At 64.6% G+C, this 56,697-nt stretch carries 48 protein-coding genes, 1 tRNA gene, 1 other RNA gene, 1 pseudogene and 1 riboswitch (1 of these 52 only partly in view); of the genes and pseudogenes, 28 read left to right on the forward strand and 23 right to left on the reverse strand.

Annotation, left to right across the window (positions count from 1 at the left end; all coding sequences use genetic code 11):
• Positions 1-939 precede the first annotated feature (939 nt).
• Genes QWL29_RS19845 through QWL29_RS19860 form a run of 4 tightly spaced genes read right to left on the reverse strand, consistent with a single transcriptional unit; the run spans position 940 to position 7,079 of the window.
• The gene (locus tag QWL29_RS19845) at positions 940-1,218 is read right to left on the reverse strand and encodes a PAAR domain-containing protein (protein ID WP_305824607.1); all 279 of its coding nucleotides are present in this window, start codon (positions 1,216-1,218) and stop codon (positions 940-942) included.
• A 25-nt stretch (positions 1,219-1,243) separates the two neighbouring features.
• Positions 1,244-2,248 carry an SEL1-like repeat protein gene (locus QWL29_RS19850; protein WP_305824608.1) on the reverse strand — a complete coding sequence of 335 codons (1,005 nt, stop codon included), beginning with the start codon at positions 2,246-2,248 and terminating at the stop codon, positions 1,244-1,246.
• Between the two features lie 25 nt (positions 2,249-2,273).
• Positions 2,274-4,229 (reverse strand): phospholipase D-like domain-containing protein, encoded by a 1,956-nt coding sequence (locus QWL29_RS19855; protein WP_305824609.1) that lies wholly within the window; start codon positions 4,227-4,229, stop codon positions 2,274-2,276.
• 45 nt (positions 4,230-4,274) lie between these two features.
• Complete coding sequence (locus QWL29_RS19860; protein WP_305824610.1) at positions 4,275-7,079, reverse strand: type VI secretion system Vgr family protein; 2,805 nt, start codon at positions 7,077-7,079, stop codon at positions 4,275-4,277.
• 163 nt (positions 7,080-7,242) lie between these two features.
• On the opposite strand from QWL29_RS19860, the gene QWL29_RS19865 reads away from it, so the two are divergent.
• From QWL29_RS19865 to QWL29_RS19875, 3 genes are all read left to right on the forward strand, one after another.
• On the forward strand, positions 7,243-7,452 hold the full coding sequence (locus QWL29_RS19865; RefSeq protein WP_305824611.1) for a hypothetical protein: 210 nt from the start codon (positions 7,243-7,245) through the stop codon (positions 7,450-7,452).
• 69 nt (positions 7,453-7,521) lie between these two features.
• The gene (locus tag QWL29_RS19870) at positions 7,522-7,884 is read left to right on the forward strand and encodes a hypothetical protein (protein ID WP_305824612.1); all 363 of its coding nucleotides are present in this window, start codon (positions 7,522-7,524) and stop codon (positions 7,882-7,884) included.
• Positions 7,862-8,419 carry an AcrVA2 family anti-CRISPR protein gene (locus QWL29_RS19875; protein ID WP_502572778.1) on the forward strand — a complete coding sequence of 186 codons (558 nt, stop codon included), beginning with the start codon at positions 7,862-7,864 and terminating at the stop codon, positions 8,417-8,419. Before QWL29_RS19870 ends, QWL29_RS19875 begins: the two co-directional genes overlap by 23 nt.
• 33 nt (positions 8,420-8,452) lie before the next feature.
• Here QWL29_RS19875 and tssG read toward each other — a convergent pair whose 3' ends face one another.
• The 3 genes from tssG to tssE are packed head-to-tail and all read right to left on the reverse strand — an operon-like array spanning position 8,453 to position 11,839.
• Complete coding sequence (gene tssG / locus QWL29_RS19880; protein WP_305824614.1) at positions 8,453-9,502, reverse strand: type VI secretion system baseplate subunit TssG; 1,050 nt, start codon at positions 9,500-9,502, stop codon at positions 8,453-8,455.
• Positions 9,466-11,301 (reverse strand): type VI secretion system baseplate subunit TssF, encoded by a 1,836-nt coding sequence (gene tssF, locus QWL29_RS19885; protein ID WP_305824615.1) that lies wholly within the window; start codon positions 11,299-11,301, stop codon positions 9,466-9,468. Before tssF ends, tssG begins: the two co-directional genes overlap by 37 nt.
• A gap of 22 nt (positions 11,302-11,323) precedes the next feature.
• Positions 11,324-11,839, reverse strand: coding sequence for a type VI secretion system baseplate subunit TssE (gene tssE, locus QWL29_RS19890; protein ID WP_305824616.1), 516 nt, complete (start codon positions 11,837-11,839; stop codon positions 11,324-11,326).
• Positions 11,840-11,885: 46 nt separating this feature from the next.
• On the opposite strand from tssE, the gene tssK reads away from it, so the two are divergent.
• On the forward strand, positions 11,886-13,328 hold the full coding sequence (gene tssK, locus QWL29_RS19895) for a type VI secretion system baseplate subunit TssK (RefSeq protein ID WP_305824617.1): 1,443 nt from the start codon (positions 11,886-11,888) through the stop codon (positions 13,326-13,328).
• Between the two features lie 535 nt (positions 13,329-13,863).
• Here the strand turns inward: tssK and QWL29_RS19900 are convergent.
• The 10 genes from QWL29_RS19900 to QWL29_RS19945 all read right to left on the reverse strand — a co-directional run bounded on the left by QWL29_RS19900 (position 13,864) and on the right by QWL29_RS19945 (position 22,833).
• Positions 13,864-15,927 carry an ankyrin repeat domain-containing protein gene (locus tag QWL29_RS19900; protein WP_305824618.1) on the reverse strand — a complete coding sequence of 688 codons (2,064 nt, stop codon included), beginning with the start codon at positions 15,925-15,927 and terminating at the stop codon, positions 13,864-13,866.
• A gap of 252 nt (positions 15,928-16,179) precedes the next feature.
• Positions 16,180-16,255: transfer RNA gene (locus QWL29_RS19905), tRNA-Lys, on the reverse strand.
• 72 nt (positions 16,256-16,327) lie between these two features.
• Positions 16,328-17,083, reverse strand: coding sequence for a tol-pal system protein YbgF (gene ybgF, locus QWL29_RS19910; protein WP_305824619.1), 756 nt, complete (start codon positions 17,081-17,083; stop codon positions 16,328-16,330).
• A 115-nt stretch (positions 17,084-17,198) separates the two neighbouring features.
• Positions 17,199-17,723 carry a peptidoglycan-associated lipoprotein Pal gene (gene pal, locus QWL29_RS19915; protein WP_305824620.1) on the reverse strand — a complete coding sequence of 175 codons (525 nt, stop codon included), beginning with the start codon at positions 17,721-17,723 and terminating at the stop codon, positions 17,199-17,201.
• A 37-nt stretch (positions 17,724-17,760) separates the two neighbouring features.
• Positions 17,761-19,026 carry a Tol-Pal system beta propeller repeat protein TolB gene (gene tolB, locus QWL29_RS19920; RefSeq protein ID WP_305824621.1) on the reverse strand — a complete coding sequence of 422 codons (1,266 nt, stop codon included), beginning with the start codon at positions 19,024-19,026 and terminating at the stop codon, positions 17,761-17,763.
• A 31-nt stretch (positions 19,027-19,057) separates the two neighbouring features.
• Positions 19,058-20,092 carry a cell envelope integrity protein TolA gene (gene tolA, locus QWL29_RS19925; protein WP_305824622.1) on the reverse strand — a complete coding sequence of 345 codons (1,035 nt, stop codon included), beginning with the start codon at positions 20,090-20,092 and terminating at the stop codon, positions 19,058-19,060.
• A 15-nt stretch (positions 20,093-20,107) separates the two neighbouring features.
• Positions 20,108-20,539, reverse strand: coding sequence for a biopolymer transporter ExbD (locus QWL29_RS19930; RefSeq protein ID WP_305824623.1), 432 nt, complete (start codon positions 20,537-20,539; stop codon positions 20,108-20,110).
• A 17-nt stretch (positions 20,540-20,556) separates the two neighbouring features.
• Positions 20,557-21,240 (reverse strand): protein TolQ, encoded by a 684-nt coding sequence (gene tolQ / locus QWL29_RS19935; RefSeq protein WP_229439366.1) that lies wholly within the window; start codon positions 21,238-21,240, stop codon positions 20,557-20,559.
• A 25-nt stretch (positions 21,241-21,265) separates the two neighbouring features.
• On the reverse strand, positions 21,266-21,670 hold the full coding sequence (gene ybgC, locus QWL29_RS19940) for a tol-pal system-associated acyl-CoA thioesterase (protein WP_305824625.1): 405 nt from the start codon (positions 21,668-21,670) through the stop codon (positions 21,266-21,268).
• Between the two features lie 416 nt (positions 21,671-22,086).
• On the reverse strand, positions 22,087-22,833 hold the full coding sequence (locus QWL29_RS19945; protein ID WP_305824626.1) for an SDR family oxidoreductase: 747 nt from the start codon (positions 22,831-22,833) through the stop codon (positions 22,087-22,089).
• Positions 22,834-22,969: 136 nt separating this feature from the next.
• A riboswitch (ZMP/ZTP riboswitch) is annotated at positions 22,970-23,074 on the forward strand.
• Positions 23,075-23,179: 105 nt separating this feature from the next.
• Between QWL29_RS19945 and glyA the strand changes: the two genes are divergently transcribed.
• The 11 genes and pseudogenes from glyA (at position 23,180) to QWL29_RS20000 (ending at position 31,279) form a co-directional block, all read left to right on the forward strand.
• Positions 23,180-24,427 carry a serine hydroxymethyltransferase gene (gene glyA, locus QWL29_RS19950; protein ID WP_305824627.1) on the forward strand — a complete coding sequence of 416 codons (1,248 nt, stop codon included), beginning with the start codon at positions 23,180-23,182 and terminating at the stop codon, positions 24,425-24,427.
• Positions 24,428-24,535: 108 nt separating this feature from the next.
• Positions 24,536-24,994 (forward strand): transcriptional regulator NrdR, encoded by a 459-nt coding sequence (gene nrdR / locus QWL29_RS19955; protein ID WP_305824628.1) that lies wholly within the window; start codon positions 24,536-24,538, stop codon positions 24,992-24,994.
• 173 nt (positions 24,995-25,167) lie between these two features.
• Positions 25,168-25,494: a hypothetical protein gene (locus QWL29_RS19960; RefSeq protein WP_305824629.1), complete on the forward strand. Its 327-nt coding sequence runs from the start codon at positions 25,168-25,170 to the stop codon at positions 25,492-25,494.
• Positions 25,495-25,894: 400 nt separating this feature from the next.
• Positions 25,895-26,143, forward strand: a pseudogene (locus QWL29_RS19965) (ATP cone domain-containing protein); the annotation flags it as partial.
• A 138-nt stretch (positions 26,144-26,281) separates the two neighbouring features.
• The gene (pilV, locus tag QWL29_RS19970) at positions 26,282-26,833 is read left to right on the forward strand and encodes a type IV pilus modification protein PilV (protein ID WP_305824630.1); all 552 of its coding nucleotides are present in this window, start codon (positions 26,282-26,284) and stop codon (positions 26,831-26,833) included.
• On the forward strand, positions 26,830-27,777 hold the full coding sequence (locus QWL29_RS19975; protein ID WP_305824631.1) for a PilW family protein: 948 nt from the start codon (positions 26,830-26,832) through the stop codon (positions 27,775-27,777). Before pilV ends, QWL29_RS19975 begins: the two co-directional genes overlap by 4 nt.
• A gap of 7 nt (positions 27,778-27,784) precedes the next feature.
• Positions 27,785-28,420 (forward strand): pilus assembly PilX family protein, encoded by a 636-nt coding sequence (locus QWL29_RS19980; RefSeq protein ID WP_305824632.1) that lies wholly within the window; start codon positions 27,785-27,787, stop codon positions 28,418-28,420.
• 26 nt (positions 28,421-28,446) lie between these two features.
• On the forward strand, positions 28,447-28,887 hold the full coding sequence (locus tag QWL29_RS19985) for a type IV pilin protein (protein WP_305824633.1): 441 nt from the start codon (positions 28,447-28,449) through the stop codon (positions 28,885-28,887).
• A 20-nt stretch (positions 28,888-28,907) separates the two neighbouring features.
• Complete coding sequence (locus QWL29_RS19990; RefSeq protein ID WP_305824634.1) at positions 28,908-29,441, forward strand: GspH/FimT family pseudopilin; 534 nt, start codon at positions 28,908-28,910, stop codon at positions 29,439-29,441.
• Positions 29,442-29,460: 19 nt separating this feature from the next.
• Positions 29,461-30,624 carry a bifunctional diaminohydroxyphosphoribosylaminopyrimidine deaminase/5-amino-6-(5-phosphoribosylamino)uracil reductase RibD gene (ribD, locus tag QWL29_RS19995; protein WP_305824655.1) on the forward strand — a complete coding sequence of 388 codons (1,164 nt, stop codon included), beginning with the start codon at positions 29,461-29,463 and terminating at the stop codon, positions 30,622-30,624.
• Between the two features lie 25 nt (positions 30,625-30,649).
• Entirely contained in the window at positions 30,650-31,279 is a 630-nt protein-coding gene (locus QWL29_RS20000) for a riboflavin synthase (RefSeq protein WP_305824635.1), read from the forward strand.
• Positions 31,280-31,304: 25 nt separating this feature from the next.
• Here QWL29_RS20000 and QWL29_RS20005 read toward each other — a convergent pair whose 3' ends face one another.
• On the reverse strand, positions 31,305-32,471 hold the full coding sequence (locus tag QWL29_RS20005) for a nuclease-related domain-containing protein (protein ID WP_305824636.1): 1,167 nt from the start codon (positions 32,469-32,471) through the stop codon (positions 31,305-31,307).
• Positions 32,472-32,682: 211 nt separating this feature from the next.
• Between QWL29_RS20005 and QWL29_RS20010 the strand changes: the two genes are divergently transcribed.
• Positions 32,683-34,665: a S9 family peptidase gene (locus QWL29_RS20010; RefSeq protein WP_305824637.1), complete on the forward strand. Its 1,983-nt coding sequence runs from the start codon at positions 32,683-32,685 to the stop codon at positions 34,663-34,665.
• 255 nt (positions 34,666-34,920) lie between these two features.
• On the opposite strand, the gene QWL29_RS20015 is transcribed toward QWL29_RS20010, so the two are convergent.
• Both QWL29_RS20015 and QWL29_RS20020 read right to left on the reverse strand, forming a co-directional pair.
• Positions 34,921-37,848: a M16 family metallopeptidase gene (locus QWL29_RS20015; RefSeq protein WP_305824638.1), complete on the reverse strand. Its 2,928-nt coding sequence runs from the start codon at positions 37,846-37,848 to the stop codon at positions 34,921-34,923.
• Between the two features lie 63 nt (positions 37,849-37,911).
• On the reverse strand, positions 37,912-40,644 hold the full coding sequence (locus QWL29_RS20020; protein ID WP_305824639.1) for a two-component system response regulator: 2,733 nt from the start codon (positions 40,642-40,644) through the stop codon (positions 37,912-37,914).
• Between the two features lie 402 nt (positions 40,645-41,046).
• On the opposite strand from QWL29_RS20020, the gene ribBA reads away from it, so the two are divergent.
• Genes ribBA through nusB form a run of 3 tightly spaced genes read left to right on the forward strand, consistent with a single transcriptional unit; the run spans position 41,047 to position 43,178 of the window.
• Positions 41,047-42,159 (forward strand): bifunctional 3,4-dihydroxy-2-butanone-4-phosphate synthase/GTP cyclohydrolase II, encoded by a 1,113-nt coding sequence (gene ribBA, locus QWL29_RS20025; RefSeq protein WP_305824640.1) that lies wholly within the window; start codon positions 41,047-41,049, stop codon positions 42,157-42,159.
• A gap of 51 nt (positions 42,160-42,210) precedes the next feature.
• Positions 42,211-42,693 (forward strand): 6,7-dimethyl-8-ribityllumazine synthase, encoded by a 483-nt coding sequence (gene ribH / locus QWL29_RS20030; protein WP_229439350.1) that lies wholly within the window; start codon positions 42,211-42,213, stop codon positions 42,691-42,693.
• A 14-nt stretch (positions 42,694-42,707) separates the two neighbouring features.
• On the forward strand, positions 42,708-43,178 hold the full coding sequence (gene nusB, locus QWL29_RS20035; RefSeq protein ID WP_305824641.1) for a transcription antitermination factor NusB: 471 nt from the start codon (positions 42,708-42,710) through the stop codon (positions 43,176-43,178).
• Positions 43,179-43,262: 84 nt separating this feature from the next.
• Here the strand turns inward: nusB and QWL29_RS20040 are convergent, their stop codons facing one another.
• Entirely contained in the window at positions 43,263-44,237 is a 975-nt protein-coding gene (locus QWL29_RS20040; protein ID WP_305824642.1) for an IS1595 family transposase, read from the reverse strand.
• A 329-nt stretch (positions 44,238-44,566) separates the two neighbouring features.
• Here QWL29_RS20040 and QWL29_RS20045 point away from each other — a divergent pair, with 329 nt between their 5' ends.
• Positions 44,567-46,600: a C1 family peptidase gene (locus QWL29_RS20045; RefSeq protein WP_305824643.1), complete on the forward strand. Its 2,034-nt coding sequence runs from the start codon at positions 44,567-44,569 to the stop codon at positions 46,598-46,600.
• Between the two features lie 60 nt (positions 46,601-46,660).
• Here the strand turns inward: QWL29_RS20045 and QWL29_RS20050 are convergent, their stop codons facing one another.
• Entirely contained in the window at positions 46,661-47,509 is an 849-nt protein-coding gene (locus QWL29_RS20050; RefSeq protein ID WP_305824644.1) for a transglycosylase SLT domain-containing protein, read from the reverse strand.
• Positions 47,510-48,099: 590 nt separating this feature from the next.
• Between QWL29_RS20050 and ubiD the strand changes: the two genes are divergently transcribed.
• The 7 genes from ubiD (at position 48,100) to QWL29_RS20085 (ending at position 55,728) form a co-directional block, all read left to right on the forward strand.
• Complete coding sequence (gene ubiD / locus QWL29_RS20055) at positions 48,100-49,584, forward strand: 4-hydroxy-3-polyprenylbenzoate decarboxylase (RefSeq protein ID WP_305824645.1); 1,485 nt, start codon at positions 48,100-48,102, stop codon at positions 49,582-49,584.
• A gap of 308 nt (positions 49,585-49,892) precedes the next feature.
• Positions 49,893-49,991: signal recognition particle sRNA small type (gene ffs, locus QWL29_RS20060), an RNA gene on the forward strand.
• Positions 49,992-50,183: 192 nt separating this feature from the next.
• Positions 50,184-52,418, forward strand: a complete 2,235-nt coding sequence (locus QWL29_RS20065; RefSeq protein WP_305824646.1) for a DNA polymerase III subunit gamma/tau — start codon at positions 50,184-50,186, stop codon at positions 52,416-52,418.
• 45 nt (positions 52,419-52,463) lie between these two features.
• Positions 52,464-52,793, forward strand: a complete 330-nt coding sequence (locus QWL29_RS20070) for a YbaB/EbfC family nucleoid-associated protein (protein WP_182987950.1) — start codon at positions 52,464-52,466, stop codon at positions 52,791-52,793.
• 22 nt (positions 52,794-52,815) lie between these two features.
• Positions 52,816-53,406 carry a recombination mediator RecR gene (gene recR / locus QWL29_RS20075; protein WP_305824647.1) on the forward strand — a complete coding sequence of 197 codons (591 nt, stop codon included), beginning with the start codon at positions 52,816-52,818 and terminating at the stop codon, positions 53,404-53,406.
• A gap of 194 nt (positions 53,407-53,600) precedes the next feature.
• On the forward strand, positions 53,601-54,737 hold the full coding sequence (locus QWL29_RS20080) for a glycosyltransferase family 4 protein (RefSeq protein ID WP_305824648.1): 1,137 nt from the start codon (positions 53,601-53,603) through the stop codon (positions 54,735-54,737).
• A gap of 4 nt (positions 54,738-54,741) precedes the next feature.
• Positions 54,742-55,728: a DUF2334 domain-containing protein gene (locus QWL29_RS20085; protein ID WP_305824649.1), complete on the forward strand. Its 987-nt coding sequence runs from the start codon at positions 54,742-54,744 to the stop codon at positions 55,726-55,728.
• Here the strand turns inward: QWL29_RS20085 and QWL29_RS20090 are convergent.
• Complete coding sequence (locus tag QWL29_RS20090; protein ID WP_305824650.1) at positions 55,665-55,940, reverse strand: hypothetical protein; 276 nt, start codon at positions 55,938-55,940, stop codon at positions 55,665-55,667. The genes QWL29_RS20085 and QWL29_RS20090 overlap by 64 nt on opposite strands.
• Before the next feature lie 199 nt (positions 55,941-56,139).
• On the opposite strand from QWL29_RS20090, the gene QWL29_RS20095 reads away from it, so the two are divergent.
• A protein-coding gene (locus tag QWL29_RS20095; protein WP_305824651.1) for a penicillin acylase family protein crosses the window boundary here: on the forward strand, positions 56,140-56,697 show its 5' end (the start). The gene runs 1,887 nt beyond the window's last position; 558 of the gene's 2,445 nt are visible here — the first part of the coding sequence; its start codon is at positions 56,140-56,142; its stop codon lies off the right edge, out of view.

Below are 56,697 nucleotides of genomic sequence, written 5' to 3' on the forward strand. Positions count from 1 at the left end.
GTAGGCCGTGCGGGATTCGAACCTGCGACCAACGGATTAAAAGTCGCCGGGTCGGAATACGAGGGCCTTAATATTCAAAGACTTGCAACGCTTGCCAAGCTCGACAGTCAACGTCACTCAAGGGGAAGAATTGGTACTTGTCGAATTGTACGTCACAAGTTCGTCACATAGCGTCAGTCTCGGGGCGATGCTCGCTCTGTACGCTCTGCATTGTTGCCTTTAAACACGATGAACTGTTGAGCCGCAAATTGCATACTGCACGATGCTTCGATAATATGATATTGACGTGACCGTTACCGTAATTCCAAGCTCGCGCCCAGGCGCCAACCTTTGCAAACGCAATTGGGTACAACCATGCCGATTGTTTTCCTCAGCGAGCTTATCGTGCCTGCATGCATTCTGGCGTTACCGGGTGCCATCTATCTGGTTCGGCATACGGAGCGCATGCTCCGCGCCCGCTATCAGGCGACGATCGGATCGTCCGCGTTCGGAATGGTGGCAACTGCGTGCCTGATTCTGCCAACTCTCTGGTATGTGTTGTTCTACGAACGTTGCAATGGACCCGACCGCGAGGTGATCCATATGCTCTGTGGAGGGTTTGTCATCATCTCAGCGGTCCTTCTCGCACTCATCAACTCTTCGACGATGCGCCTTGCCGACGCTGCCCTCTGCACAATCGCACAGGTTTTCCTAGTTGCGGCCGTGCTTGCGGTAGGATCGGTGCCGCCTCTGCTATGGGATCTGTACTTGGACGCTCGCTATTGGCGGTGGGAGCCCTGCCCGTCAAGACGCCCTTGACTTGCGCGCCCTCCGCCGAGTCATCGAGAAAATAGAGACGCCTGCTACCAGCGTGCGAGCTTTGTGTCGGGCTAAATCGATGCGCGCATCAGCCTGCGCAATGATGAGATTAGCCGAGGGCGGTGGGCCTGCTCGAAGCCCTTAGCCAATTGTCGCCGGCAAACTACCGATCAGCTTGCACCCGCATTCTGTTATGCAACCTTCAACTGCTACAGGTACGCCATTGACAGTGAAGGAGCTGCACGCGGTAGTGATTTTATTGACCCCGTGCGGCTTGCCTCCAGGGTAGAACTGCGGGCAGTCGACCTTATCTCCGAGCCTGGCGATCGCGCGTGCACGGACATCGTGGTCAGGTGAGCCACTGATGACCGTCCCACCGTGATCGGTTTTGTCGCCGACTGTAATTATTTTGAGAGGCATGTCTTTCTCCACAGGGCTGTTGAGGTCAGTATGTCGGTTGGCCGTCCGGCTCAAGCTCGATCGCATCCTGGATGCCCTTCCATGCGGGTAGTTCCGCTGGAGGCAGCGGCAATACCTGGTCGAGGCGAGTCAGCTTCAGATCGGGATTGAGGTCAAGCGCTTGATTGATTTGCTTGTATCGGCTCTTGCGCTCTGGATCGGGCAGGATCTCAAGTTCTCTGAGCACAACCTGCTCCTGTTTGTCGCGCTGACTCCAGTCTTTGGTGTCGAACATAAGCATCATCACCGCAGCGGAGAGCTTGCTTCCGAATTTCGTCCCTGCTTGGTAATACTCCACTGCTTCGGCGAAATCTTTACGAAGTTCGGCTCTGATCCCAAGCTTATAGGCAGCGGGGCCGTGGCCTTGTCTGTACGCGCACATCACCATCGCCTTCTCGGCATCGCGGCGCTGGGCCTTCAGATAGGCTTCCGCCAGGGTCATCTGCGCTTCCGGACTGCCGAGCTCCGCCGCCTTCAGGTAGTAGGTCCACGCGATTTGTTTATCTTGCGCGGCACCGCCGTAGCCGTGCTCGTGCGCGACACCGAGATCGTAGTAACCCCACGCCTGGCCGGCCGCTACGGCCGAGCGGACGATCTCGACCGATTTGTCCGCGTCGGGATCGAGCACATGGTTCTTGTCGAGGGGGCCAAGGCCGGTTCGGTAGAAGTAGGCCATCAATGCACGCGCGCCCCAGTCGCCGAGGTTCGCGGCCGCCTGCACATCGTGCAGAATGCTGAGCGCTTCCTGCCGTGTCAATTGCCACTCGATCTTGCTGCGCCACAGCTTGCGGGCATTAATGTAGAGCCGGTAGGCAGCCGGATCGCGGGTGCGCGGCATCGTGTCCTTCCACCGGCCGCATTCCGGGATCGGGCCGTTCACGTCGAAAGCCAGCAGGCCGGGGGGCATCGTGTGCATCTTCACGTACTCCAGATGTTGTTGTAGAAAATAGGCGCCGGTTACGACGGAGGCCGAAGCGGCGGCGATGTACATCCAGCGTCGAATTGTTGGTCGCATATCAGATCACCGGCGAACCTGGTTCCCTGTCGACGTGGAAGGTGGCGATCTGGCCCACTAGCGGCGATCCATTCGCCATGGCTTCACTGTTTTTTTGCATCAGCGTCAGCCATTTATTGAATGTCTCTTCCATATCGCCAAACTGCGCCGGCCCCACGTCCTTGGTGCATTGGTCGAACAGCTTCTTGCGCAAGTCAAACGCGACATCCTTGGCCTGGCTGAGCAAATTGAGCTCGCTGTCGAGAGCCATGCTGCGCACGTTCAGGTTGGCCGAGCCGACCGTGAAGGCCACGTCGTCGACGATTGCCACCTTGGCGTGGATGTAGGTTTCCTCGTAATCCTTGGTCGATTTCGGTTGCTCGGCGCCGCTCCACATCGACGCCATAAGCGCCTTGATCCCGCGCTTTTCCAACTCAACCGCCGTAATCGGCATCTTCGTCTTGCTGCGCTTGGCCTTCGCCACCGTTTCCTCGTGCTCCACCTTCATGGTCGCGCTGTTGCCGAGTTGCAGGGCAATGTCATAGGTCGCGATGTCCATGCCGTCCGTCTCGGGTGTCGAGGTCAGTATGAACACGTAGATGGGCTTGGTGTAGCCAGCGTCGCGCAGTGTCTCCACGCACTTCGTCAGGTGGTCGGCCCAGTCTTGGTACTGGATGTATTGGTTCTGGATGAAAATATAGTGCTGGGTGAGCCGGGTCAGGTTGGCATAACATTCCTTGATCGATTTTTCCTTGTACGCCGGGTAGGTGCGCATGAGCTGCGCGCTGTGCTGGCCGCCGCGCAGGATGAAATCGGCGGCCGTCAGGTGCTTCCTGCTTTGCACGAGCGGTGGAACTTTCTCCGGCTTCTTGTCGATCGCTTTGGCCACAGCGAGTGCCGCGCCGGCCACCAAGCCTGGTGGCGTCATCCAGATCGCGTTCATCAAGGACGATGTGGCTTGCTGTGCTTCGGCCCATCCATAGCAGAAATTGTGGTTCATGTCGTACAGGATGGGACCGCGCACGCGCAGCGACACGTCCTGGTACGGTTTTGCGGTAAAGGCGTATTTGCTTACGAATTCGGCGAGGCGCTCGGCCTTGTAGCGCGACGGTTGTGCAGGCTGGCCCGATAGCGCCTGCATCTGACGATCGTAGCGGTCCCACGCTTCGTCCATCATGGCCGTCAATTTGCCGACCGGTTCGGCCGGATTCTTCTTGTACAGTGTTTCGCGGCGCCCGTCCTGGAAGCGATGGTGGACTGTGTCCCAGAAGTCGGTCGTCGAGTTATGTCCCATCACATAGCCCACCGCGCGCGCCGGCGTTTCGTAATCGATCAGGATCATCTTTTGATGATGGGTGGGGTAGACGGCCCCCAGTACGCCTTTGGGGCCGATCTTGTACTGCTCACCCGCGAGCGCAAGCGGCAGGAACTTGATCGACACTTCACGCGTTTGCAACGCGATCCCCGGTACATTTCCTGCGATGATTTCGTCGAACCATTCGCGGTTGTACCGGTCGTGCGTTTCGCCGTAATAGCCGGCGTAGGCGCCGATCGTGGGAATGCGGCCCCCATACAAACCGGGATTGTTTTTTTGGATTGCATAGGAAGCGGCATTGTCATGCCAGAGCAGCAGGCGCACCGTGACCGGATTCTCTTTCCGGGTTGCGATCTGCTTGAGCAGGTCGCCGTAGCGCATGCCGTCCTCGGCCCCTTGACCGCGGATGAGCACCATGCCCGGGTCGAATCCCCAGGTGATGATGTCCACGCTATGTTGTGCCTCGAGGAGGTCTTTGTGGATGCGCCTGAACACCTCCTCACCGCAGATGAGGGGTTCGAGCTCGCAGGCGTGTCGCGGCGGGTAAGTTCCATGCTTGCTCGTCCTGACCCACCAGGGCAAGGACAGGCATTGGTAAGGTCCCACCTCCTGGTTGTAGCAGAGCTTCTGCTTGTAAAGCTTCGCATTCTCGTCCATTCCCATGATGTTTCCTTTGCGGGTCAAGGCCAGCGGCCAGCGGGCCGTGCGTCATGTGCGGTCGTTTGCCAACGTGTTGGCATCGATCCGGTCCTGGTGCAGCGTTACCTCATCCTCGGACAACAGCCCACCCGGATTCTCGTAGCCGTGGTAGCCCACGCCCGCGTTCTGCTCGTGCTGCTCGGCGTAAGCGCTGGCAGCGATATCGAAAGACTGGCCGGTCGGAAGCTCGACCTTGTACTCCGCGGTGGCCTCGAGTTCGTGCGCGAACTGAATGTTGCCCTTGTCGTTGACTTGCCCCTGCTCGATCAACGCCCCATCCTTGAACAGTTTGAAGGGCAAGCCGGCACTGACCATGCCAGCTGCCTCGGCATGGCTACCAATGTGCAGCGCGCCGCGGCCCTTGCGCAGTACATCGGCTACGGGCGGCATAGTGACCGCCATTTCCATGTTCTTTGCGTTGACAAAGCTATGGTGCGCGGCATGCGCGACGAAGTTGCCGTTGGTGCCGTGTTCGATGCCGCCGGCGGTGAACTTCGCATAGCTGCCGCCGCCGTTGATGACGACTTCTTCCTTGGCGCTGATCGTGATCCGGTTGGCGGTGTGGGTGATTTCCAGCTTTGCCAGCAGCTTGATGTTGTCCGACAAAGCCTGCAGGTCGATGTCGCCGGCCGCGGCCACCATCTTCATGCCGGCTTTCTGGACGAACAGCCGCAGCGACTGGCGGACGCTGGCAAAAAAATGCGTGCCGACAGAAAGAGACAGGCTTCTGCCGCTTGTCAGGGCCGTGTGGCGCTCGCTGGCAATGTGGGTGTCGGTGGCGGTCGTCGTCGCGATGCCGGCGGGACTTGCCAGCACCAGGTGCGGCTTGGCCAGTTCGGAGAAGCTGCCCGCTTTTGACTCCGGCCCTTTGACCGCGTCGTTCTGCGCTTGCAGTAGCGATGCAACGCCGTCCTGGTTGTCGGCAGGCTCCTGCGCGCCATTCTTTTGTGCGATCTCGGCAAGTAGTTGATGCTGCTCGGCGGCCAGCGTGAGGCGGCGCGTCGTCTCGTCCATGTCCTTGACCGGGCCGCGCGCGGCCTGGCGTGCTTCGGTCGTGATCAGCAGTCCCTTAGCTGCGCGCGCCACGCCATGCCCGTCGGTGCGCAGTTCCCAGCCTTCGCCGCGCGAGTCCTTGCGCCCGCTGGTGTCCTCGATGCGCGTGATGTGGCCGAGCGAGAGCTGGCTGCACTGATGGTCGCTTTTGAGCTGCGCCTGGATCTTGTCTTTGGTGTCATCGAGGACGAGGTGGTTGCCGCGCGCGCCGCCGCCCAGTTCCCGGCTGCGCAGGCCGGCGAGCGCCTGCTGCCCCGGCAGTTTCCAGGGCGGCATGTGTCTTGCGTTGTAGAGCGCTCCGATGATCAGCGGATGGTCGAGATTCCCGTTGGGGTAGACGACAGGCACCTCTTCGCCCACGCGCGGCAGGCGGATCTGTCCGAATTCGTTGCCGGCGGCCGGGGTCATGACCCGGACCCAGGGCGAGCTGTTTTCGTCGTACTTGTCCAGCCGGTTCCAGTGGAACTGCAGTTTTACGCGTGCAAGGCCGTCGGTGTGGATGTCGGCTCCGGCCGGGCCGACGACGATGGCCGTATGCAGTCCCGTGTAGATGTTCGGTTCGCTGTTGAAGTGCAGGCCGGGGCGCCAGCGTATGTCCTGGCGAATGCAGGTGAAGCGGTTTTCGTACACCGAGGGGGCACTTGGCCCGGCCTGGTAGTTGTTAGTGATCTCATGCTCGGCGGCCAGGATCAGGTAATAGCGGTCGCCGACGGGGACGCCGTGGCGCGGCTCGGTATCGTAGTCGGGCGGAAGCGGCTCGGCGCTGACGTGGCCGCCGAGCTTGAAGATGCGGCCGGGCACTACGCAGCGCTCGTTGCCCGCCGCCTCGAAATACTGCGTTTCCTTATCCGCTTCCTCCATACGCCGCCGCGCCAGCTGTTCGCCGTCGCTGTGCGTCGAAAAGCCGTACGCCCCGGTGTCCTCGTAGCGCTCGTAAGCGAAGATATCGCCCTGCCGGTTGACGGAGTGAGCGTCGGTGCGGTGCGCGCCGGGCTGCTTGTAGTTGAAGCTGGCCAGCGTGGTCTTGCCCGAGCCGACGCGCCGGATGGGCGTCCAGGTATAAATGCCGTCTTCCTCGCGCGAACCGCGCCCCTGGTCCTGGAAGGAGATGACGTACGCTTCCTCGTCGATTTTCTCGGCCAGGAGGCTGCTGTCCGAGATCACGAGCTTGTGGCCGTCGAATTCGTGATCGTACCGGTAGTGCAGGCCAAGCGCTTCCCAGCGCCGGTGCAGGTGGTTGTAGTCGCTCTCGTTGTACTGGTTGGCGAGGCTCAGGCGCGGGTCGTCGCCGGCCAGGAGCATGCGCCAGTTGGCCTGAGGGTAGTCCTTCAGAATGGCCTCGGTAATCTCGCGCACGCTCTTGTGGTGGAACGACATGCAGTTCGTGCGCAGCCGGGCGAACGCAAGCCAGGGTTCGAGCACCATCTGGTAGAAAGCGAAGCCGCCGTCGCTGCGCACGAAGCGGAACTCGGTGATGTAGCCGTTGAAGTAGCGCAGCGAGCCGTCTTCACGCACCAGCGAGATCGTCACCATCCGGCCCATCATGATTGTCAGCGGAATGCGCGGGTCGGGCGACAGCACTTCGAGCACGAAGCGGAAGCAGCGCGAGACCGCCTCGCTGGCGGCGAGCCTGTTCGGTAGCAGCAGCGCCGGGGGGCCGTCCTTGAACGGAAAATCGAGCCGCATGAGCCGATTGTGCTGGGATTCGCCGCTGAATGCGGATTGCGCGGCACCGGCCGCGATTGCCTGGCTTTCGCCCATTGACTGTCTCCATTGACCCGCCCGGCATGGCCGCAGCGGACGTGAAAAAAAATGTGCAACAGACACGTTACCTTGATGCTGCCAAGCGGCATTTGATTCGGATCAATGCGTTTCCCTGCGGCATATCTACAGTTTTCACGACAATTTATTTTGGAGCCTAGCGATGCCGCACAACTTGAAACGACCAGGACAAGCGCGTGCTGCAAGCACGTTGGGCCAGCCGCTGGCGCAGATGGACGGCTGGGTCAACACCGGGCCGGCGCTGCTGCGCAGCGAGGTGACGAGGCTTCACGGCCGTCTTTATTCGGTACAGTTCCGGGAGCAGGGCGCGGTCGAGGCCTGGAAGCGCGCGCTCGAAAACACCCTGCTCTGACCTTGTTGGCAGGATTCCGCCACGCTGTGCTGGCAGATCAGGCAGGAAGTCCTGCACCAGCTGGAAGCCATGTTTTCCTCCCCCACGGTTTTTGGGCAACTGAGCGCCCGCGATCACCAGCGGCTCGCGTTCGCGGCGAGCATGAACCTCAAGTACCACTTGAGCCAGGGGACGGTGATCGAGTCCACACCGGCGCTGGAAACGCTGCTGGCGAATTCGGACGTGGATCTCAGTCTGCCGATGAGCATGGTGGTGCCGCCCTATCGCGCCCAGTACCTGCGCTTCGGCGACACGGCCACGCGGTATCTGAAGGTGCCGAACCCGCAGTCGCCAGACCACGTCTTCGAGGGAGCGTTCTGTTTCCTGACCCGGCACGCTCTGTCGGGAGCCAGGGGAGAAGTGCTGGACGCTGGAACTCCTCTTCGTCACTAGGCGCCAAGACTGCTACGGCGGCCAGGTCGCGCTGCTCGGCGAAACGGACCGGGACGACGTCACGGTCGGCGAGTGGCTGAATCGGGTGCTGGCCTCCTTCACGGAAGCGCCGGGGAGTAAGTTCCACCGGTCGATGCATGCCGCGGTCAGCTATGTGGTGCGCGTGTTCCTCTACATGACCTTGAAGCAGGCGCGCGTGCTGCCGCACCGCGACTACGACGAGGCGCTGCGCCGCGCCGCCGGCCTGGGCGAGCGCAAGCGCGCCAAGCTCCTGCAGAGATCTGCCTCCCTCTACAACGGCATCCTCGTCGGCCCCGAGTCCTTGCCATCAAGCGCTAATTCGGGCGGGACGGGAGGTGGCATGGGGCCGCACTGGCGCCGGGGGCATTTCCGCATGCAGCCCTTCGGCATCGGCAACCAGCAGCGCAAACTCATTTTTGTGGCGCCGGTACTGATTCACGCGGACCAGTTGCAGGGCGAGCTGCCTGCACCGAAACCGTACAGGGCCGGCGCTGCTGCGGTGACCGGGGCTTAGCCAAGTTCCGCACCCGCGCCGGTGTGAGTCCGCTCAAGCGGGCAGGCGAAGTGCCGACCTGATGTCGGGCCGGCTGGCGACGCCGGCTGTCCCGGTAAGAAAAGTGTCCCAGCCGAGCCGGTGCGGCGCCGTTCTCGTGTTCAGGGTAAAGCGCTTGAGGCAGGGAGGCGCCAGCAGCAGCCGTACTTCGTAGCGCAACATGGGCACAGCGAACAGGCTGGCCATTTCTTCCAGGGCGGCGAGCGCGTCGCCGCCGGGAAGAAACCCTTGTACCTGCGCTTCGCCCAGCGGGCCGACGTACAGCCGGGCGCTCAGGTCCTGGCGCCACTGGCGGACGCCAAGTGCCGCACTGGTGCCGAGTACCGGCATCGTGATGCCAAGGGTGCTGCGGCGGTTCTCGGGGATCGCTTCCCAGCAGCCGACGAACTGCTCCAGTCGGACCGGTACGCCGAAGTGGGCGGTGAGGATCCGTTCGATGGTGCCTGCCGAGACGGGACGCGTCCTGAGCAGCCCGGCAAAATAGGCCGTCGTTTCCTGCCGTACCAAGCCTCGGGCGGGCCGGGACTTAGTGCCCGCCAGTGCGGCCAGCATCGGCAGCAAGCTGTCCTGGCCGCGCACGTTGACGTCGTGCTCGACTCGGTACTTGCCCCATGCCTCATAAAACAGTCCGGTCAACCGGTTCGACAGGACATCGAGCAGCGCGTGCTGGCTGGTGTCGCCATCGAGCGTCTTGCGTGCGGCGATGCGCTCGGTGTCGTGCAGGGGCAAGGTGCCGCCGGCGCCCAGCAGCCCGATGAACGCGGGCGTGATAAAGATGCGCTTGAACTGGCCGGTGCGCAGCGCTTCGATGGCGTCCTGCGCTTTCGGCTCGATCTCGAGCGCGTGAACTTCGCTGGCCGGGAACGACAGCGACAGGCTGTTCCTGAAGGCGAGTACGTCGCGGAAGGCGCGCTCGTAAGGAATGCCCTGGCGGCGCAGTTCACGCAGCAGGAGCGTGATCAGTTGCGTGAACTCGAACCGCTGCGGCTCGGCCAGCAGCAACCCGATCACACCAGTGGCATGCTGCCGCTTCGTGGTTTGCATCGGAACAGTTCCTTTCCACTTGATCGAGACAGGATGACGAGTTCGACAAAACTGTTGACGTGAACGTACAGCGCGAAGAACTGGTCGAGGGCTTCCGCAAACAGGTGCATGCCGGCGCCGGCGTAGGCTTCCTCGTCGAGCGTGAGGCGAATTTCCATGCCGTGCACCAGCGACGGTCCGCCCTTGTACTTGATCCACGCCGTGGTCCTGCTCTGGTCGAGGGCGTGGATGCCGGCGATCTGGCGGCGCGAAACAGGCGAGGGCGCCAGGTCGTACAGGGTCAGCATTTCGCGCAGCCCTTGCGCCCCTTCCTGAACCAGCGAGTGGTGGTTGAGCGACAGGTGCGAAATCAGGCGCCACTGCATGTCAGGGCCGTTTTCCAGGCGTACCGGGCGGGTCGGCCTGCGCAACAGGCGAATCGCATTGCCGGCCGTCGCTCCAGGAACGAACAGATCGCCATCAAGCGCCCCGATCTGGAGCGCGCATGGCAGGTCGCGGTTCGTGCTGGTCAGGTCGATGGACAAAGTGTTTGTCCCGATATCGAACGGTTCGCAGTCGGCATTGACGAGCGCAATCGATTTTTCGTGTCCCGGACTGCAGATGGCAAGGGTCTCGTCATGGCGAAGCAGCCAGTACCGGCCTCGACCCGAACCGTCTTCCTGCCCGTGCCTGAGCGAATAGAATGGGCGAAATTCCGTGACGGTTGAATCGTTACCGTTTTGGTGAACCATGCGTACCTTGTCGACCGAGTACACCTCGTACGCTTGCGGGCAGTTGCCGTGCGCAAGCACGGTGTAGTCTGCGGAAAGTTGGTTATACGTGATTGGTACGCCCGGCTGCTTGAACAGGTTGACGACCGGCGTGCAGCCCTGCAGCAGATGTTGTTTCGACAGGTTCGCCAGCATGCGCGCCTTGTCGCCGTCGGGACGAATGTCGGCCAGGGCCAGGTGCAGCGTGAGGTGCGTACACGCAGGCGGCAGGCTCGCGAACAATGTCGGAAGGTCGATATCGAAAAAATTGAATTTCTCGGGGAAGGCGAAATATTCGGCCAGGATGCGGTAAGCCGTGTGGGACCGGGCGTCGAAGGGGATGAGCGCCTCGTCGTCCGCGAAGCCGGCCGGCGTGACCGGCACTGCCAATAATCGTTGCCAAGGCCCATCATTCGCGATCTGGACGTAGGCGGCGCGGGTGTTGACGAAGAGGGCATCGCGCAACGCGGCGCAGAACGACGAGTCGCCATCGGCGTACAGGCGCACGGCGGGAGATTTAACCGAAGACAGCGGCTGCCCCGGCTGGGCCGATGCGAATCTCAATGTCAGCGAAGAAGTAACGTCCTCCGGTAGCCGGGTGGCGACCGGCGCGCAGATGAGCGTCTCGAAGCTTGCCTCGGCCAGCACGACCGTCGATGGAGCGATGTCGTAAACGGTCTTGAACGTGCACGCCACGCCTCCCACGGGCGCCGACTGCAGCAGCGTCCCGCGGGGCATCGCGACATCGTCGGCACCTGGCTCGCCGAGAATGCGAGCGATTGCGCAGGACGGAAACGGCCGCAGGTAATGCGGAAAAAGCTGGTTGAGCAGCGCCTCGGTGAACTGCGGGTACGAATCGTCCAGGCGCTTGGAGACACGCGCGCTGAGCAGCGCGACGCCCTGGAGCAGGCGCTCTACGTGCGGGTCGTCGCAGGTGTCGCCGCCCATCTGCAGTTTCGCGGCGACCTTGGGGTAGCGCTGGGCATATTCCCGGCACAGCGAGCGCAGGATCACGAGTTCGTGCTCGTATTTCGCAAACAGTTCATCCATGGGTGCGGCGGTTTCCCGTTTTCTAGTTTGTGCCTTCGATCGAATACTGCTGGAGCGAAGGGCGGAACACGGCATTGAAGGACATCGGTTCGTTCAGCGGACCGCTTTTAAGGCGGGCCGTGATGACTAAGTCGACGCGGTTGATGGCGCCTTTGCGGGGACGCAGCGTCACCGCCACCTCATGCAGGCGCGGTTCGTGGCGCTGGATGGCCGCCTGGACGGCCTGGCAAATCTTGCGCTGGTCGGTGTCGCTGTTCATGCACATGCCAGCGAAGTCGATCAAGCCGTAGTTCACGATGGAGCCCGACACCTCGTTGTAGGGTACGAGCGCCGCCGGCGAGATGGCCGAGCGAGTGTTGAGCAGCGCCTGCAGGTCGCGGGTGATGCTGCGCATCGCCTCGTCCATTGCCCGCGCGTGCATGTCGCGCCGGTTGCCCGACGCCGGGGTGTCATCGTTGTCCAGGCGATCGAACAATCCGGGTGTGAAACCTTGCATCGTGTTCTCCTCAATGAGGCCGGAAGCGACCACGGCAGCCATTATCGAGTCTTGAAACAGTGAACTATTGCGCTTTCGCAATAGAGGCATGACCGAGTTTCAACAGTGTATTGGGATGATCCAAATCAATAACCGTCGCGCGGCGCAAAGCCATGCTTCCAAGAATCTGTTCAGCTACAATATTCAGGCGGAGAAAATTATGAGCACGACATCGAAGATCCTGTGGTCCGAAGGACTGACCCTGGGGCCGCAACACTTCCAGCGCCAGGACCTGTACCACGAAACGCGCCTACAGCAAATCGCGTCCGCCCTGAACCCGCACTTCTGGGGTGTGCGTTCGGTACGGTGGAAACTGGATGACCTGGGCCACAACCGGCTCAGTGCCGATGGGTTGTCGGTCATCTTCCCGGATGGCGAGTTGTACGATGCGCCAGGCGCCGATGTGTTGCCGGAGTCAGTCGACCTCTCGCGCCTGCCACCGAATCAAGACGTGTTCACGTTCCACGTGGCGCTGGCCCTCGTCAAGCCGCACGGCGGCAACGCTGACGAGAACGGGCGCTATGTGCGCTGCGACCTGGTAACCCCCGACCTGTTCAGCGAGGCCCTGGCGATCGATGTGCCCTTCCTGACAAAGAGGGCCAGACTGTTGATGGAGGCCGAGACGCGCGCGCCGCATTCCAGCGTGCCCGTTGTACAGGTGCGCCGCGCGGAGCAGGGTGGGTTCGAGATCGTCCCGTCGTTTATCCCGCCAAGTGTCAAGATCGGCGCCGCACCAGGCCTGCGGTGCATGCTCGATGGACTGGTCAGCGTCATGACGGCGAAAATCGAATCTCTCCAGCGCATGCACCGTAAGGCCAGCAATGAAGTGTACGAAGTCGGGGCAGGCGATATTTCGTCGTGGTGGATGCTCAACATCGTGAGCACGGCCAACGCGCTGCTGATGCACTGCGCCCGGTCCCCGGGCCTGCATCCCGAAGTCATGTTCCAGCAAATGCTCGCCGCGGCCGGCGGGCTGATGACGTTTTCCGACCGCTACAAGACGGCCGACCTGCCGGCTTATCGGCATGAAGCCCTAGGTGAGGTGTTTGCGCAACTGGATGCCTTGCTGCGTGACCTGGTCGACACGGTCATCGGATCGAAGTATTTCATCATCCCGCTGGTGACCGACCGCAGCCGGCGGCCCTACTCGCAAGCTGTACTCGATCCGGCGAAGGTGACGAAACAGACGCAGCTCTATCTGGCGGTGACCGCCGACATGTCAGGACTCGAGCTGGTCGCGACGGTGCCGATGCGGCTCAAGGTCGCCGCGCCCGACAACCTGGAGAGTATCGTCGGCTCGGCCCTGCCAGGTGTACCCCTGGCGCACATGCCTCAGGTTCCGCCAGCGATCCCGGTGCGGCCCAACACCTACTACTTCTCGATATCCACGAAAAGCCCGCTGTACGAGAAGGCGCTGGACGCGGGTGCGTTGGCGGTGTATGCGCCGGACGGGATACCGGGACTGAAAATCGAGTTGATTGCTGTTACCTGAGTAGCACGGCACTTGAAGCGGCCGCCGCCAGTCTAGTCCGGCTTGTCGAGCAAGAAGTCGAGCCGTGCGTCGAGCGTTCTGTGGACTTGCCGGCTTGATATGGTCGACCGGTCAACGCTGGGACTTTTCTGCTGGCGCGGTCTTTTTGGCGGACTACCTGATGGGAACCGTATCGCATACATCGCTGGCGGTAACAAACCGTCCGGCGAGCGGAACGACTTGCGGTCTAGCCCAGCGGGCACGTACCACTTCCCGACCAGCGGCTCCTAGAGCGCACCCAGTCGAAATGCAACCTCAATAAACTTTCTCGTCGGATGCCGTCTTAACGCGTGCCCGATTCCGAGTTCAGCTCCTGCCAACGGACGATGAGCGACAGTGATAGCCTTTTCTTTAGGTTCTTCACGGATTTCCGGGCAACGCGGCTTTCATTTTTTGGAAGAAGAAATCGCTGTGCGGGGAGTGGCAACGCAGGCCACCCTTCGGTGCAGCGACAATTCGGTCCCTCGATCGAAACTTGCCGCGGCGGTGGACGCAGTTACCGGCTCGCGCCCTTACGCGCTCCGTACGAGATCAGCCTGCGCGCCGTCTTGCCCATGAAGTCTGCGGGGCAGTTCAGACCCGACCACGGTTCCCTTGTAGTCGCTTCCAGTGCGGCGTCGATCCCTTCCCTGGTCAGCGCGTCGAGCTTGCGCGGCGGCTTCGCCAGCATCAGGTCCAGCACCTCGCCCCTGCAGCGGTCAATAACCGAGATCAGCGCGCTGCGTTCCTGGCCGAGATACCAACGGTAAGGATCCGCGCCCAGTGCCAGCAACAGCGATGCCAGGCTGTCGTCTTCGGGAGCATTGCAACTGCTGCCGTCGTACGACCAGGCTGGGCATCGCTTCGCGTCGACGTTGAAGTCGTATTTCTTTGCCTTGAGCTTTTCGAGGAATACCTTGCGCCAATGGTCGCGGTCCGTCAGCGCGTCAGTGTTGGATTCGAGCGAGTGATTCTTGTCGCAGTGATCGACGATCGTCGACACCAGCGCGCCTGGGTCATCATGGCCGGTGCGATGCATGACCGCTCCGTTGTCGAGCAGCCAGCTGGCGAATTCGAGGTTGCAGATGGAGGCCGCCCGTTTCATGCTGCGGTAGCCCTGTTCGCCCCTGATCGACTGCTCCACGCTCGGGTAGTGCTGGACCAGGCCGGCGGCGATCGCTAGGTACTGCTGCCGCACCGTCAAGGTGGCTGGATACGAACTAGCTTGCGCGATCTCGGAGAGCAGGTCATCTGCCTGCTCGGGCTTGATCCCATAGGCGAGCAGGCGCGCCAGCACCTTCGGATGGCGCACCGAGTGTTCCAGGTACTCGCCCGCCAGCTCCGAGCGTGGGTCCAGCTTTTTGGTCGACAGGAGAAAATCGAGGAGCTCGGGTTGGCTGCCGGACTCATAGGCGTCGAACGAATCGCTAAACGGGGTGGTGACGATTGTTTCGTTCACTGCCGTCGGCTTGAATGGCTCGGCTCCCGCCTTCACCAGCATGTCGACGATCTGCAGGTCCGCCGGCTTCGCCTTGACCGCGCGGTTCAGCACCTCGTCCTGGTCATAGCGTCCGGCGCGCTTGTCAACCGCGCCGTTTCCGGCCACGTCGGCGCCGCGCTTGATCAGCGCCTTGACTATGCGCGCGTCCTGCACCTTGCCGAGGAAGGCCATATCCAGCGGTGTCTGATCGCGGCTGCTCTTGGTATTGACGTCGGTGCCGGGCGCCGCCAGCAGCTTTTCCACCTGCGCGGCGTCACCGTCGCGCACCGCCCGGTGCAGTGGCGAGAAGCTGGCTTCGTGCTCGCGCTCGTAGCGGGCGTCGCCCGCCTTTTCTGCTTCGCCGGTAAAAACGCGCGCATAGGCAGGCAACGAGCCGAGCGCGCAAGCAACCATCCGTTCGCCGAGCCGGATCTCGTCCGGGTCACTGCTTTTCTTGAGGTGCTGGCCAACCTCGTATTGGGCCTGGTAGCTGTGGCGCAATGCCGCAAATTCATCTATTGCGGTGGGGCTGTTTCCCGACAGTCCGTTAGTGACGCCCGACGCCAGTATCCCGTCGCCTACGAAGGCATACAGGGCGCCAAGCCTGCGCTCGTACATCCATTCCATCAGCTGGATCAGCCGGAACTCCACGGCCAGGTCCGATTGGCGTCGCTCGCTCATCAGGAAGAACAGGTTGGCGCGCGCAATCCAGTTGCCGGCACGTGCAGCTTGGTTAAGCCCGTGCAGCAGCGCATCATCATCGCGGCTGTCTGGCAGCCCATCGATATAGCGTTCCACCGCGTCCATCATTGGGACCGGGCCGACTTCAACCGGCGTTTTGCAGGAAAAGGTCTTCAGGTCATGGTCGGCAGCCATGTCCTTCATGACGCTATCAAAAACGGCAGTGTTACGTTCGCCGAGCTTCTCGCGTGTCAAACCAGCTGGCACCAGGCCTAGCCATTCCAGGAAGGCCGGGTTTTCCAGCCCACCCTGCAGCACTGGTGCGGCATGCTGAGGTGGAATGGACGCGGCTTCCCATCCTCCGATGCAGGCCGTGCAGCTGATAGAGATGAGAGCAATGGCAAGCATTCTCTTGGTCATGTCTTTTTGCGCGCACAACATTGATGCACCCTCCTTGTAATTAATCGGCTAACCAGATAAGCCTATCGAATTACCACGGAGGGGTGTTGCCTTAATACAAGATAAAGGATCAACGGGGCTGGCACGACCTGCGACCATAGCAGAAGGGGCTGCGCCACACGAATATGGCGCAGTAGTAGGAAAAAGGACCGCTGCAAACACAAAAAAGGCCCCATGATTTCTCATGGAGCCTTCAGTGCTACTGCGCATTCGTGGTAGGCCGTGCGGGATTCGAACCTGCGACCAACGGATTAAAAGTCCGCTGCTCTACCAGCTGAGCTAACGACCCGAAAGAAGCAAGATTATAGGGGCGAACGCCGATGCTGTCAAACGTCCATGCCCAAAATCTTGCCGTAGAACCTTATTTGAGCACCGCCAGCCGGTCCTTGGCCGATTGCGCCGCCGGGGTGCCCGGGAACTTGCTCACCAGTTGCTGCAGTGTCTTCTTCGCCTTCGGCAGGTCCTTCAGTTCGGCATAGCTGGTGGCCATGTTCAGCATGGCGTCGGCCGCCTTCGGGCTGGTGCCGTAGGTGGTGGTGACGATTTCCTGGGCCGCGATCGCTTTCTTGTAGTCGCGCTGGGCGTAATAGGCATTGCCCAGCCAGTACTGCGCATTCGCGGCATAGGCCGAATCCGGATAACGCTTCACAAAGTCCTGCAACGAAGCGGCGGCAGCCTTGTAGTCGCCGCCCTTGAACGTTTCCATCGCGCTGTCGTAGGCCTGCTTTTCCGACGGCAGCACTTCGGCGGTCTGGCCGTCGATGTTTTCCTGGCGCGGTTCGAGTTTCTTGATGCGGGCGTCGAGGTCGGCGTACAGGGTGCGCTGGCCGTTCTGCGCCTTGGCGACTTCGTTGGCCAGCACTTCGATCTGGCCGCGCAGCTTGGCGATCTCGGCCATGGTGCGCTCGTTCTGGTTCAGCATGTCGAGCGTCGCGGTCTTGTCGGCCTTGTTGTCGATGCGGCCGTTCAGGTCGCGCGCGATGTTGTCGACTTTAGCGCGCAGGTCGAGGATGGCCTTGCGGGCTTCGGCGTCGTCGAGCAGGCCGGCGGAGGCCTGCAGCGGCAGCCAGGCGGCGATCAGTAGGCAGGCAAGACGGGACGGAAGCAGTTTCTTCATGTCGGAGCTCTTTCTAAACCAGTGTTGCAATGGAAAACGGGGCGGGTTGCAGTCTGCACTGCACCCGCCCCGCTGTCAATTAACCGGGTCTTAATGCGACCCGGACGCGACAGGATTACTGATAAACGATGTCGGCGCGACGGTTTTCAGCCCAGGCCGATTCGCCCGAACCGGTGGCTTTTGGCTTTTCTTCGCCCAGCGAGACGGCTTCCATCTGGCTTTCCGACACGCCCAGCGATGCCATCGAACGACGGACGGCTTCGGCGCGCTTCTGGCCCAGGGCCAGGTTGTATTCGGTGCCGCCGCGATCATCGGTGTTACCTTGGATCAGGACTTTGCGGCCCTGGTTCTTGGTCAGGTAGCCCGAGTGGTTCGACACGACCGGCTTGCCGTCTTCGCGCACGACGTAGCTGTCGAAGTCGAAGTAGACGCTGCGGTTGGCCAGCACGCCTTGCGGATCGTTCAGCGGGTCGGTGGTTGCGGTTTCGACTGGACGCACGTCGCGTGGGTCGGCGGCAGCGGCGACTGGCGTTGGCGACTTTTCTTCGACTGGCGCTGGTGCGTCCGGCACTGGGGTTTTGCACGCTGCCAGCAGGGCAGCGGAGGCGATGATGAATGCGAGGCTCTTGGTATTGCGCATGGTTTCTCTCCTGGTCTTGGTTAGTGATTTGCTGCTATTACTTCATGAAAGGACCCCAGCTGGGCTCCCGAATGTTTCCCGCTTTGGTCGTCAAACGTTGCTTGACCCGTCCATCCACCGAAACCACGGCCAGCGCAGTACGCCCGCCGCCTTTGTTCGCATACATGATGTACTTGCCGTTAGGCGAAAAACTCGGTTCGGTGGCCCCATCGGCCAGGCGCAGTTCCTGGCCGCTGGCCAGGTCCATCGCAAAGAGGGAATATCCGCCGTCGCGCTGCGAAATCCAGGCCAGGGTCTTGCCGTCTGGAGCCACGCGCGGGCTGATGTTATAGCTGCCATTGAAGGTGACGCGGCTTGCATTTCCGCCGTTCACGCTCATTTTATAAATCTGCGGGCCGCCGCTGCGGTCGCTGGTGAAATAAATGGTCTGGCCGTCGGCCGAGAATTGCGGCTCGGTGTCGATGCCGTTGCTGTTGCTCAGGCGGCGCAGGCCGGAACCGTCGGCATTCACGATATACACCTGGTAGCTGCCCGATTTCGACAGGGCGATCGCCAGCTTGCTGCCGTCCGGCGACCAGCTCGGCGCCGAATTGCTGCCTTTTTCGTTGGCGATGACGCGGCGCTTGCCGCTAACCAGATCCTGCATGTAGATGACGGGCTTGCGGTCTTCGAACGACACGTAGGCGACCTTGCCGCCGTCCGGCGACCACGATGGCGAAATGATCGGTTCGCGGCCCTGCACGGCGATGATTTCGTTTTCGCCGTCGGCGTCGGCTACAGCCAGCGCGTAATTGCGGCCGGCACGGTTTTCTTTCACGTAGGCGATGCGGGTCGAGAAAATGCCGCGCACGCCGGTGAGTTTTTCGTATACGTCGTCGGCGATGCGGTGGGCTTGCAGGCGGGTATAGCGCGGCTGCACTTCGCCGCCCAGGGCCGACAACTGGCCGCCCTTGACGGTATCGAAGAGTTTATAGCGCACGGCGAAACGGCCGTCCGGCTGGCGCGATACGCTGCCGACGACAAGCGCATCGGCGCCGCGCGCTTTCCAGGCGCCGGCGTCGATGTTCGCGCTGTCGCTGATCACCTGGCCGGCGTCGATTACCTTGAACACGCCGCTGCGTTCCAGGTCGGCGCGAATAATCGCCGACACCTGGTCGGGCGCCACGCCTTCGTCGGCGAACGCCGCTACGGCGACCGGAATCTGGGTGCTGCTGACGCCGGCGATCTCGACGCGGAATTGCGCGTGCGCGGCGCTGCCCATCAGGAGGGAAACGCTGAACAGAAGGGTATGTAGTTTCTTCATTGGGCCTCTCAATATTGGTGTGGTGACGAGGTCACTGCAAATCTTTTAACTTGAAGACGAGTGGGAAAGTCCGTTCTACCGTACCATCTTTTTTCTTGGGTAGTGGTGACGATTTGTTAATGCCCCTTTCCACTGCTTCATCGAATGCCGGAACGCCGCTGCTCTTGGTCTTGCGCACCGACAGGATTTCTCCGGTCGGCAGCTGCTCGATACGGAATTCGACCGTCGGATTACCCGGCTCGTCGCCGCCCGGGTAGACCGTATTGCTCTTGACCTTGGCTGCAATCGCCGCCTGGTAACCGCTGTCGAGTTTTGGCGCGCTCGATTTCTGGGCATTGCCGGTTGAACCGGCGGCGCCCGTGATGCGCTTGAGTTCATCACCACGAATCGCGTCCAGTTTCGCTTGTGCTGCCGCTTCGGCTTTGGCCTTTGCGGCTTTTTCGGCGGCGAGTTTCTTTTTCTTGTCGGCTTCGGCTTTTTCAGCCTTTTCTTTCTCAGCAGCGAGCTTCTTCTCGGCTTCTTTCTTTTTCTCTTCCTCTTTTTTCTTTTGCTCGGCGATATCGCGTTTCTTTTGATCGTCGCGTTCCTTCGCTTCCTCGCGGCGTTTTTCCTCAGCCAGTTCCTTGCGCCGCTGTTCTTCACGCTCTTCGCGTTCCTCGCGTTTCTTTTGCTCAGCGATTTCGCGCTCGCGTTCCTTCTTCGCCAGCTCTTCCTTGCGCTGCTTTTCGCGCTCGAGCGCGATGTCCGGCGCGGCCGGTTTCACTGGCTCCGGCTCCACCACTTTCGGCGTTGGCGGCGGTGGCGTCGGGGCTGGCGGCGTCGGCTCCGGTTCGGGCTGCGGTTCAGCTTCCACCGGAGGCGCCGGCAGCGGCGGGGCGGCGGCCGTCTCGACCTTCATGTCCCACACTTCCGCCTCGACCGAGATCGGGGTATTGCTCTGCCAGCTGATACCGAAATACAAAAAGGCCAGCAGCAGGGCGTGCACGGCCAGCGCCAGCAAGATCGCTGGCATGCGGCTCGGTTCGGGCGGCACCGTGTATTGGGCGCCGGGGGAAGCTGGCTTCATTACTCGTATGACTCTTTACTGGGTGGCAAGGCCAACGCGGGCAATGCCCATCTTCTTCGCTTCCGAGATCATCTCGATCACTTCCTCGTACTTGCTTTCGCGGTCGCCGGCGATCAGCACCGGGTAGTCCGGGTTGTCCTGGTGCAGGGTGCGCAGGCGGGCGAGCAGGGCGGCGCGGTTGTCCATGTTTTCCGCCGGCGCCGATTCCTTGCCGTGCACGCCGATCGAGAGTTCCGCGTTCGGCTTGATCGAAATCTGGATGTAGGTGTCAGGCGGCAGCGTCGATTTTTCGGCGCGTGGCAAATTCACCACATTTGGCGTCTCGTTGGCTGGCACCGCCATGAAAATGATGAGCAGCACCAGCATCACGTCGATGTAGGGCACGACGTTGATTTCAGCTTTCAGTTTGCTGCGGCGCCCGCTGCGCATGCTGCTGGAATTGGCCATGTCGGTTCCTCCTGCGATCAGCGCGACTGGCGCTGCAGGATGTTCGAGAATTCCTCGACGAAGCTTTCGAAGCGAATCGCCAGGCGGTCGATGTCGTGGGTGAAGCGGTTGTAGGCGACCACGGCAGGAATCGCGGCGAACAGGCCGATGGCGGTGGCGATCAGCGCTTCGGCAATGCCGGGCGCGACCACGGCCAGCGTGGCTTGCTGGACATTCGCCAGGCCGCGGAAGGCGTTCATGATGCCCCAGACGGTGCCGAGCAGGCCAATGTAAGGCGAGACCGAACCGACCGACGCCAGGAAGTTCAGGTGCAGGTCGAGCGCATCGAGTTCACGCTGGAAGGCAGCGCGCATGGCGCGGCGGGCGCCGTCGAGCACTGCGCCCATGTCGAGGGCGTCGCGCGAGGCTTGCTTGCCCTTGATGAACTCGCCCATGCCCGCTTCGAAGATGCGTGCCAGGGCGCCGCTCTGGTCGCGCTGGGCGCTGGCGCTCTGGTGCAGGGTGTGCAGGTTGCCGCCGGCCCAGAAGCTGCGCTCGAACTGCTCGGTCTGGCGACGTGCGGCGCGAATCGCGAACAGCTTGCGGAAGATGTACGACCACGAGAAGACCGACAACAGCAACAGCAACAGCATGATGAGCTGCACCAGGATATGCGCGTTACTGATCAGGGCAATGAAAGAAAGGTCGTGGGTCGGGGTCATCGGTTGGGCAATATTGTCGGTTTATTCAAGCGGCACGCATTTTATCAGCCACGTGGCCGGGGAGCGAGCGCGGCCGTACAGACGCGAGGTCGACGCAGCCGACCTTGACGCTGGCTTCGGCCAGGAGCACGTCGCCGCGGTAGGCCTTTTGCGCAAACTGCACCGAGGCGCGGCCGAGCTTTTCGACCGCCAGGGTCAGCGTGATTTCGTCGTCCAGGCGCGCCGGTGAGTGGTAGTCGATGGTGGCGCTCTTCACCACAAAGCCGGCATGGTCCGAGGCAATCAAATCCTGCTGGCCAATGCCCGCCGCACGCAGCCATTCGGTGCGCGCACGTTCGAAGAACTTCAGGTAATTCGCGTAGAACACGATGCCGCCGGCGTCGGTGTCTTCGTAATAGACCCTGACAGGCCAGGTGAAAACGGAGGGCATGCTACAAGCCATAAATGATAATAAGAAACATTTTACGCTATTCGACTTCGCATATGTACTCCAGCGAACATGACGGATGGACAAGCGCTACCATGGCGCATGCTGTGACTTGCCAAGATTTCAGGGGTAGTAGACGAGATGCAACCCTGTCAAGACAACAACTGTAACACTTTCTCACAATTATCAGAGGTGGGGCGCACGGTGTGCATATGTTCTGCCCAGCGGTATCTGTCGCGGATAATCGGCGGTAGGGTGGGCACTTGTGCCCACGCGGTATGGTACTCATGCATACCGGGCTGTCGCTCATTGGCGAATCAACTCAACCGGTGAGACCGCGTGGGCACAAGTGCCCACCCTACCAAATCGCTGATCAACCGGTTTTTCAGGAAGAAAACGTATGCGATTCGCACGAAACCTCAGCTGCGCTTGATATTGAACGGTGAGAACCCCTGGCAGGTCGGCATCAGCTCGATCAGGTTCACATTGATATGCGGCGGCAGGGTCGCAATCCAGTACGCCGTCTCGGCAATATCCTGCGCGGTCAGCGGCGTAGTGCCTTCGTACACCTTGGCCGCGGCCGCATCGTCGCCCTTGAAGCGCACGTTCGAGAATTCGGTGCCGCCGCACAGCCCCGGCGCCAGGTTGGTGGCGCGCACGCCGGTGCCAACCAGATCGGCGCGCAGGTTCAGCGTAAATTGTTCGACGAAGGCCTTGGTGGCGCCGTACACATTGCCGCCAGGGTAAGGATAGTGTCCCGCCACCGAGCCGAGGTTGATGATCAGCCCGCTGCCGCGCCCGACCATCGCCGGCAGGATCGCGCGGGTCATGGTCACCAGGCCCTGGCAATTGGTGGCGATCATGGTTTGCCAATCGGCCAGCGGCGCCTCATGGGCCGGCGCGGTGCCCAGTGCCAGGCCGGCGTTGTTGATCAGCACGTCGATCGGGCGCCAGGACTGCGGCAGCAGGGCCAACGCTTCCTCGATCGAGGCCTTGTCGGTCACGTCCATCTCCACCGGCAGCGCCGAGTCGCCCAGTTCGGCGGCGAGGGCGTCGAGACGGTCCTTGCGGCGCGCCGCCATCACGACCTGGTGGCCGTGGCGGACGAAAGTGCGCGCCATGTCGGCGCCGAAGCCGGCCGATGCGCCGGTGATGAAAACGATCATGATGAATCCTCGGGTTGGCTGAACCCGGTGATTGTAGCCGAAACGATCATGTTGACCGACCTTTACGGCCCGTTGCCGCCAGGTCGGCGGTTTCCTTGCCCTGAATGGGCACATCACATACAATCCGAGCTCCATTTGCGTCTCACGTGACTGGCGAAAACCGCATGAGCCTGGCTCTGCGGCAAGGTGGTTACCACCGTGGAGCGTGAGACCCCATCCGCCGTTCGCCTGGGCAACCGACAATGTGCACGCGCAGCAGACCTCTGCCGCGCGGCCGCTTGCGTCCAGGCTTCCTGCCGATCCGGCTCTGCCCTGTCTGGTTCTCTTATCGATTGGAGTTTTGTTCATGTTTGCAAAAGATCACACGCTGGCCAATGTTGACCCGGAACTGTGGGATGCGATTCAGAAGGAAAACACACGCCAGCAAGATCACATCGAGCTGATCGCGTCGGAAAACTACACCTCGCCGGCCGTCATGGAAGCGCAAGGTTCGCAGCTGACCAACAAGTACGCCGAAGGCTATCCGGGCAAGCGCTACTACGGCGGCTGCGAATACGTCGACGTCGCCGAGCAGCTGGCGATCGACCGCGTCAAGCAACTGTTCGGCGCGGAAGCTGCCAACGTCCAGCCGAACTCGGGCTCGCAGGCGAACCAGGGCGTGTTCTTCGCCATGCTGAAACCCGGCGACACCATCATGGGCATGTCGCTGGCCGAGGGCGGCCACCTGACCCACGGCATGGCGTTGAACATGTCCGGCAAATGGTTCAACGTCATCTCGTATGGCCTGACCGAGCAGGAAGACATCGACTACGACGCCATGGAACGCCTGGCGCGCGAGCACAAGCCGAAGATGATCATCGCCGGCGCCTCGGCCTTTGCCCTGCGCATCGACTTCGAGCGCTTCGCCCGCATCGCCAAGGAAGTCGGCGCCTACTTCATGGTCGACATGGCCCACTACGCCGGCCTGATCGCCGCCGGCGAATACCCGAATCCGGTGCCGTTCGCCGACTTCGTCACCTCGACCACGCACAAATCACTGCGCGGCCCGCGCGGCGGCATCATCCTGATGAAGGCCGAGCACGAAAAGGCCATCAACTCGGCGATCTTCCCCGGCATCCAGGGCGGTCCGCTGATGCACGTGATCGCCGGTAAAGCGGTCGCCTTCAAGGAAGCGCTGTCGCCGGAGTTCAAGGCCTACCAGCAGCAGGTCGTGAAGAACGCCAAGGCCCTGGCCGAGGCGCTGATCGAACGCGGCCTGCGCATCGTGTCGGGTCGTACCGAGTCGCACGTGATGCTGGTGGACCTGCGCGCGAAAGGCCTGACCGGCAAGGAAGCCGAAGCGATCCTGGGCCAGGCACACATGACCTGCAACAAGAACGGCATCCCGAACGACCCGCAAAAGCCGTTCGTGACCTCGGGCATCCGCCTGGGCAGCCCGGCCTTCACCACCCGCGGCTTCAAGGAAGAAGACGCGACGAAAGTCGGCCACCTGATCGCCGACGTGCTGGACAACCCGCACGACGCCGCGACCATCGAGCGCGTGAAGGCCGAAGTCAAGGTCCTGACCGACAAGTACCCGGTGTACGCAGCGTAATCGTCACAACGCTACAAACGTAGTAGAGTTCAGGAACGGCGTCAGAAGCATGGCGCCGTTCCTTGCATTACCCAGCATTATCCGCATCATCAGCACCATCGGCGCCCCATGAAATGTCCGTTCTGCCAGCATGAAGATACCCAGGTCCTCGATACGCGCGTATCCGAGGAAGGCGACGCCATCCGCCGCCGCCGCCGCTGCGTGCAATGCGACAAGCGCTTCACCACCTACGAACGCATCGAACTGTCGATGCCGATCATCGTCAAGAAGAACGGCAGCCGCACCGAATTCGCCTCCAGCAAACTGCGCGGCAGCCTGATGCTGGCCCTGCGCAAGCGCCCTGTATCGGCCGAAGCCATCGACGCCGCCGTCGCATCCATCGAGGAAAAACTGCTCACCAGCGGACGCCGCGAAGTCGATACCGGCTATGTCGGCGAACTGGTGATGCAGGAACTCAAGCGGCTCGACGAGATCGCTTACATCCGCTTTGCCTCCGTCTATAAAGACTTCAAGGACCTCGCCGAGTTCCAGCAAGCGCTTGCCGAAGTCGGGCATTCGCGCAAATAAATCCGCGGTTCTACGCGACCCTGGCACACACAACTTTGGCAAGCGCGCACGCTTGAGCGGCCGCATGGGTGCGTCTTAGCTCGCTGATAACTTCACAGCTCGCGCGAATTCCCGCGCCTTGAACCTGTGGAGGTGGCCGTGCAAGATCGTTTCCGATTATAGAGGAGGACGAAATGAAACAAGGAAGACCGTTCGTGGCATTTAGTCTGGAACCTTCAGATGACGCTTTGCATATAACGTTATTGTCTGGACCTCGTGTTTTACGAAATGAAGTAGTCGAACAAACGTTCACCGATTTACCCAGCCTGAGTCTTCATGGCTTAGATGGTGGCGCGGCAATCATTGGTAAATTCGTGCTCGCGGTACTGCAACGAGAATATCCCGAGAAGTTCAAGAAGTATCCGAATCTCATCATTAAAGTGGGTAGAGGACCTACTGAAGAAGATCTGAAAGCAATGGAAGAGAGGCTCGGGCTCGATGCCTCTGATGAAGGAGGTTAAGTAGTACGTTAGCCTGCACCATATCGGTCCAATACGAACGTCAGGCGCAGCCAGCCTGGCCCGGTTCGACCTGTATGAGACGGCGCGTCTCGTGCACAGAGCATTCCCGGCGGCCGCATCGCGGCCTGCCGCGACGCCACTGTCTGGAACCCGGCCCTGCAGGCGCCCGACTGGGATTGCGTAAGTTTGGCCTCGGCCCCATCGTCGTCAAGCATGGATAGTGCATGCATTCCAGGCAGGGCTAGCCAGCATACAAGCGCCTGCCTTTGTCACCATGGTGGTGCCAGGATGAGCGCCCGCTTGCGCCAACGCGGCATGAGCCTTACCGAACTGCTGGCTAGCTTCACTATACTGGTCAAATCGACTGCTTTTCAAGCTGGTTATGCAAATACAGCCGTGGGTGCTTGCGCTGCATAAGCGTCCGGTCTCCGCCGAAGCCATCGACGCCGCCGTCGCCTCGATCAAGGAAAAGCTGCTCACCAGCGGCCGCCGCGAAGTCGATACCGGCTATGTCGGCGAACTGGTGAGGCAGGAACTCAAGCGGCTCGACGAGATCGCGTACATCCGCTTTGCCTCCGTCTATAAAGACTTCAAGGACCTCGCCGAGTTCCAGCAGGCGCTTGCGGAAGTCGGGCATCCGCGCAAGTAAATCCGCCACCTTAGGCGACCCTGGAACACGCAAGTTTGGCAAGCGCGCACGCTTGAGCTGCCGCATGGGTGCGCCTTAGCTCGCTGATAACTTCACAGCTCGCGCGAATCCCCGCGCCTTGAACCTGTGGAGGTGGCCGTGCAACGCTGTGGTGCCGAGGGTTTTACGCTGGTCGAAGTACTGGTCGCGATGTTCATCCTGGCCGTCGGCGCCGTCGGCGCAGCAGCCACGCAATCGACCGTGGCGCGCCTGCGCGAACAGGCTGCGCTCGAATCCGAAGCCGTGCAGCTGGCGGCCTCGCTGTCGGCGCGCATGCTCGCCAATCCGGCGCAGATGGCGCTGCCCGACGCGGCCAACCCCTACCTCCAGCTCGACTACGACGCAGACGACGGCGACCCGGACGCCGCGCCCGTGCAGTGTTTCGATGGCGCCGACTGCGACCCTGCCAGCCTGGCCCGCTTCGACCTGTACGAAACGGCGCGTCTCGTGCAGCGTGCCTTCCCGGGGGGCCGTATCGCGGTCTGCCGCGACGCCGCCGTCTGGAACCCGGCCATGCAGGCGCCGGACTGGGAGTGCGTCAGTTCGGCGCAGGCGCCCATCGTCATCAAGCTCGGCTGGCGGATGCACGCGCGGCAGGGGCAGCCGGCTGCTGGCGCGCTGGCCTTTGTCACGATGGCGGTGCCGGGATGAAGGCCGAGGTCCGTCAATGCGGCATGACGCTGGCCGAGCTGCTGGTGGCGCTGTCGCTCGGCCTCGGCGTGCTGCTGGCCGGTTCGACCTTGCTGCTTGGCGCGAACGCTGCGTATGCCGGCCATGCCGACGCGGCGGCGATCGACGACAGCGGCCGCTATGCGCTCGAAGTCATCGGCCGCGCCGTGCGCCAGGGCGCCTTTGCCGACTGGGAGCGGCTGGGCGCCGCCGGGCCGGCACCGGGTGCGCCGGCGGCCCTGCTCGGCCTCGACGACCGCTCCATCGGCAAGACCAGCTTCGGCATCGACAGCCCGCTTCCGGCCAGCGTCAACCACAGCGACGTGCTGGCGGTGCGCTACAGCGGCGCCGGGGCGGGGCCGGATGGCGACGGCAGCGTGCTCAATTGTGCGGGCTTTCCGGTGCATGAAGCCGAAGACGGCTGGAGCATCTTCTATGTCGCACGCAACGGCGACGGCCAGGAAGAACTGCGCTGCAAGTACCGTGGCACGACGAGCTGGGGCGCGGATGCGGTGGTGGCCGGCGTGGACGGTTTCCAGGTCTTGTACGGCATCGATACCGACACGCCGCGCGATGGAATCCCCAACCGTTTTATCAATGCCAGCGCGCTGAACGCGCTCGATGCGGCGCTGTCGCTGAGTGGCGCCACGTCCGCAGATCTGGAAGCGGACCGGAATGCCAAGACCTGGTGGAAGCGTGTGACCAATGTGAAGGTGGCCTTGCTGCTGCGGGGCGAGCGGCCGTCTTCCATCGCGGCGCCGGTTGGATATGACATGTTCGGGCAGGAGTACAGCGACGCGCACGCAACGGGTGACCCGGGTGTGAGGCTGGCGCAAGCCGGGTTGGCCGGCAGCGAGGGCACACCCAAGCAACCGCTGCGCCGCCTGTTCACGGCCGTGTATGCAACCGGCGCCACCGTTCCCTGAGGCTGCGATGCGCAAGCACCCGATACAAGGCGAGCGCGGCGCGGCGCTTGTCACGGTCCTGTTCCTGATGCTGGCCGTGCTGATGATGTCCGTCTCCAGCACGCGCGCCTCGCTGGCTGCCGTCAAGTCGGCACGCCATGAGCGCGACCGCCATGTTGCATACCAGTCGGCGCAGGCGGCGCTGGTCGATGCCGAGCGCGATATCGCCGGCGCGGCAGGTCCGGCCTCGCCGCGCACCGCGCTCTTCGTCGCCGCGAATGCAAGCGCCTTCGTCGCTGGATGTGCGGGTACCGCCGAACACGCGGGCCTGTGCCGTCTCGTCCCGGCGCCGGGCATTCCGGCATGGCAGGCGGCCGATCTCGCGGGAACCTCGTCGGTGGAATACGGCCGCTTTACCGGCGCCGCGATGCCCACCGGCGCCGGCCTGCTGCCGGCCCGGCCGCCGCGCTACATCGTCGAACTGCTGGACTACCCTGCAGCCGACCCGGTCTACCGCATCACCGCCGTCGGCTTCGGCGCCGGCGAGGCCACGCGCGTGGTCCTGCAGGGCCACTACCGCCGCGCCACCGCCACCACGCCCGCGCGGCGCCTGGGCTGGCGCGAAATCGCCAACTGGCCCGAGCTGCATGCCGCCACCCTCTGACATTCATCCACCCAAGGAGAACGACGATGTACCGCAGTCCCGGCTTCACCCTGATCGAAACGATGGTCGTGCTGCTGATCCTGTCCATCCTGGCGGCGATCGCCTATCCCGGCTATACCGAGCACCTGGCGACGATGCGCCGCATCGAAGGGCAGGTGGCGCTGATCGACGCCATGCAGCAGCAGGAACGCCATCATTCGCTGCACCATAGCTATGTCGCGTTCTCGGCGGCGGCCCCGGTCGAGGGCCAGCGCTGGTGGTCGGGCAGCCACGCGCCGGAAAGCGCCTACGAACTCGAGGCACGCGCCTGCCCGGACAGCGCGCTGCGCGACTGCGTCGAGATCGTCGCCACGCCCGGCACCGCCAAAGTCGACGCCAGCTACCGCGACAGCGCATGCGGCACGCTCAGCATGCGCAGCACAGGCGAGCAGGGCGCCAGCGGCACCTCGGACCGCTGCTGGCCATGAGGGGGCAGCCACAACACGGCATGACGCTGCCCGAACTCATCATCGTCACCGCCATTGCGGGGACCATGCTCGCCGTCGGCCTGCCCAACCTGCAGGCGCTCGTGCACGCCCAGCAGGTGCGCAGCGCCACCAACGATCTGTTCGGCGCCATCAACCTGGCGCGTGCGCAGGCGATTGCGCGCAACGAGCGCGTGAAGATGGTGCCGCGCGACCCCGAGGGCACGCAATGGGCGCGCGGCTGGACCGTGTTCGCCGACCGCGACGGCGATGGCGAACCCGGCCCGCTTGATGACATCATCGCCGTGCACGGGCCGCTGCCGAGCGGCGTGGCGTCGGTGTTTGCCTTCACCAGTCCTGCAGCGCCGTATTACATCGCCTACAATGGCGCCGGGCGCAGTTGCAGCGACACCAGCAGCGCGTCGGCGCGCTGGGGCACGCTGTCGCTGTTCTACGGCAACGCGATCCGGCGTATTAAAATCAACATGCTGGGCCGCGCCCGTGTGTGCGACCCGCAGCGCGACACCAACTGCGAAGGCGCCGAGGCGCCTTCCTGAACCAATCACATTGAACACAGTGCAGATCAAGACCGATACCGAAGGCATGGCGCTGGCCCTGGAATGGGCCGCGAAGGGCATGACCATCACCGCGCCGAATCCGCGCATCGGCTGCGTGATCGTACGTGACGGCGAGGTCATTGGCGCCGGCCACACCCAACCGGCCGGCCAGGCCCACGCCGAGATCCAGGCGCTGCGCGACGCCGCTGCCCGCGGCAACGACGTGCGCGGCGCCACTGCCTACGTCACGCTGGAGCCCTGCAGCCATTACGGCCGCACGCCGCCCTGCTCGACGGCGCTGGTCGAGGCCGGGCTGGGACGCGTGGTGGCAGCGATGGGCGACCCGAACCCGCTGGTGGCGGGACGTGGCATGGCCCAGCTGGAAGCGGCCGGCATGGCGGTGGCGATGGGCGAACTGGCCGAGCAGGCCTACGAACTGAACATCGGCTTCTTCAAGCGCATGCGTCAGGGCCTGCCCTGGGTGCGCCTGAAGACGGCGGCCAGCCTGGACGGTTTCACGGCGCTGGAGAATGGCGAAAGCCAGTGGATTACCGGCCCGGAAGCGCGCGCCGACGGCCATGCCTGGCGTGCCCGCGCCTGCGTGATCCTGACCGGCATCGGCACGGTGAAGGCGGACGACCCGCAACTGACGGTGCGCGGGATCGGCACGGATGGCGCCAATACGCGCCAGCCGCGCCGCGTGATCGTCGACAGCCGGCTCGAGATCGACCTCGGTGCGCGCATCCTGCAGGGCGAGCCATGCTGGATCGTGGCTGCCGCCGACGAGGGCGACAAGGCGCAGCAGCTGCGCGCGCTTGGCCACGACGTCATCCTGCTGCCTGGTAGCAACAGCAACAGCAACAGCAACAGCAGCAGCGGCAAGGTCGATTTGCCGGCCCTGATGCGCGAACTGGGCCGGCGCGAGATCAACGAAGTCCACGTCGAAGCCGGCTCGAAGTTGAATGCTTCGCTGGTGCGCGAAGGCTGCGTCGACGAGCTGCTGGTCTACCTGGCGCCCAGCCTGATCGGCGCGGGGCAGGGTATGTTCGCGCTGCCTCCGCTGGCTCGCCTGGCCGACAAACACGCGCTGCGCTTCCACGGCGTGAGCCAGGTGGGCGCCGACCTGCGTATCCTGGCCCGCTTTGAATCAAGCAAGCAAGCAAGCACGCAAACATCAAACTGAAAACAAACCTGAGGAATAAGGCTGTATGTTTACTGGAATCGTCGCCGCTGTCGGCAACATCACTTCGGTCTCGCCGCTGGCGGGTGGACATGACGCGGGCGTGCGCCTGGAAATCGACGCCGGCAGCCTGCCGCTGGGCGACGTCATCCTGGGCGACTCGATCGCCATCAACGGCGCCTGCATGACCGTGGTCGCCAAGACCGACAGCAGCTTCGCCGTCGACGTCTCGCGCGAAAGCCTGAGCAAGACCGCGGGCCTGGATGCCTCAGGCGAAGTCAACCTGGAAAAAGCCCTGACCCTGGCCGAGCGCCTGGGCGGCCACCTGGTGTCGGGCCACGTCGACGGCCTGGGCACGGTGCACAGCTTCGCGCCGGTCGGCGAGTCGCACGAACTGGTGATCGACGCACCGCAGGAACTGGCCAAGTTCCTGGCCTATAAAGGCTCGGTCGTGGTGAACGGCGTGTCGCTGACCGTCAACCGCGTGGAAGACCTGGAAGCGAACGGCGCCAAGGTCTGCCGCTTCTCGATCAACCTGATCCCGCACACCATCGAGGTGACGACCCTGAAGCACCTGCGCGCCGGCAGCCAGGTGAACCTCGAGATCGACCTGATCGCGCGCTACGTCGAGCGCATGCTGTCGGCTTCGAAGGTCTGAACGGCCACCTCGCCGGCCCGCAGGTTCACTGCGGGTTGGTGAAATAGAGCGAGCTGGTGCCGCAATCCGCGCACTCGCGATAGAACTGGCGCCCGTCCTTGCGGATGCGTTCCTTGTGGTCGGCGCCGCCGCAGCCCACGCTGAAGGGCGTGTTGCCGCTGCACTCGCCGCACTTGAAGTAGTACCCGTATTTTCCCCAGACGATGGACAGGGCCGCGCCGCCACAGCTGCGGCAGGCATGCGGCTGGGCGTCCGGTTCCGGCGCCGCAGGAGCGACAGCACGCGCGGACGCAGGGGTGGCGGCGCCGTGCGCCGACAGCCGCGCGGCACTGGCCTGCGGCTGGATGACGACGCGCGGCCCGGTGTGGGCCGGCGCCGCCGTTGCCAGTGCCGGTTCCCGCTCCATGCCGGCGGACGGCGCGGCGGGACGTGGCGGCGCCGGATCGGTCCTCGCCGGCGCCGGCGCCGCCTGCAGCAGGGCCTCGCGCTGCACCCCGAAGCGCGCCATGTAGTCCGAGGTCGAAGGCCGGTGCAGCGCCACCAGTTTCTTCGCGATGTCGCCGATCGAATCCGATACCGTGTTCTTCAGCAGGCCGCTGAGCGCCGTGAGCATCGGCGCGCCTTCCAGCGACTTGTGCAGCCTTTCCATGAACTGGTCGGCCTTGACCACCTGCGAGGTGTCGAACTTGCGCGGCCGGTCGATGCGCGCCTCGGGCGCCACCAGCACCAGGGTCTCGATCGGCGACTCGCCCAGGCCGATCGACTCCAGCACCTTGCGCAGCACCAGTGCATGGCGCTCGTTCTGGGCCAGCGGCGAGGACATGCCTTCGTAGGTCTTCTTCCAGTCGTTCCAGCGCAGGAATTCGCCCTGTTCCGTGATCTTCACGCCATGCGCGAAATGCTTGGTCTCGAGGATGTAGATGCGGCGCGTGCGGTGGATCAGCAGGTGGTCGATCTGGGCCACGCGGCCGTCGTCGAGCACCAGGCGCAGGTCGTGCACGACGGCGGTGCGGGTCGAATCCTTCAGGTGGAAGTCGATCAGGTAGGCCGACTCGCGCTCGCCCTTCACGCCGGCGCGCATGATGCGCAGCTCGCGCTCGATCAGCGCCTTCTTGTCCGCGCCGGCCAGGGCCAGCATCTTTTCCAGGATCGCGAGGACCGCGTCCTTGTTATCGGTGTCTTTGTAGATCATGTTCGTCTCCGGCTCGGTTCACCCGGGAAGTGTAGCGGCGGGGCAAGAAGCCATCATGATATTTTCTTGCTTCAAGGCAAAATAATGCATCCCGCATAAAATTTGTTGCGCGTCGAACTCAGGAGATGTCGCGTAGACTGCGCCAGGTCAAACAAGGACGAGCCAGCCCCCGCATATCCCGTGCCCAGGGCGGCCAACGAGGAGGAGACCAATGAAAGTAAGCAAAGCCCTTGCCGGGGCCATGACGGCCGGCGCCCTGGTGGGCACGAGCCTGGCCGCCGCTGCGGCTGCCACCGAGGTTTCCACTGCAGCTTCCACCGCAACCGCGCTGCGCGACTACCGTTCGGTCGCGATCACGGCACATGGCGAGCTCATCGCCGCCATCGAATCCGATGCCGGCGCACCCGGCCAGCGCCCCCACGGACGCATCCTCGTGCGCGACGCCGCCAGCGGCAAGGTGACGGCCGAATACGACCCGTGCGCCAGCTGTTCCTACGATTTCCCGAGCTGGTCGCCGGACCGCCGCAGCCTGGCCTTCATCGCCGCCGACGCCCAGGCCGGCACGGCCACGCTGTGGGTGGTGCGCGGCGGCCAGCCGGCAGCCGCAGCCACCATCCAGGGCGTGGCCAACACGGCGCGCTGGTCGCCGGACGGTGGCCGCATCGCCTTCCTGGCCACCGTCGGTGCGAAGAAGCAGACCGGCGCGGTCGAGGCGGGCGAGCGCCTGGTCGGCGAGATCGGCGTCAGCGAAGATGCCCAGCGCATCGCCATCGTGCCGGGGGAGGGAGGCGAGGCGCGCATGGTCTCGCCAGCCGGAACCTACGTTTACGAATACGACTGGACGCCCGACGGCAAGGGCTTCATCGCCACCAGCGCGCAGGGCAACGGCGACAACAACTGGTGGGTGGCGACGCTCGGCCACATCGATGCCGCCAGCGGCGCGCTGCGCATCGTCGCCGCGCCGAAGATGCAGGTCAGCCTGCCGCACGTGTCGCCGGATGGACGCACGGTGGCCTTTGTCGGCGGCCTGATGAGCGACTTCGGCTCGGTCGGCGGCGACATCTTCACGGTGCCGCTGGCGGGCGGCGAGCCGGTCGATGTCACGCCCGGTTTCGCCGGCTCGTTCAACGGCCTGGCCTGGAAAGGGACTGGCCTGGTCGCCTCCAGCCTGGAGGGCGACCAGATGACGGTGGTCGCGGTCGACCCGCAGGCGCGCAGCACGCGCCGCCTGTTCTCGCGCGCGGTCACGGCCAACGGCTCGCGCGACGGCCGCATCGTGTTCAGCGCGGACGGCGGCGCGGCGGTGTCGGTGTTCGAGACTTACGAGCAGGCGCCCTACATTGCCGCCGGCCGCGTGAACGAGCTGGTCAAGCTCACGCGCGACAACGATGGCGCCTCGCCCCAGGTGGCGGCGCGCAGTATCAGCTGGACCAACGAGGGCTACCGCAGCCAGGGCTGGCTGGTGGGCCCGCGCCAGCCGCAGGCCGGGCGCACCCATCCGATGGTGGTGATCGTGCATGGCGGCCCGGCATCGGCGGCCACGCCGCGCTACGTCGGCGCCGGCGATTCGGCCAATCCGCTGGTGCGCGAGCTGGTGGAGCGCGGCTACTACGTGTTCCAGCCGAACCCGCGCGGCAGCTATGGCCAGGGCCTGGCGTTTACCTCCGCCAACCGGAGCGACTTCGGCGGCGGCGACTGGCGCGACATCCTGGCCGGCGTCGATGCGGCCATCGCGCAGGCGCCCATCGACGGCGCTCGCCTGGGGCTGATGGGACACTCCTACGGCGGCTTCATGACCATGTGGGGCGTCACCCACAGCACCCGCTTCAAGGCGGCGGTGGCGGGGGCAGGCATTGCGAACTGGATCAGCTACTACGGCCAGAACGGCATCGACCAGTGGATGGTGCCCTTCTTCGGCGCCACCATGTACGACGATCCGGCGGTGTACCGCAAGGCCTCGCCGATCGAATCCATCAAGCAGGCGAAGACGCCGACCCTGGTCTATGTGGGCGAGCGCGACGTCGAGACGCCGGCGGTGCAGTCGATGGAGTTCTGGCACGGCCTGCGCGCGATGAGGGTGCCGACGGCGCTGGTGATCTACGACGGGGAAGGGCACGCGATCCGCAAGCCGGAGCACCAGCTGGACCAGCGCAGGCGAACGGTGGAGTGGTTCGAGAAGTATTTGAAGCAGTGAGCGTTCAGCCAGCCGTCATGTGATCGATAGCGGCAGATGCTCGTAGGGTGGGCACTCCGTGCCCACGCGGTTACGTGTGTATCCTGTTCACGTTGACTGTGATGTCTCGCCCCGTATCGCTCGCAAACAGTCGGACCGTTATCGGTTCTTAGCAAGGCCGTGGGGCGAATCATCGCCGCCCGTGGCCGCCATCGTGCGCACGTAACCGCGTGGGCACGGAGTGCCCACCCTACGATTGCAGCTGCGGGCCTTCGGTTAGTTTGCCGGCGCTTCCGCTTTCGCCGACTCTTCCTTCGCCACCGGCGGCGCCACGCCTTTTTCCGGATAGAGCACCACCTGCACGTAATTCCCCGTGTTCAGGTAACGCTTCGCCGCATCCTGCACCTCGCTCGCTTGCAGCGCCAGCACGCGCTCTTCGTGCGTCAGGATCGCCGCCGGGTCGGTCCCGTCCAGCAGCGCCGATTGCAGCCGGCCCAGCCAGTAGCCGTTCTCGCGCAGCGCGCGGCGGTGGTTCTGGATCCAGTTCTGCTTCACCTTGGCCAGGTCGGCTGCCGCCGGGCCTTCGCGCTTGATGCGCTCGAATTCCTCGAAGGTGGCGGCAATCACCTTGTCGACATTCTCCGGCCCGGTCGGCAGGGTGATCGACAGCGAATAGCTTTCGTAGGGAATCCGCCCCAGCGAGGCGCTGGCGCTGCCGCCGTAGATGAGCGACAGCTTCTCGCGCAGCACTTCGATGATGCGGATGTTCAGCACCTCGACCAGCGCCTGCAGGCGCATCTGCTCGGCGTCGGAGAAGGTGGCGTCGCCGGTGAAGGTGAGCGAGACCGTGCTCTTCGGCTCGCTGCCGCTGTGGACGGCGCGCTTGATCACGCCTTTCACCGGACGCAGGCCGACGTCGCGGTAGGCGGTCGGGATGTCCGGCGTCGGCAGGCTGCCCAGGTAAGTCGCCAGCAGCGGCTTGATCCGGGCGATGTCGAAGCTGCCCACCATGACGAAGGTCAGGTCCTTGGCGCTCGAGAAGCGTTCGCGGTAGATGGCGATGCTGCGGTCCAGGCTGATCTGCGAGAACTCTTCCGGACGCAGCGCACGCGGCGCGCGCGGGTGGTTGTTGTACAGCGTGGCGACCAGGGTGTCGCCGAAGCGCGCGCCCGGCTGGGCCAGGCGGTTGCGCGCCGCTTCCACCTGCTTGCCGATGAAGGACTTGAACAGGTCTTCATCGCGGCGCACGGCGTCGAAGCGCAGCCACAGCATCTGCAGCATGGTCTCGATGTCGGTTGCACCCGACGAAGCGCCAACGATCTCGCTGTAGCCAGACAGGCCCATGGTCACCGCCGCGGCCTTGCCGGCCAATACGCGCGACAGGTCGAGCGGCGAATACTCCTGCAGGCCCATGCTGGCGACGATCGCATTCGCGTAGCGCGCATTCAGGATGTCGGCATCGCCGTACAGGCTCTGGCCGCCGAAGCGCGCCGCGCTCATCACCACCTGGTCGTTGCGGAAGTCGGTCGACTTCAGGATCGCTTTCACGCCGTTCGAGAAGGTCAACTCAGTCAGGCCGAGCGTCTTGTCCTGGGTCTCCTTGACGATGCTGCCGGCCTTTGGCGGCTGCGCCATCAGGGTCGAGCCAAGCGCCTTTTCCTCGCGCGGCGCCACTTGCGCCTTTTCGGCCGTGGCCAGGGCGGCGAGCAGGGCGTCGCCTTCGGGCGGCGGCATGTCCGGGCGCGCAATGCCGGTGTAGACCACCAGCTTGCCCGAGTCCGCCGGAATCGTGCGGCGCGCGTAGGCGTTCATCTCGTCGAGCGTCACGCCGGGCAGCAGCGTTTGCGCATAGCCGTATTCGGCGGCGATGCCGGGGATCGGCTCCTGCTGCAGGAAGTTGCGCATGTACTCGCCCACGTAGGAACCGGAATCGGTCTTGTCGCGCTCGTTGTAGCTGCGCTCGAAGCTGCGCATCATGTCCTTCTTCGCGCGGTCCAGTTCCGCGGCGGAAAAGCCGTACTGGCGCGCCCGCTCGTTCTCGCGCACCAGGGCGTCGATGGCCTTCGGCGCGCCGCCCGGGCCGACGACGGCGCTGGAGTTGTAGGCTTTGTAGAAGGGCGTCAGCTTGCCGAGGGCGCTGCCGCCGCGCAGGAAGGGCGGCTCGGCCTGCTGCGTCAGTTCCGCCAGGCGCCCGTTCAGCATGCCGGTGAACAGGCTTTCGACCAGCTGCTCGCGGTAGCCGCGCACGGTGTCGGGCTCGCGCACCGGCATCACCGGATAGCGGATCAGGATGCTGTTGCCGCCGGCTTCCTTGTCGGTGACGACCAGGGCTTCGGTGTCGTCGCGGCGCGGAATCTCGGCGTACTCGCGCTTGCGGGCCGGGCTCGGGTTGGTCAGCTTGCCGAAGTGGGCGCGGATCAGCTTTTCGGCCTGGGCCGGCTCGATGTCGCCGACCGCCACCACCGCCATCAGATCGGGGCGGTACCAGTCGCGGTAGAAGCGGCGCAGGGTCTCGGGCTGGAAGTTGCGCAGTACTTCCTCCTTACCGATCGGCAGGCGCTCGGCGTAGCGCGAGCCATTGAACATCTTCGGATACAGCTTCTTGCCGATGCGGTCGCCCGCGCCCTTGCCGAGCCGGAGTTCTTCCAGCACGATGCCGCGTTCCTTGTCGACTTCGGCATCCTCGAAACTCAGGCCGTGGGCCCAGTCTTCGAGCACCTGGAAGGCGCGCGTCAGGTTCTCCGGCTTGTCGGTGGGGATAGGCAGGATGTAGACGGTTTCATCGAACGAGGTGTAGGCATTCAGGTCCGCGCCGAACTTCACGCCGATCGACTGCAAATAGTCGACCAGCTCGTGCTTCTTGAAGTTGGCGGTGCCGTTGAAGGCCATGTGCTCGACAAAATGCGCCAGGCCTTGCTGGTCATCGTCTTCGAGGATGGAGCCGGCTTTTACCACCAGGCGCAGTTCCACGCGGCGCTCGGGACGGGCGTTCTTCTGGATGTAATACGTGAGGCCGTTCGCCAGCTTGCCGACCTTTACCTGCGGGCCGACCGGGATCGGCGCGTCGAGCTTGACGGCCGCCGCGGGCTGGGGCGGCGTGGACGGGCGCTTCTGGTTTGCAGGAGCAGATGCAGGGGCGGCATGGACAAAAGGATGGACCAGCAGGACGGCAAGACAGGTGCTACGGACGAATTGGATGAGCATCGGGATTCCGTGACGAGGATCGGTAAACAAGCGTCGAAGCGCTATTCTAAGGCCTGGTGTGGATCAGGCCTGGCGGAGCGCGATGCGGCCCGTTTGCAGCAGCACGCCCATCTCGCGCGCCGGCAGCGCTGGACTGTACAGGTAGCCCTGCAGCACCTCGCAGCCGATGCGGCCCAGGAAATCGCGCTGGGCCAGGGTCTCGACGCCTTCGGCCACCACGCGCAGGGACAGGCCTTCGGCCAGGGCGATGGTGGCCTGGGCGATGGCCGCGCTGCGCGCGTCGAGGGCGATGTTGCGGACAAAAGCCTGGTCGATCTTCAGCTTGTCGAGCGAGAAGCGCGACAGATAGCCAAGCGAGGAATAACCGGTGCCGAAGTCGTCGAGCGACAGCGAGACGCCCATCGCTCGCAGCTCGGCGAGCTGGGCCTCGGCGGCCGTGGTATCGCCCAGCATCACGCTTTCGGTCAGCTCGACTTCCAGGTAGCGCGCCTCCAGTCCGGATTCCTGCAGCGCGGCGCGCACCACGGCGGGCACGGTGCCGGCCTTGAACTGGTGCGCCGAGACGTTCACCGCCACCGGTACGCACGCCAGCCCGGCATCCTGCCAGGCCTTGTTCTGCAGGCAGGCCTGGCGGATCACCCAGTCGCCGATCGGCAGGATCAGGCCGGTGTCTTCGGCCAGCGGGATGAAGTCGGCCGGGGAAATGCGGCCCAGTTCCGGGCTGTGCCAGCGCAGCAGGGCTTCCATGCCGAGCACGCGGCCATCGCTGGTCGCCACCTGCGGCTGGAAGTGCAGCGCCAGTTCGTCGCGTCCGATCGCCCGGCGCAGGTGCGTCTCCAGGGCCAGCCAGCGCAGCGCCTGGTCGTTCATCTCGCCCTTGAAGAAGCGGAAGCCGTTGCGGCCGGCCTCCTTCTGGTGCGCCAACGCGGCGTCGGCCGCCTTCAGCAAGTCGCCGGGGGCGTCGCCGTCGCGCGGGAAGACGCTGATGCCGACGCTGCCGGTGACCACCACGTCGTGCCCGCCCACCGGGTGCGGCTGGGCGATGGCGTCGATCAGGCGCCGCGCCGAGAAGATGATGTCCTCGGTGTCGTCGCAGCCCGACAGGAGCAGCACGAATTCGTCGCCCGACAGGCGCGCCACCGTGTCCAGCGGCCCGGCGATCTCCATGGCGCGGCGCGCCACCTCGCGCAGCAGGGCGTCGCCGGCGGCGTGGCCCAGGCTGTCGTTGATGCGCGAGAGGCGGTCGACGTTCACCATCAGCACGGCCAGCTGGCGTCCGCTGCTGCGCGCCGCGGCAATCGACTGCTGCAGGCGGTCCTGGAACAGAGACCGGTTCGGCAGCTGGGTCAGCGCGTCGTGGTTGGTCAGGAAGTCGAGCTGGTTGTGGGCGGCCTTCAGGGCCGACAGATCGCTCGACACCGACACGTAGGCGGTGAGCTTGCCGGCGTCGTCGCGCACCGCGCTGATGCTGGTGTGCTCGGGGAAGATCTCGCCGTTCTTGCGCCGGTTCCAGAGCTCGCCGCGCCACTGGCCGTACTGCTCCAGGCTGTCCCACATGGCGCGGTAGAAGCCGGCGTCCTGGCGCCCCGAGCGCAGGAAGCGCGGGTTCTTGCCCATCGCCTCGGCCTCGCTGTAGCCGGTGATGCGCTCGAAGGCGGGATTCACGGCCACGATATTCGCGCAGGCGTCGGTCATCATGATCGCTTCCTGGGTGCTGTCGAACACTTGGCGCGCGAGTTCGAGCCGGTGCTCGCTGTCGCGCAGCGCGGCGTCGGCCCTGGCGCGCGCGGTCGCTTCCAGCTGCAGCTGGGCGGCATGGCGCTGCACCACCCCGTACAGGTTCAGGTTTTCGTAGGCCACCGCCAGGTGGGCGCCGAGGGCCGAGGCCCAGCGCAGGTCTTCCTCGCCAAAGGGGGCGGCGCCGGGCGCGCGCACGAAGTACATCCAGCCGTGCAGGTGGTGCAGGTCGCGCACCGCCAGGCCGAGGAAGGCGCCGGGACGCGGGTGCAGGGTCGGCCAGGGCAGGGTGGCCAGCAGCGGTTCGCCCGCGTGCAGCAGCAGGGCTTCGCGCGCATGCACCAGTGCCCCCGGCAGGCGCAGGTCGTTGGCGGCGTGCGGCGCCACCAGGGCGCCGTCGAAGCCCTGCGCTGCCAGGTGGCGCACGCTGCGCTCGTCGCGTTCGAACAGGCACAGCGCCAGCGTGTCGGCGCACAGGATGCGGCCGGCGGCCTGCAGGAAGCAGGCGGCCAGCCCCTCGACCTCGCGCTCGTCGACCAGCTGCAGGCACATCGCCTCCAGCGCGGCCAGGCGGGCATTGAGCTGGCCCTCGGGCGCGGCGCAGCTGTCCGGGATCTCCGGCCCGGCGGGGGAGACGGACGCCGGGGCTGCCGGCGCCGCTGCCTTCGGAGGGGCGCTCGGCAGCGCGCCGGCCAGCACCAGTTCGGCGTTCACCGCTTCCATGATGGCGTCGGCGTCGGATGGTTTACTCAGCACGCGCTCGACGCCGCAGCTGCGCGCCATGGCCAGGGTCTCGCGCTCGGCATAGACCGCGGAATAGAAGATGACGCGGGTGGCGGCCAGGTCGCGGTCGGCGCGCAGGCGCTGCACGAACTCGTAGCCGTCCATCTTCGGCATCAGGATGTCGGTGATGATCAGGTCGGGGCGGTGGGCGCGCACCAGGTCGAGCGCGGTGGCGCCGTCGTCCGCCTCGAGCAGGCGGTGTTCGGTGAAGCCGAGCAGGGCCAGCAGGTAGGCGCGGTTGCTCGGCCGGTCGTCGACGATGAGGATGGTGGCCATCAGTAATTCTCCCGGGCTGCGGCGGTGAACTGACGGTCGAATGGCAGTACCAGCATGACTACTCCAAGAATACGCCGGCGGCAGCACGCCGACGCGTTAGACCGGATTATCATAATCCAGCCGATGTCGCAAACACCACGAAGTTGCATTCTAAGACATAACGTTTAACAATTGTATTTGAACAATTGCTATTTTGTTGTGGTAGTGCAACGAGCTTATGCGAATGGAATGGCGGGCGCATGGAATTGTCGTGCCCGGATCGCCGGGAGAGGCGGCCGGATGCCGGCAAATCCTTTAAAATAGCGGATTACGCACGGCGCGTCACCCGTGCATTCGCCGTATTCGCCGTATTTGTCATCCGCATCCGTCACCCGCATCCGTTACCGTTCTCAAGGAATCCACATGTCTATCTCCAGCACCCAGGAAATCGTTGCCGAATTGCGCGCAGGGCGCATGGTCATTCTGGTCGATGAAGAAGACCGCGAGAATGAAGGCGACCTGGTGCTGGCGGCCGATTTCGTCACGCCGGAAGCGATCAACTTCATGATCCGCCACGCGCGCGGCCTGGTCTGCCTGACCCTGGCGGAAGAAATCTGCGACCGCCTGGCGCTGCCGATGATGACCAGCCGCAACGGCACCTCGTTCGGCACCAACTTCACGGTGTCGATCGAAGCGGCCGAAGGCGTGACCACCGGCATCTCGGCGGCCGACCGCGCCCGCACCATCCAGGTGGCGGTGGCCAGGAACGCGCAACCCGACGACCTGGTGCAGCCGGGCCACATCTTCCCGCTGCGCGCGGTCAAGGGTGGCGTGCTGATGCGCGCCGGCCACACCGAAGCCGGCTGCGACCTGACCGAGATGGCGGGCCTGACCCCGGCCTCGGTGATCTGCGAGATCATCAAGGAAGACGGCACCATGTCGCGCCTGCCGGACCTGATCGAGTTCGCGAAAGAGCACAACCTGAAGATCGGCACCATTGCCGACCTGATCCACTACCGCAGCCAGAACGAAAGCCTGGTCGAGCGCGTTGCCGAGCGTACCCTGAACACGGCGCACGGCGAGTTCAAGCTGATCGCCTGGCGCGACAAGCCTAGCGGCTGCGCCCACCTGGCCATGGTCCACGGCGACATCGACCGCGAGGTGGAAACCCTGGTGCGCGTGCACCAGCCGGTGTCGATCCTCGACATCCTGGAGCACAAGGCGACCACCCATTCCTGGACCATGTCCTCGGCGATGGAAGCGATCAAGCACAGCGAGAGCGGCGTGCTGGTGCTGCTGAACTGCGGCGAAACCGCCGAGCAGCTGTTCTCGCAGTTCGCCTCGATCGACGCCCCGGGCGCGCGCCCGAGCGGCCGCGCCGCCACGATGGACCTGCGTACCTATGGTATCGGCGCCCAGATCCTGAAGGAGCTCGGCGTCGGCAAGATGAAGCTGCTGGCGAATCCGCGCAAGATGCCGTCGATGACCGGGTTCGACCTGGAAGTCACCGGTTACATTGCGACTCCTGGCGCCTGAGGCGGTACACTTTCACTATTTATTAATACGACAAACAAGAAGAGGGCAGCCATGACCGTAGGAACTTATGAAAGCAACATGACGGGCGAAGACCTGCGCATCGGGATCGTGCAGGCGCGCTTCAACGCCGACGTCGGGCACGGCCTGCTGTCGTCCTGCCTGGCCGAGCTGAAGCGCCTGGGCGTGGCCGACGAAGACATCCTGCACGTGACCGTGCCGGGCGCGCTGGAAGTGCCGCTGGCGCTGGCCAAGATGGCCGAGACCCAGCAATTCGACGCCCTGATCGCACTGGGCGCGGTGATCCGCGGCGAAACCTACCACTTCGAGCTGGTTTCGAACGAGTCGGGCGCCGGCATCACTCGCATCGGCCTGGACTACGGCATCCCGATCGCGAACGCCATCCTCACCACCGAAAACGATGCGCAAGCCGAAGCGCGCATGGCCGAGAAGGGCAGCGACGCCGCCAAGGTGGCCGTCGAGATGGCGAACCTCCTGATGGCGCTCGAAGAGCTGCATCCGGAAGAAGAAGAGTAAACAGAAGGAACACGATGAACGAGAACACCACCCACGCCAACCCGAGCAAGAACCGCACCCCGCGCCACCGCGCGCGCGAGTTCGCGCTGCAGGGCCTGTACCAATGGCTGCTGAACAATGAGCCATCGAGCACCGTGGCGAAGAATATCCGCCAGGCGCATGGTTTCGACAAGGCCGACGGCGAATACTTTGCCAGCCTGCTCAACGGCACCATCAGCACCTCGCTCGAACTGCGCGAAGCGATCGCCCCGCTGATCGACCGCAGCATCGCCGAACTGTCGCCGATCGAGCACGGCGTGCTGCTGCTCGGCGCCTACGAGCTGAAGAACCAGCCGGACATCCCTTACCGCGTCGTGATCAACGAAGCGGTCGAGCTGACCAAGTCGTTCGGCGGCATCGACGGCCACAAGTACGTGAACGGCGTGCTCGACAAGCTGGCCGGCAAGCTGCGTCCGGAAGAAGTGGCGGCCGACGCGCGCCGTTAAAACCTGCCGCTACTATATAGATTAGTAGCACAGGCTCGAAAGCCACCGTTGCCTCGCGGCGCGGTGGTTTTTTTACGGGCGCTGTCACCGTCTGCTGTGGATGGGCCCGACTGCAAGGCGGAACAATTGATCGGCAGACGTGATGTTTCCGCCATCGAGCATCCGGCGCCAGCCCAGGTAGTTCGGCAGGTAGCGCGATGCGACGCCGTGAAAAGGCATCAACCATTCGCGCAAGCGCCCATGATAGGCGTTCACGTTTTGTACGTGGATGGGGCCCTGCGGACCGAGGCGGAGACGCTCGCCGGCGCTGGCATTCACGGCCTGGTGCGCAATGCCGTGTGCGCGGGCAAAAGCGCGATAGGCTGCGTTCGCATCCGTTACGAGCAAGACATCCCGGTCCAGGAAGGGCAGCAGGTGGCGCTCCAACTGGACTTTGCTGACGGGGCCGCGGCCAGTGACGGTGTCGACGGTCTGTCGGCTACGGTCGCGTGCCACCAGGATACAGTCGAGCTCGCGTGAAATGCCGCGCCTGCTGGCCGTTCCCCCACGTTTGCGTGCAGGCCGGTCCAGCTTGCGCGACCCTTTCTGGGATTCCAGGATGAACATTTCGTCGGCCTCGGCGATACCACTCAGGCGCGCCGGCCGGTCCTCCTTGACCCGATCCAGGAAGCGATGGCGCCAGCGAAAAGCGGTGTTGCGGTGCACCTTGACCTCGTCTGCCGCTGCGCGCACCGGGCGCGACGCGCGCAGCGTCTCGAGGTAATCGAGCCATTTCCCTTTCAGCCGCAGACGTGCCAGTGGCGTGCCGGTCAAATCGTTGAAGGTGCGCCGGCACGAGAAGCAGCGGTAGCGCTGCAGGTCGTTCGCGTGGCCATGCCGGTTCCAACGTTCGCACCGGCAATGAGGGCACCGTCGGCCCGGGGACCGGCATTGTTCGATCAGCGCGAGTACTTCGTGCAGTCCGGCCGCCGGCCGCAAGGCATCGAGGACTTGTAGCCGCTGGGGCTGGTTCAGTGCAGGCAAGGCTGCAAACCACTCCCTGAAGCAAGGTGCTTTCATGGTTGACCCATATCGAAGGCGATACGGCTTGGACTGCGAAAGAGCTCAGCAGTTCAATCCTCATCCATAGCTAACGGTGACAGCGCCTTTTTACGTGCTTTCCATGCGGCCTGCATGACTTGCGGCCCGCCGCAAGAACCCTCTTTACTTCCTGCCGGGCCTGCCTATACTCGATTTCTGAAGAGTCCGTATTGCGCATTTCGACAAGACCAAACCGGCAGCTTCTCCATCCAGGGCTGACCGGCCTGCAGTGATCGACGGCTCGCGCCTCCATCACATGTCCGAGAGCCGGCCAGCGAGCCGGGGCGGCTCCGGGAGGGGAACTGAACATGGCAAACGATGATGTTGCAACCAGCCCTGAAACAAGTGCCGAAGCCGTCGCCGCGGAATCCGAACCGAAGACCACGCGTCCGGACTCGCCCTCGCGGCGCGAGCTGCCCGAGGCCCTGAGCACGGCGCAGCGCCTGGGCCGCAAGCTCGACAGTTTTCCCGACCGGATCGACACCCACGACTGGCCCTACCAGCCCAGCCTGCGTGCCTTGCCGGATACGCTGGTCAACATCAACCGGGTGCCCGAGATCCTGGACCAGGGCCGCGAGGGCGCCTGCACCGGTTTCGCGCTGGCGGCCGTCATCAATTACCTGCTGGCCCAGCGCGGCGCACGGCGTACGGTGAGTCCGCGCATGCTCTACGAGCTGGCGCGCCGCTATGACGAGTGGCCCGGCGAAAACTACGAGGGTTCGTCCGCGCGCGGGGCCATGAAGGCCTGGGAGCGGCACGGCGTGTGCGGGCCCAGCGACTGGTCCGACATCATGTACGGCGCCCATCACCTGACGCAGGCGCTGGCCGAGAAGAGCATGAAGACCCCCGGTGGCGCCTATTACCGGGTCGACTTCCGCCAGGTGCGCCACGTGCATGCCGCCCTGAACGAGGTCGGGATCGTGTACGCCAGCCTGATGATCCACGCCGGCTGGGGCGAGCCCGGGCCGACCACGGTGCAGGTGGGCGGCGGCGGCGGCGAGCGCATGACGCTGCCGGTGATCGAGCGCTGCGACCGCGCCGACGGCGGCCATGCAGTGGCCCTGGTCGGCTACACCGAGCAGGGCTTCGTGGTCCAGAATTCCTGGGGCGCCGGCTGGGGCGCGGATGGCTTCGCGCTACTGCCTTACGAAGACTTCATGCTGCACGCGACCGACGTGTGGGTGGCGCAGCTGGGCGTGCCGGTGCTCGCCGACCTCTGGCGCCATGGCGCCGCCGACACCACCAGCGGGCAGTTCCGCGCGGGCCAGGCGATTTCGCTGGCCGACATCCGCCCCTACGTGATCGACGTCGGCAACAATGGCGACCTCTCGGATTGCGGCGATTACTGGACCACCGAGGATGACCTGCGGCGCCTGTTCATGGAAACCATCCCGCAGCGTACCGACGGCTGGAGCAAGCGCCGCGTGATGCTCTTCATCCATGGCGGGCTGAACGGGGAAAAGGACGCGGCCAAGCGCATCCTGGCCTACCGCGACGTCTGCCTGAAGAACGAAATCTATCCGCTCCACATCATGTGGGAAAGCGACTGGCTGACCTCGACCCGCAACATCATCGACGACAGTTTCTCGCGCGCCGACGAACGCGCCCAGGGCCGCTTCCTCGACCACCTGCGTGAAGCGCGCGACCGCGTCTTTGAGCTGACGCTGGCGCGACCGGCCGGCAAGCTATGGGGAGAAATGAAGGAAAACGCGCGCCTGGCGTCGCAGCGCCAGAGCGGCGCCATGCAGCTGATCGCCAAGTACGCCGCCCTGGCCCGGAAGGCCATCGCCGGCACGGACGGCGGGCGCGACTGGGAGCTGCACGTGGTGGCGCACAGCGCCGGCGCCATCTTCACGGCCTATGCGCTGCCGGCCCTGGCCGGCCTGGGCGTGCACTGGCGCAGCCTGCAACTGATTGCGCCGGCGATCCGCATCGACCTGTTCAAGGAACACATGCTTGCCGCGATAGAGCAGGACAAGTGCCCACGGCCAACGCTGTACATCCTCAGCGACGTCGGCGAACTCGACGACGACGTCGGCCCCTACGGCAAGTCCCTGCTGTATTTGGTGAGCAATGCGCTGGAGGGCGAGCGCGAAGTTCCCTTGCTGGGCATGCAGAAGTTCCTGCATGCCGATGCCGCGCTCGGGAGCCTGCTGGCAATGCATCCGGACGGCTTGCCGGGCATCGTCGTGTCCGGCGTCGCAGGACCGGTGGGGGCGATCGCGAAAAGCGACACCCACGGCGGCTTCGACAACGATCCGAACACGATGAATTCGGTCCTGCACCGCATCCTGGGCCGGGGGCCGGCGGTGCCGTTCCAGGACCGCGATTTACAGTTCTGAAAGCGGGCGAAAAAAAGCCACCGCAAGCGGTGGCCTCGCGACGTATCTATATAGAGGTGCTTACAGGTTCGCCAGCGTGGCGGCATGGGTGTCCGCTGGCGCAACCTCTTCGGCCTTTGGCGCCGGGGCCGGGGCCTGCGTTGCGGCAGGTGCTTCCGGCTGGGCGCGCTTGACCACCATTTGCGCCGGGGCGGCCTGGGTGCGGGTCGGCACCTTGTGGCCGTGCGCCACCTGCTTGAGGCGGTTCCACTCGGCCAGCACACGGGCGCCATAGCCCGAGTCGGACTCGAAGTCGGCCGCGCCCACATAGGTTTTCAGGCCGCCTTCCACCGAGCCGGTGCGCTTCACGTAATCCTTCAGGATCTGGGCGCCGACACGGATGTTGGCGACCGGGTTCAGCGCGGCCTGGGCGCCGCCCACTTCCTGGAACTTGTCGTGGTGGACCTTGGCCATCACCTGCATCAGGCCCTTGGCGCCCATCGGGCTTTCCGCGAACGGGTTCAGGCCCGATTCGATCGCCATCACCGCCAGGATCAGGAGCGGGTCGAGCTTGACCTCGTGCGCCGTCACGTAGGCGGTCGAGACCAGCATGTTGGCGGCGTCGCCAGCCACGCGGTAGCGCTTGGCCAGCCAGGACGTCACGTTCTGCTGCTGCCTGGTGTTGCCGAGCAGCTTGGCATTCTTGGCCACCTCGGCCGGGCTGGCGACGGCGACAGGCGCCGGTGCAGGCAGGGCCTGGGCCACGACGGCCGGCGCCGCAGCCTGGGCCGCAGCGGACACGGAAGCGGCGGCTTCCGGGTGCAGGAAGCGGGACACGGTCTTGGCTGCGTCCGGATTCGTGTAGAGCAGGGCCATGACCGCCACTGCCGAGAGACCGAAAACGGTCAGGGTGTGCTGCATGGTGGTCATCAGACCACGCACCGTTTTTCCCATGGAAGACCATGAGACAGGCTGGCTGGCCTGGTGGACGAGCCTTGCGCTCGTGCCGAACAAACGATTGATCATCGAAGTCCCCTTTGTCGCGGCAAAAAGCATCCCGTCGCGGCGCTCCAGGCGCTGCGGTGGTAACCAATGCCGTGCATCAGAAAAATCGTCAGGCCACCCATCGTGGACTGGCCAAAACGCCGTCATTGCCTTGCTACAGCTGGCCGCATGACCCAAGGGTGGGTGGCATTGCCAGTGGCTCAACAACTGTCTCGGGGGATAGAACCGAAAGGTTCTTGAGGCAGACGCCTCTTGAAAACACTCCTTAAAATGTCGTTGGGGCCCCGACCCCGTGAAGTTATGAGAACGGCTACAATCACTGCGAAATGTGGCCGCCTCATCAAGTAGGGGGGATTCTAAGAGGTGGTTTATACCAAGTCAATACTAGCACGAACGCGCTTAATAACTTTTAAATCTAACTTTTGGTGAGCAAGCTCAGCAATACCGTGGCAAATCAATCACTTGGCCGCAGTATTTGATTAACCGCAAGCAATCGAAAAAACAAGTAAAACTTGATGAAATATTCGGATCTCCGGGATTTTATGTCCCAACTGCAACAAATGGGTGAATTAAAGCGGGTCGGCATGCCCGTTTCGCCGCATCTCGAGATGACCGAGGTCTGCGACCGCACCCTGCGCGCCGCCGGACCGGCCCTGCTGTTCGAAAAACCGGCGGGACATACGATCCCGGTGCTGGGCAACCTGTTCGGCACGCCGCAGCGCGTGGCGCTGGGCATGGGCGCGGCAAATGTCGGCGAACTGCGCCGCATTGGCCACGTGCTGGCGCGCCTCAAGGAACCGGAGCCGCCGCGCGGTTTCAAGGACATCATGGACATGGGCTCACTTGTCAAGGCGGTCTGGGACATGGCGCCGAAGGAAGTCAAGGGCGCGCCCTGCCAGGAAATCGTCTGGGAAGGCAATGACGTCGACCTCGCCCGCCTGCCGATCCAGCATTGCTGGCCGGGCGACATCGCACCGCTGATTACCTGGGGCCTGGTGATCACCAAGGGGCCGAACAAGAAGCGGCAAAACCTGGGCATCTACCGCCAGCAGGTGCTGGGGCCGAACAAGGTGATCATGCGCTGGCTGGCGCACCGCGGCGGCGCGCTGGACTTCCGCGAGCACGCGATCGCGAACCCGGGCCAGCCGTATCCGGTGGCCGTGGCGCTGGGCGCCGACCCGGCCACCATCCTCGGCGCGGTGACGCCGGTGCCGGACAGCTTGTCGGAATACCAGTTCGCCGGCCTGCTGCGCGGCCAGCGCACGGTGCTGACGAAAGCCATCGGCAGCGAATTGCGCGTGCCGGCATCCGCCGAGATCGTGCTGGAAGGGCATATCTACCCGGATGCGAACCATCCGTCGGGCTTCGAGCATGCGCTGGAAGGGCCGTACGGCGATCATACCGGCTACTACAACGAGCAGGACAGCTTCCCGGTGTTCACGGTCGACCGCATCACCATGCGGCGCGACCCGATCTACCACTCGACCTACACCGGCAAGCCGCCCGACGAGCCGGCCGTGCTGGGCGTGGCGCTGAACGAAGTCTTCATTCCGCTGCTGCAGAAGCAGTTCAGCGAGATCACCGATTTCTATTTGCCGCCGGAAGGCTGCAGCTACCGCATGGCCGTGGTGCAGATGAAGAAGCAGTACGCCGGCCATGCCAAGCGCGTGATGTTCGGGGTCTGGAGCTTCCTGCGCCAGTTCATGTACACCAAGTTCATCGTGGTGGTGGACGAGGACGTCGACGTGCGCGACTGGAAGGAAGTGATCTGGGCGATTACCACCCGGGTGGACCCGACGCGCGACACGGTGCTGGTGGACAATACGCCGATCGACTACCTCGACTTCGCCTCGCCGATCAGCGGGCTGGGCAGCAAGATGGGGATCGACGCCACCAACAAGTGGCCGGGCGAAACGAATCGCGAGTGGGGTACGCCGATCGTGATGGCGCCGGAGGTCAAGGCGAAGGTGGATGCGATCTGGCAGCAGTTGGGGATTTGATCGCGTCGTCGAGCCCGGATGGAATGGTGACCGTACGGTGGGCACGGCGTGCCCACGCGGTTGCGTGCGTGTCCGGTTGGCCTGCGGCTGCAGGGTGTCGCTCGCGACGCACGCCCCGGACAGAACGCATGAAAGCGTTACTGGCTCGCGGATGCGGTGCGAGCGACATTTCACAGCCGCCGATGCAAAGCGACGTGCGTACCGCGTGGGCACGGAGTGCCCACCGTACAAAAGCGGACAGGGGAGCGCCTGCGCCCGACAATAAAATCGCCGCCACATTGCTGGCGCGGTCGGTTATAATGCGGTCTGGCGGGCCCCTGCGCATTGTGGCATGGTTTACCTGGTCAGGTCGGGAACGAAGCAGCCACAGCCGTTCACCGCAAGTGCCGCAGATCAGGCTCGCCTCCTTCGCTTTTCCTTCCTGCTTTATCCTCTGTTTCACCTCCCATCGCGTTTCACCCATTCGTCCCCACCGGCGCGCCTGTCTATTGAACAATTGTTCAACGGATCAAACAATTGTTGCCTATCCGATAGTCCTGCCGCGCTTCACCTCAGCCGGTAATGTTCGCGGCAAGCCTCAACTGCGGTAAAATCGCGGCATGTCCTATCAAGTCCTCGCCCGCAAATACCGTCCCAAGAACTTCGAAACGCTGGTCGGCCAGGAGCACGTGGTGCGCGCGCTCACGCATGCGCTGCACACGGGCCGCCTGCACCACGCCTACCTGTTCACGGGTACCCGCGGCGTCGGCAAGACCACGCTGTCGCGTATTCTCGCCAAGTCGCTCAACTGCATCGGCCCCGACGGGCAGGGCGGGATCACGGCCAATCCTTGCGGCCAGTGCGAAGCCTGCCGCGCCATCGACGCCGGCCGCTTCGTCGACTATATAGAGATGGACGCCGCCTCGAACCGCGGCGTCGACGAAATGGCCCAGCTGCTCGAGCAGGCGGTCTACGCGCCGAGCAATGCGCGCTTCAAGGTCTACATGATCGACGAAGTGCACATGCTGACCAACCACGCGTTCAACTCGATGCTGAAAACGCTCGAGGAGCCGCCCGAGCACGTCAAGTTCATCCTCGCCACCACCGACCCGCAAAAGATTCCGGTGACGGTGCTGTCGCGCTGCCTCCAGTTCAACCTGAAGCAGATGCCGCCGGGCCACATCGTCGGCCACCTCGAGAACATCCTGGGCCAGGAAGGCGTCACGTTCGAGCAGCCGGCCTTGCGCCTGCTGGCGCAAGGCGCGCACGGTTCGATGCGCGATGCGCTGTCGCTGACCGACCAGGCGATCGCCTACGCCGCCGGCGCGGTGACGCTGGATGCGGTGCAGGGCATGCTCGGCGCGCTGGACCAATCCTACCTGGTGCGCCTGCTCGACGCCCTGGCACTTGAGAACGGCGCCGATTTGCTGGCCGTGGCCGACGAAATGGCCAGCCGCAGCCTGTCGTATAACGGCGCCCTGCAAGACCTGGGCACACTGCTGCACCGGATCGCGCTGGCGCAGTCGGTGCCGGCCGCCGTGCCGCAAGACTTGCCGGAGCTAAGCGACATCCTGCGCCTGGCCGAGGCTTTCGATCCGCAGGAAGTGCAGCTGTACTACCAGATTGCCGTGCACGGCCGCAACGAGATCGGCCTGGCGCCGGACGAGTACGCCGGCTTCACGATGACGCTGCTGCGCATGCTGGCCTTCCGTCCGGGGCAGGGCGGGGCCGAGCGCCTGGCCGCGCCGGCCGCAAGCGCCGCGCCGCGCGTGGCGGCGCCGGCGGGACGCGCCGCCGCGGCAGCCTCAGCGGCCTCGCCGGCCGCCGTCATGCCTGCCCCGGCAGCGGCACGCCCCAGTGCGCCGCCCGCCGCGCCGGTCCAGGCAGCCGCCCCGGCCAATCCGGCCCCGGCCATGAATTCCGCCCGCGCCGCCATCAACGCCGCCCTCGAAGCGGCGCGCGCCGCCTCGGGCATCCGCACGCCGCCGAAGCGTCCGGGCGCCGATGCCGCGCCGCCCGCGCCAGCCGCACAGCAGGCCGCCCCGCCGGCGGCCGACCCTGGGCGTCCGATCAATGTTGCCCCGTCAGGTATGGCGCCGGGTGCATCGGCTGGACGCATGGCCCCGCCATCTGCGCCGCCGGCTGCACCGGGCGGACCATCGGCCGGCATGGCTGCACCGGGCGGGCGTCCGGGGGCGGCGCCGCCACCCTGGGACCGTCCGCAGGCTCAAGGGCAAGCCCAGGCTCAGGTGCAGGTCCAGGCCGACGTCCGCCAGCAGCCGCAGGCACGCGCCGGCTACCAGGACGCCGCCGTCGAAGACGGCCCGCCATCCTGGGTCACCGAGTTTTCCGACGACACCGCGGTGGCCTCCGAGGCCCCGGCCGTGGTCACGCCGGTTCCGGCCATGCGCGCACCCGCCGCGCCGCCGCATGCCTATGTCGTCACCCCGGTGCCGGCCATAGCCTGGGACGGCAACTGGCCGGCCCTGGCCGCCAGCCTGGCATTGCGCGGCGTGTCGCAGCAATTGGCCCTGCAGACCGAACTGGTCAAGTGCCATGCCGACGCCGGCGCCGTCACCTTTTACCTGCGCGTGCCGGTCGATACCCTGCGCGCCAGCGGCAACAGCGAAAAACTCCAGGCCGCGCTGCAGGAACGTTTCCCCTCCGTGCGTGTCAACCTGGAAACCGAACTCGGTCCGACCTGGTACACGGCCAGTGCCGAAGCCAAGGCCGTGCGCGAAGAGCGCCAGCGCCAGGCCGAAGCCGTGGTCGCCGGCGACGCCTTCGTGCAGGACATGGAGCGCAGCTTCAATGCGTTCGTCGTGCCCGGCTCGGTCAAGCCGCCAGTGGCCTGACCTCACAACACTTTCTTACCATCCGACTTATTGGAGAACCGCATCATGATGAAGAACCAGCTCGCAGGTTTGATGAAACAGGCGCAAGCCATGCAGGACAACATGAAGAAGGCGCAGGAGCAGCTGGCCCTGGTCGAAGTCGAAGGCCAGTCCGGCGCCGGCCTGGTGAAGGTCACCATGACCTGCAAGAACGACGTCAAGCGCGTCCAGATCGACCCGTCGCTGCTGGCCGACGACAAGGACATGCTGGAAGACCTGGTCGCCGCCGCCTTCAACGACGCCGTGCGCAAGGCCGAAGCCACCGCTGCCGAAAAGATGAGCGGCCTGACCGCCGGCATGCCTGGTCTGCCGCCCGGCTTCAAGATGCCTTTCTAAGAGCACAGGCGCCGCGTACCGCATGTCCAAGTCGCTCGACTTCCTGACCGAGGCGCTGCGCCGCCTGCCCGGCATCGGGCCGAAATCGGCCCAGCGCATGGCCTTCCATTTGCTGCAGCACGACCGCGAGGGCGCCGCCATGCTGTCGCGCGCGCTCTACCAGGCCGTCGACACGGTGCACCACTGCGCCATGTGCAATACCTTCGCCGACACCGAAATCTGCGACATGTGCGCCGACGAGGCGCGCGACCACACGCTGCTGTGCGTGGTCGAAACCCCGGCCGACCAGATGATGATCGAGCAGACCCTGACCTGGAAGGGCCTGTACTTCGTGCTGATGGGAAGGCTGTCGCCGCTGGACGGCATCGGCCCGAAAGACCTGCACCTGGAAAAGCTGGTTGGCCGCGCGGCCGACGGCATCGTCGGGGAAGTGGTGCTCGCCACCAACTTCACCAACGAGGGCGAAGCCACCGCCCACTACATCAGCGAAATGCTCAAGGCGCGCGGGCTGAAGGTCAGCCGCCTGGCGCGCGGCGTGCCCGTGGGAGGCGAACTCGAGTACGTTGACGCCGGCACCATCGCGCGCGCCATGCTCGACCGCCGTACCGCATAATGTTCTTGAACACCTGACAGCTGCTTCAAGCCAGGTTTCGCTTTTGCCCCGGCGCCGAAGCGTTTCTTGCTTTAAGGATTTTGCCAAGCGTTCTGAACAACGATTAGCCCGCGGTGGCGCTTGTCCGTTTGCGTGCGCGCAACCGGTATGGAAGGTCCGCTGCTATCGTGGGCACACTTTAGCGGACCGCGTTTATGCACCTCGTCGACATCACCATGTTCTACGCCGCCGAAGGCAACGGCGTGAGCACCTACCTGAACGCCAAGGCGCGCTGGCTGGCGCGCCAGAGCCGGTTTCGCCATACCATTCTCAGTCCGAACGTGGCCAGCGGCGGCGCTGCCCCGGCGCTGGTGCGCGTGCCGGCCATGGCGCTGCCCGGCATCAATGGCTTTCGCATGCCCACCTCGGTGCGTGCGCCGCTGCGCCTGCTGCACCAGGCCCGGCCCGACCTGATCGAGGTCGGCGACGCCGGCCACAGCGCCTGGGCCGCCCTGCGCCTGCGCCGCCGCCTCGGCGTGCCGGCGATTGCCTTCTACCATTCCGATTTGCCGCGCCTGGTGCGTCCGCGCTTCGGCCAGGCCGCCGAGGGGGTCGCCTGCAAATACCTGGCCCATTTGTACCGCCAGTTCGACCTGGTGCTGGCGCCCAGCCGTGCGATGGTCGAGCAATTGCAGGCCATCGGCGTGCCCGGCGCGCGCCACCAGCCGCTCGGCATCGACAGCGCCGTGTTCCACCCGGCGCGCCGGGTCGAGACCCTGCGCGAGCACCTGCACCTGCCGCAGAATGCGCGCCTGCTGGTGTACGCCGGGCGCTTCACGCTGGAAAAGAAACTGCCGCTGCTGATCGAAGCGGTGCGCAAGCTCGGGCGCCCCTACCACCTGGTGCTGATCGGCGGCGGCGCCGACCTGCCGCGCTATCCGCAAATCACCTATATCCCCTTCAAGCGCAACCAGCGCCAGCTGGCGCGGCTGCTGGCCAGCTGCGACGTGCTGGTCCATCCGGGCGATTGCGAAACCTTCGGCCTGATCGTGCTCGAAGCCATGGCCTGCGGCTTGCCGGTGGTGGCCACCACCGGCGGCGGGGTGGCGGAACTGGTCGACGAACGCACCGGCGTGCTGGCGGCGCCGAACAGCGTCGACAGCCTGGCCGCCGCCATCGAGGCCATCTACGCGCGCGACCTGGCGCAGCTGGGCGCCAACGCGCGCCGCAAGGCCGCCGAGTACTACGACTGGGACCAGATCCTGCCCCAGGTGATGCGGCGCTACCAGGCCGTGCTCGGGCAGCGCGAACGCGGCGAACCGGACGCCGGGCACATCTGTGTGTCGGATTGACGCGGTGACCAGGTCTTCAGCGTCCCAAGCCCAGCCACAGGCCGCGCCCCTGCCGCCGCCCTTGCTGTGCGTGTCGATCCACGACGTTGCGCCGGCCACCTGGGACGATTGCGCGCGCCTGGCCGCCGCCCTGCGCGAAGTGGCCGACATTCCGCTGAGCTGGCTGGTGGTGCCGCGCTACCACGACCGTCCCGCCGACGATGCGGCCATGCGCGCCGGGCTCGACGCGGCGCTGGCGCGCGGCGATGAACTGGTCCTGCATGGCTTGACCCACCTGGATACCGAAGCACGCGCGGCCAGCCTGCGCCAGCGTTTCTTGCGCGGGGTGTACACGCAGCGCGAAGGCGAGTTTGCCGCCTTGTCCGCCGCGGAGGCGCGGCGCCGGCTGGCACTGGGACTGGATTGGTTCCGCGAACGTGGCTGGACGGCGAGCGGCTTCGTGCCGCCGGCCTGGCTGATGGGGGAGGGGGCCTGGGAAGCCCTGGGTGATTTTCCGTTTGCCTACACGACCACCTTCATGCATTTCCACCTGCTAGGAGGCAAGGGCGATGCCGCCATGGCGGCCTCAGCGGCCGCAGCCGGCAGCGGGGACGGCGCTGGCGGGCACATTGGCGCAGGTGCGAGCGCAGACAACAGGCTGGCCGCGCGGCGGTCAGCCACGCCCTTTGGCCCGGCGCTGTTTGCGCCGTCGCTGGTGTATGCCGCCCGCAACCGCAGCGGACGCTTCCTGTCGCCGCTGGCGGCCGGGCTGGCCGCGCGCTGGCAGGCCGGGGCGCCGCTGGTGCGCCTGAGCTTGCATCCACCCGACGTGCGCCATCCGCGCCTGCTCGCGCATGCCAGGCGCCTGGTCGAACAGATGGTGCGCACCCGTCATGCGGTGACCAAGGCCAGCTGCGCCGCGCATTACAAGCCGATTTACCAGCCGATTTACCAGCCGCGGCCCCAGAACCCGCCGCGCCAGCCCGGACCCCAGCCGCCATACGGCCCATAGTTGCCGGCGCGCTGGACCTCGTCGCGCGTGCTCAGGCTGAGAATGCAGTTACGCCATTGATCCGACTGCTGGGCAAAGCCGAGCCGGTCGCAGGCCGGTCCATACACCTGCATGAGTTCGGCCATCTCGGCCTGTTTGCGTGCGGCCTTTTCTTGCGGGGTAGCGCAGGCACTCAGCGCCAGCACTGCGGATAGTGCGATGAGGGTACGCATGATCAACTCCTCGTTGTTGGTTTGTCCCGGATCCAGACCTGTTTCGAGCTTAGCGCAATCGCAACCCGACTGCTCGATCACGGCCAATCGCGCTGGCCCACGAGCCTGCTTAGCTGTATATAAGCCCATGTAAGTCTTTCTCAAGGATGGTTTTTCGGGCAAGATGCAGTGTTTAACAAATGGAAACAAAGGGGAACGCATGGCCGAGCGACGCTGGACAGTCTGGACCGGGCGGATCGTCGCCTGCCTGCTGGTGCTCCTGCTGCTCGCCGGCCTCGGCGCCTGGCTGTTCCTGCGCGCCAGCCTGCCCCAGCTCGACGGCGCACGCGCCGCGCCCGGCCTGCAGGCGGCGGTGAGCATCGAGCGCGACGACATGGGCGTGCCCCTGATCCGCGGCCGCAGCCGGCTCGACCTGGCCTATGCCACCGGCTTCGTGCACGCCCAGGAGCGCTACTTCCAGATGGACCTGCTGCGCCGCACCGCCGCCGGCGAACTGGCCGAACTGTTCGGCCCGCGCGCGCTGCCGCTCGACCGCGCGCGCCGCCTGCACCGCTTCCGCGCCCGCGCCCGGCAGTCGCTGGCCCTGCTGGCGCCGCAGGAACGGGCATTCATCGACCGCTACGTGGCCGGCGTCAACGACGGCCTGGGCGCCCTGAAGGCGCGTCCCTTCGAATACCTGCTGGCCGGCGCCGCGCCACAGGCCTGGCGCGCCGAGGATTCGCTGCTGGCCGTGTGGGCCATGTACATCGACCTGCAG

Source organism: Massilia brevitalea (genome assembly GCF_030711405.1).
Taxonomy (GTDB): Bacteria; Pseudomonadota; Gammaproteobacteria; order Burkholderiales; family Burkholderiaceae_D; genus Telluria; species Telluria brevitalea.

What these genes read in the sequence shown, in the direction of transcription:
- ribBA (WP_305824640.1), top strand. Translation starts at nt 41,047, where the DNA reads ATGTCTATCTCCAGCACCCAGGAAATCGTTGCCGAATTGCGCGCAGGG.
- QWL29_RS19960 (WP_305824629.1), top strand. Translation starts at nt 25,168, where the DNA reads ATGAAACAAGGAAGACCGTTCGTGGCATTTAGTCTGGAACCTTCAGAT.
- QWL29_RS20040 (WP_305824642.1), bottom strand. Translation starts at nt 44,237, where the DNA reads ATGAAAGCACCTTGCTTCAGGGAGTGGTTTGCAGCCTTGCCTGCACTG.
- ubiD (WP_305824645.1), top strand. Translation starts at nt 48,100, where the DNA reads ATGAAATATTCGGATCTCCGGGATTTTATGTCCCAACTGCAACAAATG.
- recR (WP_305824647.1), top strand. Translation starts at nt 52,816, where the DNA reads ATGTCCAAGTCGCTCGACTTCCTGACCGAGGCGCTGCGCCGCCTGCCC.
- ybgC (WP_305824625.1), bottom strand. Translation starts at nt 21,670, where the DNA reads ATGCCCTCCGTTTTCACCTGGCCTGTCAGGGTCTATTACGAAGACACC.
- QWL29_RS20065 (WP_305824646.1), top strand. Translation starts at nt 50,184, where the DNA reads ATGTCCTATCAAGTCCTCGCCCGCAAATACCGTCCCAAGAACTTCGAA.
- glyA (WP_305824627.1), top strand. Translation starts at nt 23,180, where the DNA reads ATGTTTGCAAAAGATCACACGCTGGCCAATGTTGACCCGGAACTGTGG.
- QWL29_RS20080 (WP_305824648.1), top strand. Translation starts at nt 53,601, where the DNA reads ATGCACCTCGTCGACATCACCATGTTCTACGCCGCCGAAGGCAACGGC.
- tssK (WP_305824617.1), top strand. Translation starts at nt 11,886, where the DNA reads ATGACCGAGTTTCAACAGTGTATTGGGATGATCCAAATCAATAACCGT.
- QWL29_RS20015 (WP_305824638.1), bottom strand. Translation starts at nt 37,848, where the DNA reads ATGCTCATCCAATTCGTCCGTAGCACCTGTCTTGCCGTCCTGCTGGTC.
- QWL29_RS19845 (WP_305824607.1), bottom strand. Translation starts at nt 1,218, where the DNA reads ATGCCTCTCAAAATAATTACAGTCGGCGACAAAACCGATCACGGTGGG.
- nrdR (WP_305824628.1), top strand. Translation starts at nt 24,536, where the DNA reads ATGAAATGTCCGTTCTGCCAGCATGAAGATACCCAGGTCCTCGATACG.
- QWL29_RS19945 (WP_305824626.1), bottom strand. Translation starts at nt 22,833, where the DNA reads ATGATCGTTTTCATCACCGGCGCATCGGCCGGCTTCGGCGCCGACATG.
- tolB (WP_305824621.1), bottom strand. Translation starts at nt 19,026, where the DNA reads ATGAAGAAACTACATACCCTTCTGTTCAGCGTTTCCCTCCTGATGGGC.
- tolQ (WP_229439366.1), bottom strand. Translation starts at nt 21,240, where the DNA reads ATGACCCCGACCCACGACCTTTCTTTCATTGCCCTGATCAGTAACGCG.
- QWL29_RS19865 (WP_305824611.1), top strand. Translation starts at nt 7,243, where the DNA reads ATGCCGCACAACTTGAAACGACCAGGACAAGCGCGTGCTGCAAGCACG.
- QWL29_RS19855 (WP_305824609.1), bottom strand. Translation starts at nt 4,229, where the DNA reads ATGGGAATGGACGAGAATGCGAAGCTTTACAAGCAGAAGCTCTGCTAC.
- QWL29_RS20070 (WP_182987950.1), top strand. Translation starts at nt 52,464, where the DNA reads ATGATGAAGAACCAGCTCGCAGGTTTGATGAAACAGGCGCAAGCCATG.
- tssG (WP_305824614.1), bottom strand. Translation starts at nt 9,502, where the DNA reads ATGCAAACCACGAAGCGGCAGCATGCCACTGGTGTGATCGGGTTGCTG.
- QWL29_RS19850 (WP_305824608.1), bottom strand. Translation starts at nt 2,248, where the DNA reads ATGTACATCGCCGCCGCTTCGGCCTCCGTCGTAACCGGCGCCTATTTT.
- QWL29_RS20005 (WP_305824636.1), bottom strand. Translation starts at nt 32,471, where the DNA reads ATGATCTACAAAGACACCGATAACAAGGACGCGGTCCTCGCGATCCTG.
- QWL29_RS20000 (WP_305824635.1), top strand. Translation starts at nt 30,650, where the DNA reads ATGTTTACTGGAATCGTCGCCGCTGTCGGCAACATCACTTCGGTCTCG.
- QWL29_RS20050 (WP_305824644.1), bottom strand. Translation starts at nt 47,509, where the DNA reads ATGACCACCATGCAGCACACCCTGACCGTTTTCGGTCTCTCGGCAGTG.
- QWL29_RS19860 (WP_305824610.1), bottom strand. Translation starts at nt 7,079, where the DNA reads ATGGGCGAAAGCCAGGCAATCGCGGCCGGTGCCGCGCAATCCGCATTC.
- QWL29_RS20020 (WP_305824639.1), bottom strand. Translation starts at nt 40,644, where the DNA reads ATGGCCACCATCCTCATCGTCGACGACCGGCCGAGCAACCGCGCCTAC.
- QWL29_RS19930 (WP_305824623.1), bottom strand. Translation starts at nt 20,539, where the DNA reads ATGGCCAATTCCAGCAGCATGCGCAGCGGGCGCCGCAGCAAACTGAAA.
- QWL29_RS19980 (WP_305824632.1), top strand. Translation starts at nt 27,785, where the DNA reads ATGCGCAAGCACCCGATACAAGGCGAGCGCGGCGCGGCGCTTGTCACG.
- QWL29_RS20045 (WP_305824643.1), top strand. Translation starts at nt 44,567, where the DNA reads ATGGCAAACGATGATGTTGCAACCAGCCCTGAAACAAGTGCCGAAGCC.
- QWL29_RS19975 (WP_305824631.1), top strand. Translation starts at nt 26,830, where the DNA reads ATGAAGGCCGAGGTCCGTCAATGCGGCATGACGCTGGCCGAGCTGCTG.
- tolA (WP_305824622.1), bottom strand. Translation starts at nt 20,092, where the DNA reads ATGAAGCCAGCTTCCCCCGGCGCCCAATACACGGTGCCGCCCGAACCG.
- QWL29_RS20090 (WP_305824650.1), bottom strand. Translation starts at nt 55,940, where the DNA reads ATGCGTACCCTCATCGCACTATCCGCAGTGCTGGCGCTGAGTGCCTGC.
- QWL29_RS19990 (WP_305824634.1), top strand. Translation starts at nt 28,908, where the DNA reads ATGACGCTGCCCGAACTCATCATCGTCACCGCCATTGCGGGGACCATG.
- QWL29_RS19870 (WP_305824612.1), top strand. Translation starts at nt 7,522, where the DNA reads ATGTTTTCCTCCCCCACGGTTTTTGGGCAACTGAGCGCCCGCGATCAC.
- nusB (WP_305824641.1), top strand. Translation starts at nt 42,708, where the DNA reads ATGAACGAGAACACCACCCACGCCAACCCGAGCAAGAACCGCACCCCG.
- ribH (WP_229439350.1), top strand. Translation starts at nt 42,211, where the DNA reads ATGACCGTAGGAACTTATGAAAGCAACATGACGGGCGAAGACCTGCGC.
- QWL29_RS19900 (WP_305824618.1), bottom strand. Translation starts at nt 15,927, where the DNA reads ATGACCAAGAGAATGCTTGCCATTGCTCTCATCTCTATCAGCTGCACG.
- QWL29_RS20010 (WP_305824637.1), top strand. Translation starts at nt 32,683, where the DNA reads ATGAAAGTAAGCAAAGCCCTTGCCGGGGCCATGACGGCCGGCGCCCTG.
- tssF (WP_305824615.1), bottom strand. Translation starts at nt 11,301, where the DNA reads ATGGATGAACTGTTTGCGAAATACGAGCACGAACTCGTGATCCTGCGC.
- ybgF (WP_305824619.1), bottom strand. Translation starts at nt 17,083, where the DNA reads ATGAAGAAACTGCTTCCGTCCCGTCTTGCCTGCCTACTGATCGCCGCC.
- tssE (WP_305824616.1), bottom strand. Translation starts at nt 11,839, where the DNA reads ATGGCTGCCGTGGTCGCTTCCGGCCTCATTGAGGAGAACACGATGCAA.
- QWL29_RS19985 (WP_305824633.1), top strand. Translation starts at nt 28,447, where the DNA reads ATGTACCGCAGTCCCGGCTTCACCCTGATCGAAACGATGGTCGTGCTG.
- pal (WP_305824620.1), bottom strand. Translation starts at nt 17,723, where the DNA reads ATGCGCAATACCAAGAGCCTCGCATTCATCATCGCCTCCGCTGCCCTG.